43 protein-coding genes and 6 tRNA genes (2 of these 49 cut by a window edge) are annotated in these 57,671 nt (G+C 53.6%); 25 read left to right on the top strand and 24 right to left on the bottom strand.

The window, feature by feature from the left end; genetic code table 11:
- From A6X21_RS13200 to A6X21_RS13185, 4 genes are all read left to right on the top strand, one after another.
- Nucleotides 1–4,930, top strand: the 3' portion of a protein-coding gene (locus A6X21_RS13200; protein ID WP_068848594.1) for a right-handed parallel beta-helix repeat-containing protein. The gene continues 2,894 nt to the left of window position 1, outside the view; the window shows 4,930 of its 7,824 coding nt (coding positions 2,895–7,824); the start codon falls outside the window, past its left edge; its stop codon occupies nucleotides 4,928–4,930.
- A gap of 365 nt (nucleotides 4,931–5,295) precedes the next feature.
- Nucleotides 5,296–6,144, top strand: coding sequence for a hypothetical protein (locus A6X21_RS13195; RefSeq protein ID WP_068848592.1), 849 nt, complete (start codon nucleotides 5,296–5,298; stop codon nucleotides 6,142–6,144).
- A 64-nt stretch (nucleotides 6,145–6,208) separates the two neighbouring features.
- Nucleotides 6,209–6,853 (top strand): RNA polymerase sigma factor, encoded by a 645-nt coding sequence (locus tag A6X21_RS13190; RefSeq protein WP_068848590.1) that lies wholly within the window; start codon nucleotides 6,209–6,211, stop codon nucleotides 6,851–6,853.
- Nucleotides 6,843–7,403, top strand: coding sequence for a hypothetical protein (locus A6X21_RS13185; RefSeq protein WP_068848588.1), 561 nt, complete (start codon nucleotides 6,843–6,845; stop codon nucleotides 7,401–7,403). Before A6X21_RS13190 ends, A6X21_RS13185 begins: the two co-directional genes overlap by 11 nt.
- A gap of 66 nt (nucleotides 7,404–7,469) precedes the next feature.
- On the opposite strand, the gene A6X21_RS13180 is transcribed toward A6X21_RS13185, so the two are convergent.
- Nucleotides 7,470–8,333 (bottom strand): YggS family pyridoxal phosphate-dependent enzyme, encoded by an 864-nt coding sequence (locus tag A6X21_RS13180; RefSeq protein WP_165603794.1) that lies wholly within the window; start codon nucleotides 8,331–8,333, stop codon nucleotides 7,470–7,472.
- 295 nt (nucleotides 8,334–8,628) lie between these two features.
- Here A6X21_RS13180 and A6X21_RS13175 point away from each other — a divergent pair.
- Nucleotides 8,629–8,701: transfer RNA gene (locus A6X21_RS13175), tRNA-Thr, on the top strand.
- Nucleotides 8,702–9,059: 358 nt separating this feature from the next.
- Here the strand turns inward: A6X21_RS13175 and A6X21_RS13170 are convergent.
- Nucleotides 9,060–10,076 carry a ribose-phosphate diphosphokinase gene (locus tag A6X21_RS13170; protein WP_083233604.1) on the bottom strand — a complete coding sequence of 339 codons (1,017 nt, stop codon included), beginning with the start codon at nucleotides 10,074–10,076 and terminating at the stop codon, nucleotides 9,060–9,062.
- A 255-nt stretch (nucleotides 10,077–10,331) separates the two neighbouring features.
- Nucleotides 10,332–12,806: a DNA gyrase subunit B gene (locus A6X21_RS13165; RefSeq protein WP_068848586.1), complete on the bottom strand. Its 2,475-nt coding sequence runs from the start codon at nucleotides 12,804–12,806 to the stop codon at nucleotides 10,332–10,334.
- A gap of 501 nt (nucleotides 12,807–13,307) precedes the next feature.
- Between A6X21_RS13165 and A6X21_RS13160 the strand changes: the two genes are divergently transcribed.
- The 5 genes from A6X21_RS13160 (at nucleotide 13,308) to A6X21_RS13140 (ending at nucleotide 18,429) form a co-directional block, all read left to right on the top strand.
- Entirely contained in the window at nucleotides 13,308–13,628 is a 321-nt protein-coding gene (locus A6X21_RS13160; RefSeq protein ID WP_230849376.1) for a hypothetical protein, read from the top strand.
- 249 nt (nucleotides 13,629–13,877) lie between these two features.
- Nucleotides 13,878–14,711 carry an ExeA family protein gene (locus tag A6X21_RS13155; RefSeq protein ID WP_165603793.1) on the top strand — a complete coding sequence of 278 codons (834 nt, stop codon included), beginning with the start codon at nucleotides 13,878–13,880 and terminating at the stop codon, nucleotides 14,709–14,711.
- Between the two features lie 167 nt (nucleotides 14,712–14,878).
- Nucleotides 14,879–16,312, top strand: coding sequence for a cardiolipin synthase (gene cls, locus A6X21_RS13150; protein ID WP_068848582.1), 1,434 nt, complete (start codon nucleotides 14,879–14,881; stop codon nucleotides 16,310–16,312).
- 250 nt (nucleotides 16,313–16,562) lie between these two features.
- Complete coding sequence (locus A6X21_RS13145) at nucleotides 16,563–17,567, top strand: glycosyltransferase family 2 protein (RefSeq protein WP_068848580.1); 1,005 nt, start codon at nucleotides 16,563–16,565, stop codon at nucleotides 17,565–17,567.
- Between the two features lie 133 nt (nucleotides 17,568–17,700).
- Complete coding sequence (locus A6X21_RS13140; protein ID WP_131818329.1) at nucleotides 17,701–18,429, top strand: phosphatase domain-containing putative toxin; 729 nt, start codon at nucleotides 17,701–17,703, stop codon at nucleotides 18,427–18,429.
- Between the two features lie 460 nt (nucleotides 18,430–18,889).
- Here the strand turns inward: A6X21_RS13140 and rpoB are convergent, their stop codons facing one another.
- From rpoB to lepB, 15 genes are all read right to left on the bottom strand, one after another.
- Complete coding sequence (rpoB, locus tag A6X21_RS13135; protein ID WP_068848576.1) at nucleotides 18,890–22,606, bottom strand: DNA-directed RNA polymerase subunit beta; 3,717 nt, start codon at nucleotides 22,604–22,606, stop codon at nucleotides 18,890–18,892.
- A 671-nt stretch (nucleotides 22,607–23,277) separates the two neighbouring features.
- The gene (gene rplL / locus A6X21_RS13125; protein ID WP_068848573.1) at nucleotides 23,278–23,673 is read right to left on the bottom strand and encodes a 50S ribosomal protein L7/L12; all 396 of its coding nucleotides are present in this window, start codon (nucleotides 23,671–23,673) and stop codon (nucleotides 23,278–23,280) included.
- 147 nt (nucleotides 23,674–23,820) lie between these two features.
- Nucleotides 23,821–24,333 carry a 50S ribosomal protein L10 gene (rplJ, locus tag A6X21_RS13120; RefSeq protein WP_068848572.1) on the bottom strand — a complete coding sequence of 171 codons (513 nt, stop codon included), beginning with the start codon at nucleotides 24,331–24,333 and terminating at the stop codon, nucleotides 23,821–23,823.
- 117 nt (nucleotides 24,334–24,450) lie between these two features.
- The gene (rplA, locus tag A6X21_RS13115; RefSeq protein ID WP_438822577.1) at nucleotides 24,451–25,062 is read right to left on the bottom strand and encodes a 50S ribosomal protein L1; all 612 of its coding nucleotides are present in this window, start codon (nucleotides 25,060–25,062) and stop codon (nucleotides 24,451–24,453) included.
- A 160-nt stretch (nucleotides 25,063–25,222) separates the two neighbouring features.
- A complete protein-coding gene (rplK, locus tag A6X21_RS13110) occupies nucleotides 25,223–25,657 on the bottom strand; it encodes a 50S ribosomal protein L11 (protein ID WP_068848569.1) in 435 nt (144 codons plus the stop codon).
- 67 nt (nucleotides 25,658–25,724) lie between these two features.
- Nucleotides 25,725–26,339: a transcription termination/antitermination protein NusG gene (gene nusG, locus A6X21_RS13105; protein WP_068848567.1), complete on the bottom strand. Its 615-nt coding sequence runs from the start codon at nucleotides 26,337–26,339 to the stop codon at nucleotides 25,725–25,727.
- Between the two features lie 205 nt (nucleotides 26,340–26,544).
- Nucleotides 26,545–27,021, bottom strand: a complete 477-nt coding sequence (gene secE, locus A6X21_RS13100; RefSeq protein WP_165603792.1) for a preprotein translocase subunit SecE — start codon at nucleotides 27,019–27,021, stop codon at nucleotides 26,545–26,547.
- Between the two features lie 260 nt (nucleotides 27,022–27,281).
- Nucleotides 27,282–27,354: transfer RNA gene (locus A6X21_RS13095), tRNA-Trp, on the bottom strand.
- Between the two features lie 58 nt (nucleotides 27,355–27,412).
- Entirely contained in the window at nucleotides 27,413–27,568 is a 156-nt protein-coding gene (gene rpmG / locus A6X21_RS13090; RefSeq protein WP_068848563.1) for a 50S ribosomal protein L33, read from the bottom strand.
- A 172-nt stretch (nucleotides 27,569–27,740) separates the two neighbouring features.
- Nucleotides 27,741–28,937: an elongation factor Tu gene (gene tuf, locus A6X21_RS13085; RefSeq protein ID WP_068848561.1), complete on the bottom strand. Its 1,197-nt coding sequence runs from the start codon at nucleotides 28,935–28,937 to the stop codon at nucleotides 27,741–27,743.
- A 232-nt stretch (nucleotides 28,938–29,169) separates the two neighbouring features.
- Nucleotides 29,170–29,242: transfer RNA gene (locus tag A6X21_RS13080), tRNA-Thr, on the bottom strand.
- A 161-nt stretch (nucleotides 29,243–29,403) separates the two neighbouring features.
- Nucleotides 29,404–29,474, bottom strand: a tRNA-Gly gene (locus A6X21_RS13075).
- Between the two features lie 33 nt (nucleotides 29,475–29,507).
- Nucleotides 29,508–29,589 (bottom strand) — tRNA-Tyr (locus tag A6X21_RS13070).
- A 16-nt stretch (nucleotides 29,590–29,605) separates the two neighbouring features.
- Nucleotides 29,606–29,677 (bottom strand) — tRNA-Thr (locus A6X21_RS13065).
- 484 nt (nucleotides 29,678–30,161) lie between these two features.
- On the bottom strand, nucleotides 30,162–31,838 hold the full coding sequence (gene lepB / locus A6X21_RS13055; protein WP_068848557.1) for a signal peptidase I: 1,677 nt from the start codon (nucleotides 31,836–31,838) through the stop codon (nucleotides 30,162–30,164).
- Nucleotides 31,839–32,069: 231 nt separating this feature from the next.
- Between lepB and A6X21_RS13050 the strand changes: the two genes are divergently transcribed.
- The gene (locus tag A6X21_RS13050; RefSeq protein ID WP_131818328.1) at nucleotides 32,070–33,113 is read left to right on the top strand and encodes a glycoside hydrolase family protein; all 1,044 of its coding nucleotides are present in this window, start codon (nucleotides 32,070–32,072) and stop codon (nucleotides 33,111–33,113) included.
- A gap of 5 nt (nucleotides 33,114–33,118) precedes the next feature.
- Here the strand turns inward: A6X21_RS13050 and A6X21_RS13045 are convergent, their stop codons facing one another.
- The gene (locus A6X21_RS13045; RefSeq protein ID WP_165603791.1) at nucleotides 33,119–34,954 is read right to left on the bottom strand and encodes an ArnT family glycosyltransferase; all 1,836 of its coding nucleotides are present in this window, start codon (nucleotides 34,952–34,954) and stop codon (nucleotides 33,119–33,121) included.
- Between the two features lie 573 nt (nucleotides 34,955–35,527).
- On the opposite strand from A6X21_RS13045, the gene A6X21_RS13040 reads away from it, so the two are divergent.
- From A6X21_RS13040 to A6X21_RS13010, 7 genes are all read left to right on the top strand, one after another.
- Nucleotides 35,528–37,345, top strand: a complete 1,818-nt coding sequence (locus tag A6X21_RS13040; protein ID WP_068848551.1) for a tetratricopeptide repeat protein — start codon at nucleotides 35,528–35,530, stop codon at nucleotides 37,343–37,345.
- 127 nt (nucleotides 37,346–37,472) lie between these two features.
- Nucleotides 37,473–38,678, top strand: a complete 1,206-nt coding sequence (xseA, locus tag A6X21_RS13035) for an exodeoxyribonuclease VII large subunit (RefSeq protein ID WP_240490259.1) — start codon at nucleotides 37,473–37,475, stop codon at nucleotides 38,676–38,678.
- Between the two features lie 403 nt (nucleotides 38,679–39,081).
- Nucleotides 39,082–40,860 (top strand): sensor histidine kinase, encoded by a 1,779-nt coding sequence (locus A6X21_RS13030; RefSeq protein ID WP_131818327.1) that lies wholly within the window; start codon nucleotides 39,082–39,084, stop codon nucleotides 40,858–40,860.
- 67 nt (nucleotides 40,861–40,927) lie between these two features.
- On the top strand, nucleotides 40,928–41,350 hold the full coding sequence (locus A6X21_RS13025; protein ID WP_013108709.1) for a response regulator: 423 nt from the start codon (nucleotides 40,928–40,930) through the stop codon (nucleotides 41,348–41,350).
- A 59-nt stretch (nucleotides 41,351–41,409) separates the two neighbouring features.
- Nucleotides 41,410–41,748, top strand: a complete 339-nt coding sequence (locus tag A6X21_RS13020) for an STAS domain-containing protein (protein ID WP_013108708.1) — start codon at nucleotides 41,410–41,412, stop codon at nucleotides 41,746–41,748.
- A gap of 51 nt (nucleotides 41,749–41,799) precedes the next feature.
- Nucleotides 41,800–43,533, top strand: coding sequence for a GspE/PulE family protein (locus A6X21_RS13015; protein ID WP_013108707.1), 1,734 nt, complete (start codon nucleotides 41,800–41,802; stop codon nucleotides 43,531–43,533).
- A gap of 169 nt (nucleotides 43,534–43,702) precedes the next feature.
- On the top strand, nucleotides 43,703–44,905 hold the full coding sequence (locus A6X21_RS13010; RefSeq protein WP_068848545.1) for a type II secretion system F family protein: 1,203 nt from the start codon (nucleotides 43,703–43,705) through the stop codon (nucleotides 44,903–44,905).
- Nucleotides 44,906–44,921: 16 nt separating this feature from the next.
- Here the strand turns inward: A6X21_RS13010 and A6X21_RS13005 are convergent, their stop codons facing one another.
- The 3 genes from A6X21_RS13005 to A6X21_RS12995 form a co-directional block, all read right to left on the bottom strand.
- On the bottom strand, nucleotides 44,922–46,754 hold the full coding sequence (locus A6X21_RS13005; protein WP_068848543.1) for a cytochrome b N-terminal domain-containing protein: 1,833 nt from the start codon (nucleotides 46,752–46,754) through the stop codon (nucleotides 44,922–44,924).
- 99 nt (nucleotides 46,755–46,853) lie between these two features.
- Nucleotides 46,854–47,513, bottom strand: coding sequence for a QcrA and Rieske domain-containing protein (locus A6X21_RS13000; protein WP_083233593.1), 660 nt, complete (start codon nucleotides 47,511–47,513; stop codon nucleotides 46,854–46,856).
- A 179-nt stretch (nucleotides 47,514–47,692) separates the two neighbouring features.
- Entirely contained in the window at nucleotides 47,693–48,814 is a 1,122-nt protein-coding gene (locus A6X21_RS12995; protein ID WP_240490258.1) for a DHH family phosphoesterase, read from the bottom strand.
- Nucleotides 48,815–49,702: 888 nt separating this feature from the next.
- On the opposite strand from A6X21_RS12995, the gene A6X21_RS12980 reads away from it, so the two are divergent.
- From A6X21_RS12980 to A6X21_RS24690, 5 genes are all read left to right on the top strand, one after another.
- Nucleotides 49,703–49,873 (top strand): DUF1328 domain-containing protein, encoded by a 171-nt coding sequence (locus tag A6X21_RS12980; RefSeq protein WP_068848537.1) that lies wholly within the window; start codon nucleotides 49,703–49,705, stop codon nucleotides 49,871–49,873.
- A gap of 113 nt (nucleotides 49,874–49,986) precedes the next feature.
- Nucleotides 49,987–50,412, top strand: a complete 426-nt coding sequence (locus A6X21_RS12975) for a CsbD family protein (protein WP_068848535.1) — start codon at nucleotides 49,987–49,989, stop codon at nucleotides 50,410–50,412.
- Nucleotides 50,413–50,492: 80 nt separating this feature from the next.
- Nucleotides 50,493–50,996, top strand: a complete 504-nt coding sequence (locus A6X21_RS12970) for a hypothetical protein (protein WP_068848533.1) — start codon at nucleotides 50,493–50,495, stop codon at nucleotides 50,994–50,996.
- Nucleotides 50,997–51,120: 124 nt separating this feature from the next.
- Nucleotides 51,121–51,744: a phage holin family protein gene (locus tag A6X21_RS12965; protein WP_068848531.1), complete on the top strand. Its 624-nt coding sequence runs from the start codon at nucleotides 51,121–51,123 to the stop codon at nucleotides 51,742–51,744.
- Nucleotides 51,745–51,918: 174 nt separating this feature from the next.
- Nucleotides 51,919–52,074, top strand: coding sequence for a hypothetical protein (locus tag A6X21_RS24690; RefSeq protein WP_165603790.1), 156 nt, complete (start codon nucleotides 51,919–51,921; stop codon nucleotides 52,072–52,074).
- A 132-nt stretch (nucleotides 52,075–52,206) separates the two neighbouring features.
- Here A6X21_RS24690 and A6X21_RS12955 read toward each other — a convergent pair whose 3' ends face one another.
- Together A6X21_RS12955 and A6X21_RS23725 are read right to left on the bottom strand one after the other, a co-directional pair.
- The gene (locus A6X21_RS12955; RefSeq protein WP_068848527.1) at nucleotides 52,207–54,120 is read right to left on the bottom strand and encodes an alpha-amylase family glycosyl hydrolase; all 1,914 of its coding nucleotides are present in this window, start codon (nucleotides 54,118–54,120) and stop codon (nucleotides 52,207–52,209) included.
- A gap of 308 nt (nucleotides 54,121–54,428) precedes the next feature.
- Entirely contained in the window at nucleotides 54,429–54,959 is a 531-nt protein-coding gene (locus A6X21_RS23725; RefSeq protein WP_083233592.1) for a DUF4112 domain-containing protein, read from the bottom strand.
- A gap of 568 nt (nucleotides 54,960–55,527) precedes the next feature.
- Between A6X21_RS23725 and A6X21_RS12945 the strand changes: the two genes are divergently transcribed.
- Nucleotides 55,528–55,746: a hypothetical protein gene (locus A6X21_RS12945; protein WP_068848525.1), complete on the top strand. Its 219-nt coding sequence runs from the start codon at nucleotides 55,528–55,530 to the stop codon at nucleotides 55,744–55,746.
- Nucleotides 55,747–56,254: 508 nt separating this feature from the next.
- On the top strand, nucleotides 56,255–57,671 hold the 5' portion of the coding sequence (locus tag A6X21_RS12935; RefSeq protein ID WP_068848521.1) for a GspE/PulE family protein. It continues 281 nt past the right edge of the window; 1,417 of the gene's 1,698 nt are visible here — the first part of the coding sequence; its start codon is at nucleotides 56,255–56,257; its stop codon lies off the right edge, out of view.

Below are 57,671 nucleotides of genomic sequence, written 5' to 3'. Positions count from 1 at the left end.
GGCCCGCATCGACACCTCAACGGCCACCAACAACCAGGGCTTTGGTGTGCAGATGGCGGGCACAGGAGCCGGCACCACAGCCGTCCTCCTGATGGAAGGCGACAACGACATCAGCGGCAACACGCTGGGTCAATACAACGCCACGTTCACCAACGTCGATACTGCGATCGTCAGCCTCTCGGGTTCGTTTAACAACGGGCCAGGCAATGGCGTGAATGTCAATATGACCGGCACAGGGACAGGCACAGGCCTGGTGCTGCTCAATGGAGCCACTGGTCAGACCATCGATGGCAACGCTGGAAACGGCGTCAACATTTCGATGACGAACCTCCTTAACGCGGGAGTCACCGTCGCTGGCTACGATTCGATCAGCAATAACACACTCGACGGCATTAACATCAATCTGGATACCATCCTTGGTGCTGCTGCAGTCAACCTGACCGGGCCAACTGTTCTCTCCGCCAACGGTGACAACGCCATCGACATTGCTCTGACCAATGTGGCTCTCGGTGCTTTGCCACCAGGCGTGGGAACCGGCACTTACTCGGTATTGACTCGCACCGACAACGATGTGACCGAACCTCGCTTGCCAGTGCCGGTTGATCTGGCGCTCAACTCACTTGCCACTTTGCCAACTGCCGATGGGATCGTGATTGACTCGATGCTGGCCGACACCTCGGGGACATCCTCCGGCAATGCGGCAGGGATTGCAATTGTCGGTGATACCGTCACCAACGGCTCCGGGACAGCTGGTATTGTTGTCACGAACTCGCAGTCGAACACAACAACAAATGGTGCCGGTCTTCTGGTCAGCCTGCTTAACTCGACGACGCCAGGGACCGAACTCAACCTCGACATTAACACGAATACCTTCAGCAACAACGATCTCGATGGCGTACTGGTCACTCTCGATGGTTCGAACCTCAACACGCTCAATATCAGCGATAACGTCGATATCAGCGGGAATGGTGGTTCAGGCATCGTCGTTGATCTGACTAACGGCTCGACGGTCGCTACGACCACGATCAACAACAACCTGCTCATCGATGCCAACGCACTGAATGGCATTCAACTGGTTGTCAACGGGTCCGACTTTACCAACGGTGTAGAACTTCGCGGCAACACCATCACTGGCTCAGTCGCAGGCGACGGCATCAGCGTCGTTGATCCCACCACGACAGCCGGGCCACTTGTGCTGACCATTGCCGAGAACACGATCACCGGTAACGGTGGTAACGGTGTGAATCTCACAGCGACGACCGGTGGTGATTTCAGCGGCTCGGTGATTGACGATAATACGATCGACAGCAACCTGGCCAACGGTATCAACCTGACTCTGGTCAACTCCACAGCCGATAACTTCCAGATCATCAATAACAGTTCGATCTCGGGCAATACTCTCGACGGGATCAATATTGATCTCGACAACTCGAGCTTCGCCAACTTCCTAATCGACTCGAATGGTCTTGGTGGAGGCTCTGTCACCCCCATCAGCCAGTTCAATATCGAGGTCGTACTACTCGGTGGACTGACACCTTCTCAACAGGCCATTTTTGCCCAGGCGTCAGCTCGTTGGTCGCAACTCATCACTGGTGACCTCGCCGACGTTGATCTTGGTGGCGGCGACATCATCGATGACCTGCGGATTTCCGCGGAAGGGGTGGCAATCGATGGGGCCGGTGGCATTCTGGGCCAAGCCGGGCCAACTGGAATCCGCGCCGGCAGCAACCTGCCCTATAACGGTATTATGCGGTTCGACAGTGCGGATCTCGCCAGTCTCGAAGCCAGCGGACAGCTCTACGATGTCATCCTCCATGAGATGGGACACGTTCTCGGGATTGGTACCGTCTGGAATCTTCAAGGGTTACTACAGGGAGCGGGCACAGCCGATCCACGCTTCACGGGTGCTCAGGCAACGGCGGAATACAATGCCCGCTTCGCGAACGTCGAAACTGGCGTGCCAGTCGAAAACACCGGCGGCCCTGGAACTCGCGATTCTCACTGGCGTGAATCGATTTACGATAACGAATTGATGACCGGCTTCCTCAACCCGGGTGTGGACAACCCAATCAGCCGCACGACCACCGCTTCGCTGGCCGACCAGGGCTATGTGGTCAACATCAACGCCTCGGATCCCTATTTGCAGGCTATCACCACGGGATCAGTGGTATCGACACCTTCAGCCGACGCCGAAGTTGTCCGAACCAACAATTTCGTCGTGACTCAGGCGATGGCTCCCCATGCGGCTTTGGCTAACATTGCCAATAACGGTCTCCATGGCATCGAATTCAACGTCGTCAACAGCACCATCGGCGGTACGATCAGCAACAACACCATCGACGGCCACACCGGCGGCGACGGTATCCGCATGATCAACCCCACCAGCGGCAGCTCCATCGATATCGTCTACGATGCCAACACCATCACCAATAACACAGGTGGTGCGGGTATCAATCTCGCCGCCAATTCAACAACGATCCTGAACCAGACCTTCACGAATAACACGATTGATAACAACGGCGATCAAGGTGTGAATCTCGTCCTCGCTGACACTGCCCAGGCGACGATGACATTCACCGATAACGCCTCGATTTCTGCCAACGGTGCCGAGGGCGTGAACTTCCTCGTCCAGAACGGTTCGCAGCTCACGACGACCTTTGCCAACAACCGTGTCAACAACAACACGGGCATCGGGATTAACGTTGTTGCTAACGGTACCAATGCCAATGCCGTCAACCTGACGATGGAAGCGGGAGCCAACCCCAGCCTCGTAAATATTGTCGACAACAACCGCGGCGCGGGTGTGGCGGTCTCACTGAGCAATACCGCCGGTGCGAATGTCGATATTTCTGGCACGACAATTTCCAATACCCAGGTCGGTACGGTTGCAGGTTACGCAGGCCAGGGTCTCTCACTTCGAGGAGTCGGTTCGGCCACGTTTATCGGCGCTGGCCCGACTGACGGTATTACGATCGGAGATGCCACCAATGCCTCGACAACGATCTTCAACAGCAATGCTGCTGAAGGGATTGAAATCACATTAACAGACAACACTTTAGTTCCCAATGTTACTGTTGATGCCATTACGGTTCAAAACATCAATTCCTCGGCGAACGGCAGTCACGGATTCTCGCTCAACACGAGATCGTTTGCCGACGTTACCGATGTCTCAATTACGGGATCGACCTTCAACGCCAACACCGGTACAGGTGATGGTCTCCACTTCGATCGCGAAGCCGACTCGTTCATCCGCAATGTGCTGATCGACAACAACATCATCACAGGCAACAGCGACGGTATTGATATCACCGCCCGTGCCCGCGATCTCGATGCTGATGTTTACACTATCAGTAACAATACAATCGATAACAACCGGGCCCGTGGTATTGCGGCACAACTGGTGGCTGATGCTGACCTCCAGGTTGATATCGACACCAACTCGATCCAGAACAACGGCGGCGACGGAATTCAATTCTCGGTCAATGCCGCCGTTACCGATAGTCCTACCATCGATTCTCTGATCACGGGCAACACCGTTGTAAGAAACGGTGGCGACGGCATCGACATCTCCGTCACCCACCTTGTCGATATCGTGACCAACGAGATCAGTGACAACGGTGCAAATGGAATTATCATCACCGGCTCCAGCGCCGGAACGGATTTGATCAACGATAATTTTATAAACAGTAATGAATCCAACGGCATCGTCATCACTTCCGGCGGTTCGAACACCGCTTTAATCACCAACAATGTCATCACGTTCTCCGGCAACGATGGTGTCCAACTTGCCTCAAACGGCACGGCCACGCTGAATATCGCCATGGACAACAATCTGGTCGGCAACAGTCAGGGTGACGGTGTGCAACTTGTCGCGTCTGGCGTCTCCAGCGCTACGCTGACAATGACCCGTAACGATGTTGCGGATAGCCAAAGGCGCGGGCTCAACATTCTGAACCGGGGCAGCGCTGGCTCAACCGTCAACATTGGCGACGGCACGAGCGGCAACCAAAACCAGATCCGCCGTAGCGAACTGGAAGGTATCTACATCATCAATACCGCCTCATCAACGCAGAACGTTGACGCGTTGGCAGACACGGCTCTTGCGGCGGACGGCAGTATTTTCAACACTCCCACGCTCGTGCTCAACATCAACACGAATGAAATCACTGCCAACGGGCGGATCAGCGATTCATCACAAGTATTCGACACGACCGGTCTGGTGGTAAGGGTCGGTACGGCAGATGGCGGAAACGGCTTCACTGACGCAGGCGGATTCGCTGATACGAGAGCCGGCGTTGTGGCGAGCGTTACAAATAATATTTTCGGCGGCCACTTCGGTGCAGACGTGACCTTTGAATCGTTCGTGTCGACCGTCACGCCGAATACCACCGGTGGAGCATGGTCCGACCAGAATACCAACCCGCGAGATCCAACCAACGACGTCTTCACGCCGTCAGGCTACCAGTCAGATCCGCTCGCCCGTCTTGATCTGATCTTCACTGGTAACAGTGGAGAAGGGATCATCGCTACTCGAACTGGGGCCTTCTACAATAACAACGAATCGGTCTTCAAGTCGCGTACCATCACCCAGGATAACAACACTGACGGCGGTGCCGACGACAATGGGCCGTTCACCAACGGTACACGTGAACGCAACGCGCAGCGGCAAGCGAACCGCACGAACCTGCCACCAACTCTGGTCATCGGAACTTCCCCCACCTTCCTGTTCCCAGGGATGGGTGCCAGCACCTTCCGTGTCAACGCCAACGTTAATCAGCTCTCCGGTGGAAACACTGGTTTCGCTGGGACGCCGTTCATCTTCGACGTTGATCCATACAACGACTTCACAGATGCCAACGGAATCAGCACTGCTCCTCCTGGTCCAAGTGGTGTCGACACGATGCCATACGGCTGGGGAGTTCTCCCATAACCTGATGCCAGCGTGAGTGCCCGGCACTTGCGGTGAGGTTTCGAGGCGGGGTTGGTCTGTTGGGACCGACCCCGCCTTCGTTTTTTGAAAGCCAAAACCGCGATCTATTTCCCAAAGAATTCTCGATTTCCCGATTTTTCGCGAGAAATCAGAACCTGGGCGTCGTTTTTCAATTGTCATCGTTGGCGTTGGCTGGCTGTCAGGCAAAGTCTCACAGGGTTTACCTTGTCACAGGCTGTGCCTCAAAAGTCTGCATCCACTTCTCGATGATACGACATCCTGAGCCTGGCGAATCGATGACGTCCTGATGAACAGGGTTCGTGATAGGATTGCGGTCACCGAATCACTCTTTCAAGGAACTCAACATGCTTTTGAAACGCTCTGTAACCGCCCTCTTTGCCATTTGCCTGACATGGCTGGCAGCTTTCCCTTCGCTACTGATGGCCCAGGAAACCGACGCTCCGGCGGAAAGCCAAGTCGCAGTCGAGGATCGGGTGATTGCAGAAATTCATCTGGAGGGTGTGCGATTATCAGAAGCGATTGAGCACCTGAAAGAGGTCTATCCGGGGTTTCAGGCCATTGTGATTACCAAATCCAATGTCCCTGCCACCGATCCCGTGCTGCCGAACATTTCACTCAAGAATGTGAAACTGAGAAATATCCTGAGGCTGCTGGAAATCTCCGTTCCGGGTCTTGCCTACGAAACGATTGATGACGGCGAAGAAAATTCTGATCGCATTACTGTATTCGGAGTCGACCCCACCGAAGATGCCCCAGAAAATGTTTTGAAGATCTTCTCTTTGCGAACCATTTTAGGCAGGTCTGATGATCGTCGAGCAGCGTTGGATGAAACTCTCTCTCTCCTTCAGGCTACTCTCGAAGCGATTGGAGAATCCAATTCGGTCTCCATGAAGGTGCATGAAGGAACCGAAACCGTGCTGGTTCGAGGAACTCTGGAGCAGGTCGCCGCTGTCGAGGAGGCGATTATCGCTCTCACGCCGACGTCTGACGAGTTGAAAACTGCAAAGGTCGCTGAGACATCTCAGGCGGAACTGGAAAAGATGGCAGCACAGATCCATCAACTGTCGGAGGCGTTGCCGCGAATTGTTTCTGTCATGGAAAAGTTAAAGCAAACCTCTGAAGCGACCTCAAGCGAACTCGCCGCGTTGCAGAAAAGACTCGATGCTCTCGAAAAATCGGCAGCGGCCAAGTAGTTTCAAAGGATTGCTCTCTGAGACGATTCCCCGATCGATCTAATACCTGCAACCGAGAAACCATGTGCATCAGCCCATCAGCGAACTCACCCGAGCGATGTCTGCTGGATCTGTGAAGGCTATTGAAGAGTTCTATCGGGAATACTTTCCACAAATTTACCGAACGGCTCGGCGCATCACCGGACGCGACGAGTCGTTCGGTCTCGATGTGGTGCAGGAAGCCATGCTGCGAATTCTCCGCTGTATCAAACCCATGGAGAATCAACAGCATCTCGATGCCTGGCTGGATCTGGTGGTAAAATCGACGGCTTACGATCTGCTCAAAGCGGAAGCCCGCCGCCAGAAGCGAGAACAAAAGGCGGCTCAATACCGACAGTCAACAGTCGGCATTGAGCCTGCCGCTCTGGCTGGTGACGAGGAAGCGCATGACCGCCTGGTCTGGTTACGACAACAGCTCTCTCAATTCGATCCGGAACTCGCTCAGATGATTGATCTGCGCTATCAACAATCATGGACACTCGACCGCATGGCTGAGTTTCTGGGACTATCGATTGCGACGATTGATGGCAGGCTTCGTCGAGCCATCGACCGATTGAAAAAAGCCGCCATGTCTCAGGTTGCATTCGAGGAAATCAACACCTCAAGATCAGGCTATCCATGCGAGACCATTCGTCCTGCCATCCACGGGGGAGGAACTTATGATCGATGACGCGAACTTGAGTCGCGAAGGTGAGCGACGAAAAGAGGCCATCCTGATTCTGGCAAAGCAGGCTGGCAAGCGGCGTAGAGATCGGCGAGTGGCCACCCGATGGGGCATCATGATGATGTTCTGCGCTGGTGGTCTTTTTGCGACCTGGCAAATCGTGATCACCGAAACAGCGCGATTTGTGCAACACGCTCCGACTCCTCATCTGCCAACAAGGGAACCAGTTCTGCCGATCGACAATAAGGGCCAGAACCCGGCGGTTCGACAACAACCTGAGTTCGTCAAAGCACCAGATCGTCGAATTCAACCGGCTCGTGATCTTCAACGGGCCCCCCATCTTCAGCCAGCCCGTCCACCAGTAGTGATCTCGAAAATCAAGACGGATCCTGGACTGAGGCAGAAACTATCGATCGCTCGAAAGGCGCCCCTCTGGGAGAAGATCGACGATCAACTGCTGATTGAGGAATTGCGTCTGGGTCAGATCCCCGCGGGTCTGGCCATCGTCGCCGGAAAATCCCAGTTGATTTACCACGATCGCCCGTTAAGTCACTGAAATCGATTCCCATCTGGACTTTCAAAAGCCTGGTAGATCGCTCCTCTTGAACTCAGTGAGGATTCATCAGGCTGGTGGCGTGTCATTGAGGAAACAGCCATTTGACAGACCTTGAAAAAGCCGGGAGCCCACGCGTACATGTGTGGCACCGCATTCGATCGCGATGGGGAAATCGCCACTCATCCCCATCGAGAGCCATGGCAAGCGACACTCCGGGGATATGGCTTCCAACTCGATTTTCAAAGCCTTGAGGCCACTGAAAATCTGAACGAGCTCTGCCGGCGAAGCATCGATCGGGGCCATTGTCATCAGGCCGACAGGCAGGTGGCTCTGGGCCATACAACCTGCAGGACGCTCGACCGCCTGAGTTCGCCACCAGGCTCGCGCTTCGTCAGGTGTGAATCCATGCTTCGAGGCTTCACCACTGACGTTGATCTCGACGAAGAGGGGTAATGGGCGCGGCGAAACCGTCAAAAGTTGATCCAGCCTGGCCAGGAGCCGTTCGCTATCGCACGAATGGATCGCGTCACTTTTACTCAAGGCGACATCCGCTTTATTTCGCTGCAGATGCCCAATCAGATGCCATTTCAAATCGGCTGGTAGCCCCTCGCCACGACTCGAACCGCTGGTAATTGATCGGAACAAGTCTTCGACTTCACTGCGGCGGAGAGCCAGATTCTGTGGACGACTTTCGCCGACATCGCGCACACCCAAATCATACAGGGCAGCAATCACCGGCGCGCGGACATATTTCGTGACGGCAATCAGCTTCACTTCGTTCGGGAGACGACCAGACTTCTCGCAAGCCTGGATGATCTCCTGCTGAACCTCCATGAGGTTCGATGACAACTGCGCGACATCCTGTTCGGCAAGGGCGTATCGAGCTGCTATCGCCAAGTAGTCGGCCGCTGGTGAAGTTGAATTTGTCACGAGATGTTTCATGAGTAGGATGCGGATCGGAAGCTCAGCGGTAACGATTTCAGTCATCCCGCGGGAACTGCTGCGACGATTTCCGACAATGTTCGGAATACAGTGAACACTCCTTTCAGAATCATCACTTCGCAGTCAGAATTCCAGTCCGCAGTGGCTGATCTCTGATTCCGGGGCTCTGTTCATTCACGCCGATTTGGCTGGGGTCTGCCGCATTGTTCCTGAGAATTCAAGCTGAGTCGAAAGTCGCTGGCTTGTCGTGAAAATACTTTCTGGTACATTTTCTAGACAACATGCCTCCGTAGCTCAGCTGGCAGAGCGACGCTTTCGTAAAGCGTAGGTCGCTGGTTCGAATCCAGTTGGAGGCTATTTTTCGCTTTTTTCGTTTGTCACATGGATTACGAATGTGACGCAAGATTTCGCCAGCCTGCCATTGCAGGCAGGCCTTAATTCCTTCTCCTCCTGATCATTCTCGGTTAACTACAGGATGATTGATCGCCTGGCGAAAACTTCCCGCAACGCCCTGATGGCCAGTCAGTGCCAATTCGTGGAGGCCACTCCCGTTTCCTGGGGCTCATAACAATCACCTGCGAAGAGCACCCCGGAATTCAGAACTGCACCTGAGAATTCAATAGTGTGTTAAGGGCCAGTCAAACATGCTTGCTCCGAGCCGCAAGCATGGCACTCAGCGCGCTGCTCAATCCAGAAAGCCACACGACGGCATCTTCAGGGGCAGATGGGACGTCCATCCGGGAAGAGCATGCTGATACTGGTGCGCTCGTGGATCGAGCGAATGGCTTCGGCAAACAGTGGTGCGACAGTCACGACCTGAACATTCGGCGGAAGCGGATCGAATGAGTTCTCGATGGTATCCGTCACGAACATCGACTTGATCTGACTTTGTGCAATTCGCTCACTGGCCCCTTTCGAAAGGACGGCATGAGTCACAGCGGCATAGACATCTCGTGCGCCCCGCTTCTTTAATGTCTCGGCCATCGCGATCAAAGAGCGACCTGTGATCGTCAGATCATCAACGAGCAGCACATTACGATCCTTGACATCACCGATCACCTCCAGCACTTCCACCGTTTCAGAGTGGTCTGTCCGCTGTTTGTTACCGATGACCACCGGTGTCCCCAGCAGATTGGCGTAAGCGGCAGCACCTTTTGCAAAGCCGACATCCGGGCTGCACACCACAAGATCTGGAATCTGCAACCGGCGGACGTGCTCAGCCAGTACCTGCCGACCATAAAGATGATCAACAGGAACACGAAAGAACCCCTGAATTTGCGGGCTGTGTAAATCCATGGTGAGAACACGATCTGCACCAGCCGCTTCAATGGCGTCGGCACAAACACGAGCCCTGATCGAGACGCGAGGTTCGTCCTTTTTGTCACCTTGGGCATAACTGAAAAAAGGAATCACAGCCGTGATGTTCTGAGCGCTGGCCCGCCGGAGTGCATCAATCCAGAAGAGCAGTTCCATGAAGTTGTCGTTCACCGGAAAATGACAACCTTGAATGATATAGGCATCTTTCCCGCGGACATTTTCCTTAATGCGGACGAAGACGTTTCCCTCACTGAAAATATGAGCCCGGCACGGAGTCAGACTGACTCCCAGAGCCGTGGCCACATGCTGCGCCAGCAAGGGATTGGCAGTTCCTGAAAGGATCGCCAGATCGCCTTGAGGAGCCTGAAAGGGAATGGGGCGAGGACCTTCGAAAGTCGTTCGAGGAGTCTCCATGATCTCGCTTTTCTTCCTGCCGTCGATTTGATGATCAACAAAAGGGTCTGAAATCGAACACAATTTGAAACGATGAGTTGTTGATACCTAAGCCATTTTCGCTTGCAGATGCTTTCCAGGAGATCACAGCGAAGTGTTGAGGCGAAGACATGTTTGCCCAGAGCTGCTAGCATGGCACAAAGGCTGCTGCAAGCATGGCACGCAAAGCGCTGTTCAAACCTGACATCCGTACGACTGGTTTCTGAGTGACAATAGTTAAATATCGAGATCTTTGACATCCAGCGCATGCTTCTCGATGAATTCCCGGCGAGGTTCCACCTGGTCGCCCATCAGGACGCGGAACATTTCATCAGCCGCCGCAGCATCGTCCATACGAACCTGCAGAAGCGTGCGGGCTGACGGTTCCATACTGGTTTCCCAGAGTTCTTCGGGATCCATTTCGCCCAGCCCCTTAAAGCGGGTGACTGTCAGACCATCTTCGCCGAGTGCACGCAGTTTTTCGAGAAGTTCCCGGAGACTTTGCAGTTTAAGAACAGACTTTTCCTGTTCGATGCGGAAGGGGAAGACCAGTTCGCCATCGCGCATACCAGCCGGAATAAGATGCCGGAATTGAATTCCAATGCCCCTGAGATCAGAGAGCACATCGTTCAGCGTGCGGATCTCGTGAAGGTCTGTCAGTTGAGCAGCACCTTCCACGGGCTTGGTCGTCTCTGCAGGGACAGGCTGAGCATCGCTGTTAGCCATATTCAGTTCGCTGCCGCGACGAGCCGCTTCGGATTGCAGGAATGCTTCCACCTCTTCGCGAGCATGGAACCAGTGATCGGTTCGTGAAATCGTGACCCGATACTGCGGGAGCTTGAAATTTGCATTGAGCAGCGGTTCGAGAGATTTCAAAGAAATTCCCCGTCGCTCAAGAAGTTCGACAGGTTCGGCCAGCCGCCGCATCAGATTCACGACGTGTCTGAGCGATTCGCCCTCAAAGGTGAAGCCATCATTCGGGTCAACGAGCCGGGTGCCGTTCATCCCGAGTTCGATTAGCTCCGTCATCATCATGTCGTGTGTCTGCACGTAACGAGTCTTATTTTTCTGAATGACTCGATAAAGAGGTGGCTGGGCAATGTAGATGCAGCCGTGCTCCACAAGCGCCCGCATGTGGCGGAACAGAAACGTGAGCAGCAGCGTCCGGATGTGGCTGCCATCGACGTCGGCGTCAGTCATCAGAATGATCTTGCCGTACCGTCGCTTGGTGACATCTTCCAGTTCCGCCATCGGTGGGATTCCGACGGCTTTGAACAGGTTGGCAATCTCCGCATTGTCGAGAATCTTGACGAGCTGGGCCTTCTCGACGTTCAGGATCTTACCACGCAGTGGCAGAATGGCCTGCGTGTTGGAGTCGCGGCCGGTATCTGCAGAACCACCGGCTGAGTCCCCTTCCACAAGGTACAGCTCGGTGATGTCGAGTTCCCGGCTGCGGCAATCGCGCAGCTTTTCGGGCAGGCCTCCGGAAGTCAAAGCCCCCTTGCGGCGTACCATTTCGCGGGACTTGCGGGCAGCTTCGCGGGCTTCAGCCGCCATCGCACCCTTCTGGCAGATCTTCTTCGCGATCCCTGGATTCTCTTCGAAGAACTTGGTGAGACCTTCAAAGACAATCGAGTTGACAATCCCTTCCACTTCTCCGTTCGAAAGTTTGGTCTTGGTTTGACCTTCGAATTGAGGGTGCGGCACGCGGACGGCAATCACGCACACCAGACCTTCGCGGAAGTCATCCCCAGTGGTGTCGATATCTTTGAACAGGTTTTCGCGCTTGCCGTAGTTGTTGATGGCGCGTGTGAGTGCGGAGCGGAATCCCGAAAGGTGAGTTCCACCCTCCATGTTGTAAATGTTGTTGGCGAATGCCCGCACGGTTTCGCTGAAGCCATCGTTGTGCTGCAGGCAGACCATGACCTTGACGCCCTCAACTTCTCCTTCAATGGAAAGAATATCCGAGTACAAGGTGGTTTCGGTGCGGTTCAGATGTTTGACGAACTCTCGCAATCCATCGGGGTAGTGAAACTCTTCGGACTGTTCGGTTCGTTCGTCAGCCAGGCGAATGTGAATCCCTGCGTTGAGGAACGCCAGTTCCTGCAGTCGCTTGGCAAGGACATCAAAAACGAACTTGCTCTCGGTAAAGATCGTGGAATCGGGCTTGAAAGTAATTTTGGTGCCGGTGACATCGGCCAGGCCGAGTTTGGTCAATTCAGTCGTGCGGGTGCCGCGTGCAAAATCCATGGTCCAGACATGGCCTTCACGACGGATCTCCGCTGAAAGCCATTCACTGAGGGCATTGACCGCTGTGATGCCGACGCCGTGCAGGCCACCAGTTCCGGTCTTGTAGCCACCCTGACGGTCAAACTTCCCACCGGCATGAATCTTGGTGAGGACAATCTCGAGTGCCGACTTCCCCCCCTGATCGGCCATCGCTCCGACAGGAATCCCGCGGCCATCGTCGATGATTGAAACACTGCCATCAACATTGATCTTTACGGAGACCCAGGTGGCATAGCCGGCCACAGCTTCGTCGATGGAGTTATCGACCACTTCGAACACGAGGTGATGCAATCCACGGGAGCCTCGATCGCCAATGTACATGTCGGGGCGAAGACGAATCCCTTCAATCCCTTCCAAGGCTCGAATGTTCTTTTCACTGTACTCACTCGTCGAAGGGGCAGGCGTCGCGGCGGCGTCGGACAACGGTCACTCCCGGCTGTGTGTTGCTCTCTTGTACCCTGGCTCAATCCTTCTCGCGCCAAAGGCTTAAGGTCATTTCGATCATACCAGAATCGAGGAAAAATTGACACTCCGAGTCGCAGGATTCTTCCCCAGACTCAAGAGAGTTCCGATGACAACTAAATTTTTCGCAACGTATTAATTTAAAACAGCTTACGACATGGAACGAGTGCCAAAAAACCAGGATCTCTCCGCCTGGCAGATCGCAGGGTATGAAAAGGGTGACTGAGCTATTTGGTTTGCGTGGCAAAATGGCTGTTTCGAGTCGAGTCTGAGTGTTCAGGTCAGCGATTGGGGAATCATCGGCGGAATATGCCAGCCTTTGATTCTCCGTCGTGCGAACTGACGAAAACTGCCTTTCATCAAACTGCCGACCGTAAGAATTTCACTGGTTATGCGGATTGTGGCGAAGTTTCTGGCCAACTGGCGCCGATGATTGGAAGGCCAGGAGAGATGGAACATTCCATGCTTTCCAGATCGATTGTCAGAATTGTCGAATTGGTCGCCCGGGGCGGCCCCATTTTCGCCTGTGGCCAGGAAGAGATCATGAACGGAATGCAATCGACCGGATGGCGGATGTCAGTCGCCCTGATGGTGCTGTCGGCTTCAGCCTCAATGTCGGGCTGCTTCCAGACCACTGTCGGCGGACAGACATTGCCTTCAGCCTATTATCTCGAAGACGATGTCCAGTATTTCCCTGCTGGCCCTGAAACGAGGCTCTACAACCAGATTCAGGCGATGGAACGCTACAATCTCGAACGCGAACAGCTCGAATCCTCATACTAACTGACGGCGTGACTCCTACAGGATCTGGTGAGGACCTCCTCCAGAAACTGTTCGAGGAGATGGTGAGTCGACTTTGATTCACCGGGCCAGTCATTTGTGAATTTGAGTGCCTTCGTGCCAGCGCTTGCGAGTCTGTACTGACAGGTCAGCGCTGGCGATCTGGTAACGCCACGTTGATCGAGCGGTGCTCATCAATGCTGTGGGCGGGTCTGATTATCTTCTTCAATCGCTTGTCTTCGGATGCTCGTCATGATGCCGGAAGATTCACTGACGCGCCCCTCACCCTTCAGGCTCACGCTGGCTCCCGATGATTTTTTTGCCAGTGTGGAACACGAAGAAGCGCTCTCCCGCCTGTGGTATCTGGCGGAACAGCGGGCACCTGTCGGTGTACTGAGCGGAATCAGTGGTACGGGAAAGACGTTTCTGCTGCATGTCCTGGCTCGAGAGCTTTCGCAGGTGGGAGTCGAAGCGATTCTGCTGGATGCCACCAGCCTCGACCGTCACGAACTGCTCTGGCGTATTGTCGAAGCCCTGGGACTGGGCCCGGATGTCGAAGACAGCCCGCTCTGGCTCTGGTCGCGGCTGACAGATTTCCTCGAAGGCCAGAAATCCACTGGCCAGCGTCTGGCATTTATGATCGATCATTGCCAGACACTCGATCCTGCGGCGGCGCACGTTCTCCGCAGATTGCTCTCACTATCGGTGGGATGTGAATCAAACGTGACCTGGATCTTTGCAATTGGTCGCTCAGAAGAGCATGCCTTTCTGTCGTGGCTCGAAGAATCGAGCGGTCTCAAAATTGATCTGCCGATCTGGTCATCTGCCCGTTGCGATGAATTCCTCCGCTGGCGACTGGCCCGTAGTGAGTATTCACTGCCGATCTTTACCAAAGCGGCCGTGGATCGGCTTTACACACGCTCGCGCGGGATTCCGCTGGAGATCTGCCGACTGGCCGATCTGGCACTGCTGGCCGGGTCTGCTGAGGGGCGAGAACTGATCGGTGCGGAGACGATCGACTGTGTCGCCCAGGAATTGATCCGAGATCGGGAAAGCTCAAGGCCCGGCACTGTCGTCTTTGATTGATCTATCTCGATATCAATCAATTCCGATCGGGAGCTTCGTCGCAGAAGAAAGCGGCAACGATCGCATTCCTTCATAGCGAAGTCCTTTCACTCAGGGCAGAATAAAATCTGTCCACGTGAAGCCAGCAGTAGCGACTGGCGACGATCACTCTTGAGAGGAACTGTGACGTGTTCAACTGGTTGCCGGGCACTTTGGCGGTCATCAGTTTTGTACTCCAGTTTTCTCTCGTCTCAGTGGTGCTCCTGACAAAACGCCGTCAGGAAACAGCCACCGTCGCATGGATCATTACGATCATTACGCTGCCGTACATTGGTGCGATTTTGTACCTGATCTTTGGCATCAATCGTGTTGAATCGACTGTTAAACATCGATTGAGGGCCTGGAGGCGACTCAGCCATCGGCTTCCCGAACTCTCCGAACGACATCTGCTGGACAGTGATCGATTAACTCCACTTCAATCCAATATGGCAAAGGTCGCCACCCGCCTTGCCGAATCCCGCCCGACCATGCATAACCGAGTGGATCTTTTGCATGATGCCGGGATTGCCTTCGATGAAATTGAAACCGCGATCCGCAACGCACGCGCGACAATTCATCTCGAATACTACATCTGGCAACCCGACAAAATCGGCACTCGGCTCAGAGACCTGCTCATCGAAAAGGCCAGAGCGGGTGTCAAAGTTCGATTTCTTTATGACTCGATCGGTTCATTGAGATTGTCCCGCCGCTTTATTGCACCAATGCGGGAAGCGGGAATTGAGATTTCAGCGTTTGTCCCGGGACGAGGCTGGCTCGAATCGTGGTCGTTGAACCTGCGTAATCATCGCAAGATCATCATTGTCGATGGAGAGATCGGTTTCACAGGCGGTATGAATGTGGGCGATGAATATTTAAGTCGCGTCCCCCATTTTGGCCACTGGAGTGATACCCACCTGCGACTGATGGGCCCTTCAGTGCTGCAATTGCAGATGATCTTTGCAGAAGACTGGCATTGTGCCACGGGTCGCGAGATCTCGTGGCAAGACGATTTTCCCCGACCCGAAACACATGGTCATGTCGAGGCTCAGGTGGTTTCGGGTGGGCCGCATATGGAAGATAGCGTATTCCAGGCGCTGTTCTTTGCAGCCATCAATGAAGCCCGGCATCACATCACAATTACCACAGGATACTTTGTTCCCACAAACGCCCTGGTCGTGGCCCTGGAGTGTGCCGCTGTGCGTGGTGTGAAAGTGCGATTACTGCTCTCAGGTGCCAAGGGTTACTGGTACACCCGTATGGCGGGCCGGTCGAGTTACAGCCCGCTGCTGCGAGCGGGTGCGGAGATCTGGGAATACAACCGAGGTTATCTGCACTCGAAAACTTTGACTCTGGACGGCGAGTACTCTCTGGTAGGGAGCCCCAATTTCGATTCCCGCAGCGTCTTTCTGAATTTTGAAGTTGCTGTCGCGATGTACGACAAAGGCATTGCCGAGCAGCTCAATTCGCAGTTTGAAATTGATGTTCGCCAGGCAGAGCCGATCGAGAAAAGCCTGTGGTTCAAACGTTCCCGCTGGCAGAAGCTCCAGGAAAACTGGGCTCGCATGTTCGCCCCGATATTGTAATTCAGCGGTTTTCTCCCAAACCACCGGAAACACCAAAACCACCCAATTCAACCGGGCAGCCGGTCTGGACGTTTTCTTCGACTTCTGCAAAACTCCGTTCGGAAATCTCTCCACGAAACCTGCGAGCTCAAGACTTACGACTCAGCAACCAATTCACACACCAATTCACCGGCAATGCCTGCATCGATGACATGGATGTCATTCCGAGCGATGCAAATGCCCTACGGATGTCGGCAACAGGCGATTTAATATGCACGTTTCGATTGTCGTTCCTATCTATAACGAACTCGAAAACCTTCCACTTTTGCATGCCGCCATCATGCGGGTGATGGAGCCACTGGAACACAGTTGTGAGTTAATCCTCATCAACGATGGTTCCACCGATGGTTCTACTGAGGTCATGGATCAGATTGCTGCGGCAGATTCCCGAGTGAAGCTGATCGAGTTTCGCAAGAATTTTGGCCAAACCGCTGCGATGCAGGCGGGGATTCAGGCAGCCACTGGTGATGTCATTGTCACCATCGATGGTGACCTGCAGAACGAGCCCGAAGATATTCCGATGATGCTGGCGAAAATCGAGGAAGGTTACGATCTCGTGCATGGCTGGCGAAAGAACCGGCAGGATGCAGTTCTCCACAGGAAACTTCCATCGGTTTGTGCCAACTGGCTGATTGGGAAGGTGACTGGTTTCCCGGTGCACGACCTCGGTTGCACACTCAAAGCCATTCGCAGCGAAATCGCCAAGGAATTACAGCTTTATGGCGAGATGCATCGCTTCATTCCCATTCTTGCGAGGCAGCGTGGAGCACGGTGCATCGAAGTCGTTACCAGGCATCATGCCAGGCGTTTTGGTGTCTCGAAGTACGGTCTGGGCCGAGTCACTCGCGTGCTGCTGGATCTGGCGACCGTTAAATACCTGATTCAGTACGCCGTCAGCCCCATGAAACTCTTCGGGATGATGGGACTGATGGCCATGTTCACCAGCGGTCTGGCGGCATTTGCAAGTATCGGCCTTAAGCTCGCCTATAACTATGATATGACAGGCAACCCCCTGCTGCTGCTAAGTGCTGTTTCCGGATTGGCGGCAATTCAGTTTGTCTTTCTGGGTTTACTGAGCGAACTCTGCTCCCGCATCTATTTTCAGGTGCAGAACGTACAGACTTATGCTGTCCGCAAAACGACCAATTTTGAGACAGTTTCACTCGCCATTTCACCGGCCCCACTACTGGATCCTCGCTCACGCCGGGCGGCATGAGCGCGGGTGTCATTTCGACTCCATTACTGAATTTTTCTCATGGGCTCTCGGGCGGCATGTCAAAAAGTCATTGCTGCTCAAGGATTGAGACTTCGATAGGGCCGATTGGCGGCAGACAAGGATGATTGATTCCATGACGCACGAGAACACGACGAATTCGACAGAAACGACTCCAGCAGCTTCGCGGCTGCGGTTTCGCTGGATTCTGATTCTGGCAACGATCGTTGCCATGGGTGCTGGTGGCTGGGCTTATCGTCAGAATCATCGCTACAAGCATGTCGCGATTCACGATCCCGGAAAAGTGATTCGCTGCGCCTGGGTGGAGGCCGACGTGATGGCCGAACTCGTCCAGAAGCACCAGGTGAAGACGGTACTCAATCTTTGCCGCCCGGGAGAAATGGGCCCGGATCGCGCACGACAGGAGCGAATGGCTGTGGAAGCCGCCGGTGCCAAGCTGATTGAACTTTCACTTCCGGATATCGATGATCCTTCGAGCCCTCTGATTGCACCACATATCGCTGTCCTCAAGGATCCAGCGAACTACCCGCTGATTGTCCATTGCCAGCATGGATTCAATCGGACAGGCCGCGTGTTAACGATGTACGACGTAATGTTCCGTGGAAAAACCGGTGAAGAAGCTCTGTCGAAGATGCCTCTTTTCGGGCGTCACGACTACGCACCGCTCGAGCATGCTTTCGCTCGAAACTTTGATGTCTTCTATGCTGCCGAAAAGGCCAAAGAAGCCGCTGGTGAGAAACCCGACCAGTCCACGCCCTCTTTAACGACTGAACATGTCGAAACGGCAGTCCCTGCCATTGAGCAGACCAGCTTCCAGGAAGGAACCGGCCAACCATCGCGTTGATGAACGCCTGGCTGAAGATCGGTTGGACTTACGATTGACCAGTCCTTTCATGCGATGTTCGTCGTGTGTTGACATTGAGCATGCCAACCGAAGCGGTGTAAAGGGTCGTCGCAGGACACACGCAGGGCGCAGCTTCTTGTTGTCGTGGCGATGCACGACAATCCGGCCAAGAGCTGGCGGGGCTACCCGTCACAAATTTTGAAGGCCTGGCGCTGCACCAGGTTGTGAAAAAGCCAATTCAGAGCAAGAGGCATGGCACAAGAACCGCTGCAAAATTGTGCGGACTTGAATATGAGCCCAACAACCCGCTTGATAACCACGCCCTTTCACAAAGCTTACAGGGCGTGCCACCCAACGCCCGCTGGTTTTCCACAAGCTGACTAAACAAAGCAGGGGGATCGGTGACGAGCACCGATCCCCCTGCTTTGCTTGACAAAGATGAGCAGTAGGATTTGCAGAACTATGTGAGGCTCTTCTCCAACTGCATGTTCAGGCAGAGACCACGAATTTCGTTGTTGAGCACTTCAAAGCTGGCAGGTGTCCCGGCTTCGAGAGTGTTTTCTCCCTTGACCATCGATTCGTAGATCTTCGTGCGGCCTTCCACATCGTCGCTCTTCACAGTGAGCAATTCCTGCAGAATATAGGCAGCACCGTAGGCTTCCAGAGCCCACACTTCCATCTCACCAAACCGCTGACCACCAAAACGAGCCTTACCACCCAGCGGCTGCTGAGTAATCAAGGAGTAAGGGCCAGTAGCTCGGGCGTGAACTTTATCTTCGACCAGGTGATGCAGTTTGAGCATATAGATGTAGCCGACCGTGGTCTTCTGCTCGAATGGTTCACCTGTGCGGCCATCCAGCAACTGAGCCTTTCCGTCTTCCGGAAGACCAGCCTGCTTCAGCAGTTCGCGAATCGTTTCTTCAGCCGGTCCATCAAAGACAGGGCATTTCGCTCGGAAACCCAGCTTGGCTGCAGCCCAGCCCAGGTGAGTTTCGAGAATCTGCCCCACGTTCATACGGCTCGGCACACCCAGTGGGTTGAGAATGATGTCGACCGGTGTTCCATCGGCGAGGAATGGCATATCCTCAACAGGTAGCACCTTGGAAATCACCCCCTTGTTACCGTGACGACCGGCCATCTTGTCACCGACAGAGATCTGCCGTTTCTGAGCGACATAGACCTTCACCATCTGCAGCACACCGCTGGGCAACTCATCGCCACGCTTCATGGTGTTCAGCTTACGGTCACGATCATCAATCGCTTCTTCCACCGGGCCCCAGAATTCCTTGATGGCCTTCTTGCAATCGGCCTTCTTCTGAGGACTGCGGAGATCCATGGTTTCGAAACGATGCAGGAACGATTCGGCATAAGTGGCCAGGAACTTGGCATCATCGAGCTTGCCAAGATCACGGCCATCGTCGTCTTGCAGTTTCTTTTCCAGAGCTGTTTCAAAATGAGTGAGGAAGGTCTTGAAAGCAGCGGCAATCAAGTCATTTCCAGACTCTTCCACACGCTTCAGGTCCGTTTCGAACTTCTTACGTTCGGTTTCCGAGAGACTCATTCGACGAGAGAACTTCTCTGTATGAATGACGATCCCTTCCACACCACTGGGGACTTCCAGTGATTCGTTCTTAACGTCTTCGCCGGCCCGTCCGAAGATCGCATGCAGGAGCTTTTCTTCCGGTGTCAGTTCGGTTTTGGCTTTGGGCGAAACCTTACCCACGAGAATATCGCCTGGCTCAACGCGTGTACCGACATGGATCACGCCATCATCATCCAGATGACGCAGAGCCTTATCGCTCACGTTGGGAATGTCGCGGGTGAATTCTTCTCGACCGAGTTTGGTTTCGCGAACTTCAACATCGAATTCATCAATGTGAATCGACGTGTAAACGTCTTCTTTGACGAGACGTTCCGAAAGGATGATCGCGTCTTCGAAGTTAAAGCCTTCCCAGGACATGAACGCGACCAGCACGTTTCGTCCCAGTGCCAGCTCGCCATCGCCCACAGCGGCACTGTCAACAAGGATATCGCCCTTCTTGACTTTATCGCCGACTTTGACTGTCGGTGTCTGATTCAGACAGGTGCGCTCGTTAAGACCTGTGTACTTGCGAAGTGGTGTGCGCTTGCCATCGATTTCGATGCAATCACCATCGACATAAGTGACCTTACCTGACTTCTCGGCTCTCAAAACCATCCCGCTGTTCTGGGCGACCGGGCCTTCAAGACCCGTTCCCACCAGAGGTGGTTCCGCAATCAGCAGAGGAACACCCTGCCGCTGCATGTTTGAACCCATCAGTGCGCGGTTGGCATCGTCATGCTCAAGGAATGGAATCAAACCGGCTGAGACACCCACCATCTGGCAAGGTGCGACGTCGATGTAGTTCACCTGAGAAGCGGGTAGCCAGAGGAAATCGTTGTGGTGACGGCACATGACACGTTCATCACGCATCTTGTCGTCCTGCACCGGCGTATCAGCCGGGGCAATATAAACATGCGACTCTTCGTCGGCTCGCAGCCAGACGATTTCTTCTGTCACCTTCTTGTCAACCACTTTGCGATAAGGGGTGATGAGGAAACCGTAATCATCGACCTTGGCAAAAATGCTCAGGCTCGAAATCAGACCGATGTTAGTACCTTCGGGTGTTTCAATCGGGCAGATGCGGCCATAGTGCGAAATATGCACGTCGCGAACTTCAAAACCTGCCCGCTTGCGGTTCAAACCGCCCGGCCCAAGGGCACTGAGCCGGCGCTCGTGAGTCAACGTGGCCAGAGGATTGGTCTGATCCACCACCTGTGAGAGCTCGCCACGACCGAAGAAGAAATCAATCGCTGCCGAAACACTCTTCGGATTGATCAAAGAGCGTGGCGACATTTCTTCCACGTCTTTGAGGCTCATACGCTCCTGAACAGTGCGGCGGAGCTTCAGGAAGCCCTTGCGAAGTTCTTCCTGTGCGAGTTCGTCAATGGTTCTCAGGCGTCGATTGCCCAGGTTATCGATGTCATCGACATGGGCTGTCGCATCGCCCGTCCGCAACTTCATCACATACCGGATCGAGTTAATGATATCTTCGGGTCGAAGAGTCATCTCGGTATCAGGCACATCCTGATCAAACTTGCGGTTCACGCGGAAACGACCGACGCGACCAATCCGATATCGATTCACGTCAAAGAACTTTTCTTTGAAGAGCTCGATGGCCTTTTCCAACTGTGGTGGATTGCCTGGACGCAGACGCTGATAGATTCGGAGCAGCGCATCTTCATGGCTCGCTGTCGAATCCTCAATCAGACTGTCCATGATGATGGGATCATCCGATTTCTCGGCAACATCGACGGTCTTGATCCCCGATTCCTTGATCTCTTCAGCCAGTGGCTTCGTGATGACATGACAGGCTTCGCAAATGATCTCGCCCATCCGCTCGTGACCGGCTGGATAAACGATATCGTCCGCAGCGTGCTTGCCAGCGACATGCTCGACGAAGTGGCTGTCGCTGACCTTGAATGTCACCACATTGTGGAACAGCTTGACCAGGTCTTTCGTACGACCATAGGCAGGATCCATCGCCCGCAGGAAGGTCATCGCACTGAACTTGCCTGACTGATCGATACGGACATTCAGAGTATCCCGCTTGCCGATATTCAGCTCAATCCAGCTACCACGCTCGGGAATGACACGGCAGGAGAACGTCTTCTTTTCGCCGGGCTCGGCTGACATCACAAAGTCGACACCGGGAGACCGGTGCAACTGGCTGACGACAACACGCTCGGAACCGTTGATGATGAATTCGCCACCACCAATCATGATGGGCAAATCACCCAGGTAGACTTCTTCTTCCTGTGGCTGCTCCTTCATCAACCGCAGCCAGACGCGGAAAGGACGTCCGTAGGTCAAGCGAAGCTGGCGGCATTCAAGTGGTGTATAGCGCGGCTTGCCCAGTTCATACTTGATGTACTCCAGGCGATACTTCTGATCGTAGCTCTCGATGGGGAAGACTTCACGAAGAATCGCCTCCAGACCGTCATCGGCTCGCTCACGTGGCTCACTCTCCAGTTGCAGAAAGCGATGGTAAGAAGCTGTCTGGATTTGTGTGAGTTCAGAGATGGCAAACTCACCACGAATGGATCCAAAATGGCGAGTTTCATGAGTCTCAATCACACGCTGGGCGGGGTTGGGCATGCGAGCTTCCTGTGACAACTAAATCAATCAACGTGATACAAAACAGGCTTGTCGAACAGCATAAGTCTTTCTCATGCCATCATGTACGCAGACCTGGCACCATTCGATGCAGAACACACCAGTGATCTGCAGACTGAAGCCGAGAACAACGCAGCAACACCCTGTTCATTATTGCAAGCAAAAGAACTGCCGGAGATTTTCAAATCCACCATCCAACCGACTCATGGACGACTCTGCACGAGAGATCATGAGTCTGGAAGAGGTTCGCTTCCTCACCAAGTCAGCATAACGCGCGAGATTGATATCGCAACTCTGCAGCCATTACTCTGCAGCCATTACTCTGCAACCATTACTGTGCAGCCATTTCGACCACAGCCACTCAGTTGCCCGGCCACGGGAATGATTCAAGACTTTGCCTGAAAGAAACCCGGGAGAGATGCAGAACCAGCCAAATGAGAACGAAATTGCAGCGACAGCAGTTTGCTATCGCTGCAATTCGAAAACAATCGAAGGGTCGCACCGACAAATCTTTACAGCAGATTGCTGACAATTGATCGAAGCTCATTCAAAACGAGGGAGACCGCTTCTGTGCCGCCGACGAGAACTGTCACACGTGGGCAAGACGCCATCCAGCAAAACGAGAAGGCGGACAGATCACCCCCGTCTCAAAATTACTTAACTTCAGCAGTGGCACCAGAAGCTTCGAGTTCCTTCTTGAGCTTGTCGGCATCTTCCTTCGAGATGCCAGTCTTGACTGGCTTGGGAGCGCCTTCGACCAGGTCTTTGGCTTCCTTGAGACCGAGGCCAGTGGCTGTACGGACAACCTTGATGACGCTCAGCTTGTTATCGCCAAAGCCTGTCAGAATGACGTCGAACTCAGTCTTCTCTTCAACAGGAGCAGCAGCAGCGGCACCAGGGCCACCAGGGCCTGCCATGACAACAGCGCCGCCAGCCGGCTTAATGCCGTGAACCTGCTCAAGATAGTCAGCCAGAGCCTTCGCCTGGAGCAGAGTGAGAGCAACAATCTTGTCGCCCAGTTCAGTTGTTGCAGAATCAAAATCAGCCATTTGCCCGACCCTTTCGTAGATCGCACGAACTTATCAAAAATCACTCAAAATCCAGCGACTGGCAGAAGCATCCAGAGCACTGAGTTCGAGCCACCAATCTCTAAAACAGGATCGCATGCCATCGCAGGCGATCAGGAAACTACCAAACTATTCCGTCTTCTCGGCAATACTTTGCACCTGCCCAGCCAATGTGCCACCAGCACCCAGAAGAGCGCCAGCCAGATTTGCACCCGGCGACAGAATCAAACCCACCAGTTGACCCAAAACCTCTTTACGACCGGGGCTCTTACTGAGTTTCTCAACGTCAGAAGCTGAAAGTGCAGTCCCGCTGAGCGTGCCGCCCTTCACTGCAAGATTCTTGCAATCCTTGAGGGAGTCAACAATCTCGCGGGCCAGAGCCACCACATCTTCAGCACCCCACACAATGGTGGAAGGGCCTTTAAGCGAATCTGCCAGATCGATGCCAACCTCACGCAGTGCCGCCTTGGCAACTGAGTTACGCACGCCCAGAACGGAAATCTTCTTGGACTGCATCAGCAATCGCCACTTGTTGGCAGAGACTGCATCCACCTTGGAAGCATCCAGCACTAACAAATCACGATGTTCGCCGACCGCTGTGCGGATGTCGTCGATCATCATTTTTTTGACAACTTTACTCATGATCTCTCAATCGACTCCGAACCGTTGACTATTCATCGCATGACACAAAGAAAACCGTCAATCCACTGCCTGTCTATGACTGCCTATCTATGGGTGAGCAAAACAGCCCCACCTGCACTAGACTGCAGTCACATAGACGGCGGGAGTCATGCTGCCGACGATGACAATATTACGAATGTACTGGCCCTTGGAGGTCGCGGGCTTCAGCGAGCGAATGTACTTCAAAAACGCTTCGACGTTTTCAATGAGTTGCTGCTCGTTAAAGCTCATTTTGCCCACAACGCAATGGACGTTGCCGCCATCATCGACGCGGAACTCGACTTTACCAGCACGGTATTCTTTCACAGCGGCCGCCACGTCCGCTGTCACGGTTCCTGCTCGGGGAGAGGGCATCAAGCCGCGAGGACCGAGGACTCGGCCGAGGGGACCGACAACACCCATCATGTCGGGTGTGGCAATAGCGACGTCGAAGTCGACCCAGCCTTCTTTAATCTTGTCGGCCAGTTCTTTGCCACCCACAAACTCAGCACCAGCCTCCTGGGCAATCTTGACGTTGTCGCCCTGAGCAAAGACCAGGACTCGTTTCGACTTACCAATCCCGTGAGGGAAGACGATCGAGCCGCGGACGATCTGATCGGCTTGCCGAGGATCAACACCCAGGCGGACAGAGATTGTGACTGTCTGGTCAAACTTGCAGGGCTTCACACCCTTGGGCAACTTCGACTCCATCCCCTTGAGAGATGTCACCGCTGCGGGAAGATCAACCACACCAATTTTTCCGGCGATTTCGCCGAGATGCTTCATTCGCTTAGAAACAGTCGCCATCATTCATCCTTAATCGCTCCCCAGTCGCAAGACGCAACTGAGTCGAACGCGAAAGAGAACCAAACTAATCCAGAACTTCGAGACCAACACTGCGAGCAGTACCGGCGATAATCCGGACTGCAGCGTCCAGACTGGCGGCATTCAAATCGGCCATCTTTGTCTTGGCAATCTCAGCCAACTGAGCCTTGGTCACAGAACCGACCTTTTCGGATCGATGCTTACTGGCACCCTTGGCAATGGCCGCAGCCTGCTTCAGCAGCACAGAGGCTGGCGGACTCTTCAATTCAAACTTGAAGGTACGATCTTCAAAAATCGTAATCACAACCGGAACGATCATCCCGTTCAGGTCTTTGGTGCGATCATTGAATTGAGTCACGAACTGACCAAGATTCACACCGTGAGGCCCGAGTGCAGTACCCACAGGAGGAGCAGGCGTAGCCTTCCCCCCAGGGATCTGAACCTTCACCTGAGCCTTAATCTTCGCTTCTTTCTTGGCCATATCTATTCAGCTTCAACAAGGATTGCAGATCTATTACCTGGAGCGAGTTAACAACCAGCAGCGGAAACTAGGGCCTTTCAGCCTGCCAATATTCCAGCTCAACGGGTGTTGACCGTCCAAAAATTTCCACCAGTACGTTAATCTTGCCGTTTGCTTCGTCAATCGAATCAATCGGGCCTTCAAAACCTTCGAAGGTCCCCTCCTTGATTTTGACAATATCACCGACAGCAAACTCAATCTTCATGGCAGGAGCCGCAGATTCCTGTTTCTGCTCCTGCTTCTGCAGCATACGAGCAATCTCGTGATCCTGCATAGGTGTCGGTTTACCGGCAGAACCGGTGAAATCACCAACACCACCCGTCGTCCTCACAATGTACCAGGTATCATCATTCAGAATCATCTGAACCATGAGGTACCCGGGATACAGCTTGTGCTCGACAACTTTCTTCTTGCCGTTTTTATTCTCAACCACTTTCTCAGTGGGAATCAGAATCTCACCAAAAAACTGCTCGAGGCCTTCCTGCCGAATTCGCCTCAGGAGGTTATCACGAATTGATTTCTCACGATTGCTCGTAATCTTCAAAACGTACCAATGCATGGCGTTTTCGGTCGAAGCAACCTCTGAGCTGCCGGAGGAAGCACCCCCAGCGACTCCTTCTGTCGCTTTCCCATCTACCGCCATGACGACTCCTCTCGACAAATTGATCGCAAAACACTTTTTACCAGCCAGATGGATCACCAGCCAGGAATGGCCGTTCTGCGCGAAGCAGGCATCATGACAGCAGCTATGACATTTTGCAACTCAGCAGAGCCCGGCCCATTTCGCTGAGTCTGGAGGGCTGTCCCCTCCATCACCAATACCAGCAGTTCCGGATGATGCCCGTCGCCTAACCGTAAATCTGCAACACACCAATCAAGCCCAAGACCCATTGCCAGAAAAGATCAAACCCGAACAGAACCAGACTCAAAGAAATTGTCACAAAGAGAACAACTCCTGTCGCCTTCATGAGTTCAGGCCGTTCCGGCCAGGTGACGCGGCTCATTTCTGATTCAACTTCAATCAGGAAATCCGCAAAGACAGGGTAGTGCACAAGCCTCCACGCACACCAGCTTCCAAGCACTGCCATCACTGTAGGAACCGCAATTCGAATAGGATTCGAAAAGTTAGAGATCGCCGGAAAGGCCGCAGCCAACTGAGCCACAAGATCGTCAAAGACTCGTACAGAAAATGTCCATGAACCCAGGAGGACCGCAAGAATCATGGCAGCGGCCGTCAGGTAACGAACAAGTCGTCCCTGATTCTTCTTATAAAGGCCAGGAGAGATGATCGATTGCCAGATTGTGGCTTGGGCAGTGCTTGCCATATACATCCATTAACCTGCCTGATGGATACCCAACTCAGTGTTGAACATTCATCAAGACTTGACGTCATCGAAAACAACTACAATCAAATCGAAATCTACAGGCGGGTGCCGCTGCAAAACATCTCACAACACCCTGCACGACAAGACAATCGGAGCTGACGTGACAGAAGGTTGTGAGCTGTAAATCTCACGGTGAGCGAGACTCACTGGGGCGAGACTTGCCGATAACGAACCTCGCCGTGAACGAATCTCACCGCAAACACGGGCGGAGGGACTCGAACCCCCAACCTGCGGATTTGGAATCCGCTGCTCTGCCAATTGAGCTACACCCGTAAGCCGCAAGGCATGACTCGATTCATGGCCACACCAATCAGGCCTCGAAGCCGAGAAACTACTTCTTACGAGACTCTTTATGAAGAGTATGTTTTCGCAGCTTCGGGCAATACTTCATCAGTTCCAGTCGTTCCGTACCACGTGTCTCTTTGGAGACGCGGTAATTCCTCTGACCTGATTCTGTACATTCGAGCCAAACGAATTCGCGAGCCATAATTGCCTCTCTCCAACAGCACCACAGGCAAAAGGCCGTGGCAGCCAGAGTTTACTCAAAAATCAGAGATCTGTTGAAAACAACCCCGCGGCTTATCAAAAAGCCGCGGGGAAACCACTCCATCAATGGCATGGCACACTCATCTCATGGAGACGAGAGCCATCCTGATCAACTAGGCGAGGATCTTTGTCACCACGCCTGAACCAACCGTCTTGCCACCTTCACGGATAGCAAAACGAACGTTTTCAGTCATGGCGATAGGCTTGAGGAGTTCGACTTCCATCTTGACGTTGTCGCCGGGCATACACATTTCTGCACCGCCGAGGAGCTTGGCACCGCCGGTGACGTCTGTAGTACGGAAGTAGAACTGTGGCTTATAACCATTGAAGAACGGTGTATGACGACCACCTTCTTCTTTGCTCAGCACGTAAACCTGGCACTCGAACTTGGTGTGCGGCTGAATTGAGCCTGGCTTGGCCAGCACCTGACCACGCTGCACGTCTTCCTTCTTGATACCGCGGATGAGCACACCCACGTTATCGCCAGCACGACCTTCATCGAGAGTCTTCTGGAACATTTCGACGCCGGTACAAACCGATTCGATGGTGTCCTTCAGACCGATAATCTGAACCTTGTCACCCACCTTGAGGATGCCCTGCTCGATACGGCCGGTCACCACGGTACCGCGACCTTCGATTGAGAACACGTCTTCGATCGACATGAGCATGGGCTTGTCGACAGCACGTTCTGGTTCAGGAACGTTGGCATCGAGTGCGTCCATCAGGTCGCCGATGCACTTGTTGAACTTAGGATCGGCTGGATTATCGAGAGCACCCTTGGCGTTGCCACGAACGATGGTGATGTCATCGCCAGGGAAATCGTACTTCGAGAGGAGTTCACGAACTTCCATCTCGACGAGTTCGAGAAGTTCTTCGTCGTCAACAAGATCGCACTTGTTGAGGAAGACCACGAGGGCTGGGACGTCCACCTGACGGGCGAGCAGAATGTGCTCGCGAGTCTGTGGCATCGGGCCGTCAGCAGCGGAAACCACGAGAATAGCGCCGTCCATCTGAGCGGCACCGGTAATCATGTTCTTGATGTAGTCAGCGTGGCCTGGGCAATCGATGTGAGCGTAGTGACGAGTGGCTGTTTCGTATTCAACGTGCGAAACGGCAATCGTCACAGTCTTGGTTTCGTCGCGAACGGTACCACCCTTGGCGATATCCGAATAGCTCTTGAACTTGGCCAGACCCTTGGCAGTCTGCACAGCCAGAATTGCGGCAGTGGTCGTGGTCTTGCCATGGTCAATGTGACCAATCGTTCCAACGTTGACGTGGGGCTTTGTCCGCTGAAAAACTTCCTTCGCCATTTCTCCGAAACCTTCTTTGTTGCTGTTTGTCGACCAGCGGAACTTTCCGCCCGTGTATCAAATTGGGACGACAGAACGAGAGGACGACAATCCCATGGGCACCACGACGGCACCCACGCCAAATACGTGGACCCAAACACTCAGTTGATGCTGGCAGAAAACAAACTGCCAACACCGAGACAAAAACACTTCGTGTAAAGACTGGCAACTTTGCCAGAATCTCGCCACCAAAAGCTACCGGTGGGATTCGAACCCACGACCTCGTCCTTACCAAGGACGCACTCTACCGACTGAGCTACGGCAGCGAGATCAACTTCAAATCACCGACAACTTCCCTACGAGGCTGTAGACGATGACCCGAATTTTCCGCAATGTCAACCGACACGACCTGCACAGCCTCGAAACCTGAGAGCCCTTTTAAAAGAAACCCCAGAAAGCTGCACAAATGTGACAATTTCACACAGAGAGCGGGTGAAGGGAATCGAACCCTCACCACCAGCTTGGAAGGCTGGAGCTCTACCATTGAGCTACACCCGCAATTGCTTCGAAAAGCGATCAACACACAAACATTGGCGGAAACAGGATTCGAACCTGTGAAGGCATAGCCACCAGATTTACAGTCTGGCCCCTTTGACCGCTCGGGAACTCCGCCGTCAGAAACTCATTAAAGCTGGCGGAGGGATTCGAACCCACAACCTCCTGTTTACAAAACAGGAGCTCTACCGTTGAGCTACACCAGCCTGAACTGACTCCTCCAGATGGATGACAAAAAACTCGTCACCCTAAAGCAAGCCACACAATTGACACGCCAGCCACGGGCCAGTTCACCAACTGTGGAGCTTCTTTCCTGAGAAAATCGATTTGGATGAAAAGTATAGCAACCCCTACCGACCCTGCAAGGTTGGCGGACTTTCCAGAAAATGAACGCAACCAATTACCCAGAAATGCTTTACAGTTTATTACCCGCAGTGACATTTCGGTTTTGATGCTGAGAAACCCCTTGACGCCGCAACTTTCGCCAGTTTTTCCGATCGGCAGTGGCTTTCCTGCCTCGTCAGATTGAGACGTTTCGTTGATGGCATGCACGACTTCACGGAAATCTGATAGTCAAGACTGAGTTGCTCGAACTACTCGAGGAATTGCTCCCCAAAAGGGCAGCTTTTGCGAAAGTTCGGGAGATCAATCCCCGCCTGAACTCAACTGGCTATAGCCACTATGAATTCGCTACCTGAGAAAACGGACTCGATCAAAGTCTGGGAGGCGGAGCAGCCACTCTTGATCACCAATCTTCAGGCGACCGGGTTGTGAAGGCAAATGGACCAGAAAGGGCTTTCCAACGAGCAGTTTGCGATGAACACCCGGCTTCTCCCACTGTCGGCTGTCGTGCGAAACCGGGCTGTTATCACCCAGGACGAAGTATTCTTCAGGCCCCAGTGGATAGGGGCGATTGACCGCATGGCGACTTCTTTGAAACGTGTAGAAGACATCCCGAAAGAGCGTAGGATTGGAAATTCGCACTGTTCCACTGAGTGCACCAAATCGAACAGGTGAGCGAGGTGACTCGGCACCCGGAGGAACAGCCGAAATGGGCCACGCGGGAAAGACTTCGTGCCCATCAATCGCCAGGGCTACTTGCCGGTCAATCATGGACGCTTCGATCCGGACACTCTGCCCGCGTTCTGGAGGAGACCAGGGGCCCACTCGCAGTGGTCGATCCGTTCCCTCCAGGAATAGCCGGACCGATTCGCGCTGGCTGTCAAAATCCAGTGTGTATCGTTCGAGGCCGTCCGTCAGTTGAATGAAGAAGCGTCCTTGATCCTGCGGCAACGAGAGTTCACCAACAAAGGCAATATCGCGGACAGAATTTGGTTCCATGGAGTTGGCGGCGAGGTTGTAGCCGTAACTATCCGTGATCGGAGCCAGGTGAGAGGCGGCCTTCAATTTGTTGATCGCCTGCAGAAAGACGAGGTTCTGCGAGTTTGTCTTTAAAAAAGACACGACATCATCGGGGAGAACACCAAAGCTGGAGAGTTTTTTAGTTTTCGAGTCGTATTTCAAACCCGACGGGGGAAGAGTGGCCAGTTGAAGATCGCTCGGCCACTCTTCGAGAGTGACCGTGGTGATATGAGTTCCACCAGAACGCACCCAGTGCTGGTACTCGATCCAGGAAATGGAGGATTCTGCAGCCACAGCCGTCTGGCCAGCAGGTTGGGATGTTGTGTTTTGTTCAGAATCAGAACTTATCGCAGGGAGAGCCTCGGTAGCGCCGCCTGCTGTCTGTTCTCGAAAGAGAAACGTGGTGGGCGAACTTCTCCAGCCACGAAGGTTGGAAGTCGGCTCCAGCCAGCCATCAGTGCTGACCCAGCGATCCTGAAAGCTGGTATCGTGAGTGGGACGATGTTCCTGATGATAGACAGGAATCCACATTGTCCGCTGCACAGCGAGTGGTTTACGGGCAATTTCGCCGTTGATCCAGAGATCGCCATTTCGGATCGAAACGGCTTCGCCGGGCAGACCAACAATCCGTTTAACATACGCTTCCGTAGGCAGATTCGGGTTACGAAATACCGCAATCTCCCATCTTTGGGGAGAGCTCCACAAATAAGCCTGTTTGTTGACCAGTAACTGATCTCCATGATTTCTCGGTACATGGCTGAGATCGATCCCCTGCTGGCTGCAATTGGGGCAGATCGATTGTTCCACCTCAAACTCGGATGAACTGGCTGCCAGGTGATTGGCCGATTCATCCCAGGCAGTTCCATAGGCAAACAGCTCACCGCATTTGGGGCAGGCCACCCGTTTATGAAAGCCAAGCAATGTCGGGGCCATCGACCCCGTGGAGATCATAAAGCCTTCAGCCACGAAGGTTCGAAACAGCAATACGGCCAATAACAAAGCCACTACACACTCAACGGTGGTACGCAACGGCCCGTGGCCGAAGGTCGTGACCATCGGTTGAGGCGATCGGCGGTTGCGATCATGCGTTGAAGTTTGGAACATGAAGTCGAGGCCGAAACGAGTTCAATCCACCGCGTGTCAAAATCAAGGTCGGATCGCTGGTAAAACCATTGGCCCCACACAGTGTACGAATCAGGCTGGTTGGCGAAAAGATCGACAGACGGGAGTCTCCCTGTGATCTCTGAAATGTGGCAAAAAGCGATGCATCGATTTCTGCTGGCCAGTTGTGCGGTGATTCTCATGGGCCAGCGGTGGGTGATCGCGGAAGATCACTCCTCTTCTGTGCCAACGGCTTCTGTACCAACCACACGAGTTTGGCCACGAGCACTGACTGAGTTTACGCCTCTTTCCACTGCACCCATCTTGACTGGTCGCGGTTTACCGACATCGCAAGAACTGACCAGCCAGGAAAAACCGGCCTGGGATGCACGAATTCGCGAACGAGGGGATATCCTGCGGCTCTCACCTGACGACTGGCGATTGTATTACACAGGCTACGACGGTAGCAAAACCGGCATTCGACAGTTGGGATTGGCACATTCCAAAGATGGTTTGCGATTTGAACGGAGTCAGCCTGAGCCACTGATTCCCGGCCGCTGGGTGGAAGATGTTTGTGTTCGTATGCACAAGAGCCAGAAAAATAGATCCGCTGTACCCCTCCTGATGTTCGCGGAAGGGGAAGGGGATCAGATGCAGTGGTTTCGATCACAAAATGGAATCGAGTGGTCGCATCAGGGACAAGTTGACATCCGCAAGACGTCGGGTGAACCGATTGAGCCGGGCCCTTATGGGACACCGACACTGTGGATTGAAGATGATCAATGGCACCTGTTCTACGAGCGGCGTGATCTGGGGATCTGGCACGCCACGTCTGCCGATGGCAAAGTCTGGCAACTGGTACAGGACGACCCGGTGATGGTTTGTGGGCCCCAGGATTTTGATCGCCTGCAGATTGCTGCAAATCAGGTGTTTCGTCATGGAGGGATGTACTACATGGTGTTTCACGGCTCGGGAGATGCCACAACACCTCGTCGCTGGGCGACGAGTCTGGCGCGCTCAACCGATTTGCACCATTGGGAAAAGTTTCCAGGCGGGCCACTCAGGCCGATCGAAGAGAATAAGTCGAGCGGAATCATCGTTCATGATGGCTTGCGCTATCGCCTTTACACCATGCACGATCAGGTGATTGTGCATGTGGGGCCAATGACTTCCGATTGAGCTTTTTACTGCCAGCGGAGACGATCCAGATCTTGTGCAGCAGCGGTCATCGATGCGGCTTTACTCTCATTGCCCAGCACAATCAGATCATGTCGGCGTAGAAACCTGGGCATGCGGTGCAGAATCGTGATCTCCTGTGGAAGCGCATCGACAATGTCTTCCATGCGATCCGCCCGGGTAATCAGATAACCTTCGGGAGCCTCATGGAAGAACTTTGTAATGTCTTTGGGAGAATCGAGCCTTTCGATGCGTTGTGCCGCATAAAAGACGACATTGGGGGCTGAATAATTGTGTGTCGCGATCCGCACCGGGCGTCCGTTGGCTTCATGCCGGATCAGTTTGGCCAATTGGGGAGAATCCTGGTAGCGGCTGATGCGTGGGGCAGCGACGCCCATCATGCCCAAAGAAAGTAGCAGTGCCGAAGCACAGCAGATTGCCACGGCTCGATGCCTCAATGCCTTTTGAGCAGCACTGAATGCGAGGACTCCACCGACCAGAGGAATGACCCCCAGACTGGCCAGCCAGACTTCATTCGGCAGATAAACACTCGTGGCGTAGATCAGGGCTGGAATCGCGACGATGCCAACCACCGAAAGGAGTCGACAGGCATTGCGAAATCCCAGCGAACGGATGTGAGACGCTTCCTGCATCCATTCGGAAAGGTAATTGGCCACGAGTAAGGCGAGGGCCGGATAACTGGGCAGGACATAGTTGGGCAGCTTTGTGCTGGCCAGCGAAAAGAAACCAATCCAGACCATGGCCCATGTGGCGACAAAGGTGACTGCCGCACGGTCATTTGAAGGTTTTCGCACCTGCCGGGTCATCTGCCAGATCCCTGCTGGCAGAAAAATCGACCAGGGGAAGAAGCCGAGAGCAATCACAGGAATGTAGTAGATGATGGGGCCGGAGTGATTCTCCATCGGCCGCATGAAGCGATCGACATTGTGCCCGCCAAGAAAACCAGCGAGCCATGCTCCTTGAGTCGCAAACCCGACGGCAATGTACCAAGGCAAGGCCACGAGCGCCGTGATCAAAGTTCCCTGAAAGACTCGCATCTCGCGGAGTGCCTCCCAGAAGGCACGGGGATGGTACAATTCCCATGTCATGAGGAATGTCCGGCTCAACCAATGCTGTCTGGCATCGATGACGCTGTTTCCGCACTCAGTGCGGTCTCGATACCTTTGCAACAAGAGGAACTGCCCCCAGATCGCCATGGGGAGCAGAAAACCAATCGGGCCTTTGGCAAGAATTGCTAAACCCATACTGGCATAGATGCTGGCGAACTCCCATGTCGACTGAGGAACGTATTCACCCCACAATCTTTGAGCCACCATATTTCCATCACTATCGGGCTGGCCGAATTTTCCGCCATGACGACGGGCGACGGCAGTGACATAAGCGGTCATCGTCAGAAGAATGCAGAAGATTAACGTCGCATCAGGGGTGACTGATCGACCAACGGCGGCGAACATCAGGCTTGTGCCGAGAATCAAACCTGCCAAGAGACCAGTTTCGGATCTGAAGAGCGATTTCCCCAACTGCCAGACAAGCAGGACACTTCCGACCGACAAGATGGAGGAATGCAGCCGGGCAGTGAGTTCGGAAACTCCAAAGAGGTGAAACGAAGTCAGCATCAACCAATAGATGAGAATTGGTTTGTCAGTGCGGAGATCCTCGTTGAACGTAGGGACCAGCCAGTCGCCGCGAACATACATTTCCCGACCGCACTCAGCATTTTTGGGCTCATCTTCATCAAAGAGCCAGGGACTTCCCAGGCCGGTGAAGAAGACCAGCCCCACGGCCAGCAAAAGACCCCATCGTTGTCGAGTTGTCAGCATCATCAGGCAGAATCCATTCCGCATGAACTCAATTCATGATTTTCGGAAGTCTCGCTCGCTGCTCACCAATGGTGTGCAGCCAGGAAGCGACTCCCAGTATTGGCGCAGTCCTCTTACATGGGGATTCTACGCCACGAGGACTGTAGCTTTAGAAGGGCTTGGGGAGCAACGGGAGTTTATCGATGACACCCGGGTGTCTGATTCTTCACCTGTAGTTCCCTGCAGAATCTGCCGTTAAATCGACTCAAGTTCGTCTTGATTCACTTGAATAGATGGCATACACCTTGTGGAACTATCGAGAATGCTCGTCGGGCTGGTCAGGGTCTCGCACCTTGAAAAGCATCACAGGCAATCTTGATACGTGCCTGTTTTCTTCCCGCCACCTACTCCTGCCCTTGCCCCAATTCTCATTACCTGTGAACCGTGAACTCGCCTGTATTCAGCTTCTGATACCAGTAGCGATCACTCCCTGCCTGAATCTGCTTTCTCTCCACGCTGTTTCTCTCTCCACACTGTTTCTTTCTCACCTCACTGCTGCCCATTCCTGCCCGCTGCAGCGAACTCCGGAGTTCTCCGATGCCTGTTCGTCTCGTCAACATTCGTCGTTTTGCCTGTGCTGCCAGTCTGGCCTGGGCAATTGGATCTACTGTTGGTTGTGCCCCCATGAGTGGCTGGGTGATGAACAGTTCTGGTGCGGCGTACTACCAGCGCGGTGAGTTTGAAATGGCTCGCAACGAGTTTGCGAGAGCCGTCTATGATGATCCGCTCAACCCTGACTATCGTTTCAATCTGGCTGTGGCCCAATCGCGACTTGGACAAGTGGCGGAGGCAGAACAGATTCTGCAGCACAACTTGACCATTGATCCATCGCACGAACCGACTTACGCAGCCCTCTCACGACTGATGATCGACACAGGACGCTCTTCCGAAGCTGTCGGAGTGATGCAGACCTGGGTGGGTTCACAGCCTTACAATCCTGATGCTTATGTCGGCCTGGCCTCGGCTCAACAGAAGACCGGTGATCTGAGTGCTGCTCAGCAGACATTACAGCAGGCACTGCGAGTCCAGCCCAACGAGCCCAAAGTCCTCGCACAACTGGGCGAGATCCATCAGGCTCAGGGGAATATGGCCATGGCCAGCCAGATGTATCAGCAGTCATTGGCTGCCAATGTGCATCAGCCGGAAGTGCAGGCGAAACTCATGGCGACAGCCAACCAGGCTCATCCAGGAAGTATGCCCGCAGCACAGTTGGCACAGTCGATGCCCAAAGTCCCTTCAGTTCTGCAGCCAATCGCATCCGGCCAGAAAACTCCTGTCTCTCCGACTGCTGCTCCAACTTCAATTGCCCGGCGGGCCCCGCAAAATGCCCATCAGGCTGTCCAGCAGCATGCCCAGAACCAACCTGCCATCAATCAGGTGGCTCAGCATCGACCAGCATTGCAGCCCATTCCGGCTCGACAGCCGACACCGATTGCAGCTTCACCTGCTGTGAATGCACCCGCTCCATTCGCCATGGCCAGCCAGGTTTCGGCGATGCCACAAGGGAATATGGTGCAGTGGCAGGCACCTGCACAGGCACCAACGCAGGTCCCGGGATATCGGTATGTGATTCTACAACAGCCAGTCGCCTTCATGGTGCCGCAGGGACAGATGACCCAGCGGCATCAGGTTTCCTATCAGCCGGTGATGTCACAGCCAGCGGGAGTTCAGCCCGCCATGCTCCCACAGGCTGTTGTGACTCAGGCACAGCCGGTTCAGACTCAGCCGATGCAGGTGGTTTATCAGTGGCCTCAAAGTTATGGAGTACCAGCCAATGGCATGACGGCGATGGTCATCCCACAAGCTGCGCCGAATACTCAGGCCATGATGTCACCGGCGACACAGAATTTCGCAACACAGAACCATGCCACGACATTTACGCCGCCATTGTACCAGCAACAACCAGCGGCTGTTCGTTCGCCCATGGTCAGTTCAGTGCCAAATCCCGGAACATCGGAAACGATCTTCCCTGTCAGCTATCATCCATTGCCGATGATGAATGCCACCAGTCGTAAAGAAGTTTCGCCTGTAGAAACGTTAGCACCAGCTCAGGTTCCAGCCTTTACACCTCCCCCGCAGGAACCAACCGTGGTGAGTGCATCGCACACGACGACTGCTCCCGCGACAACATCCAACCGCAGTGGCACGCCAATTCAGGTACTTTCGACACCCACGGAAACGCTGGTGTTGCCGGGAGTGATCCAACCGCCCTCGTCACCGGCTACAAATCTCGAAACCTCAGCGACAAATATGCATGTTCCACCGGCTCCCACCAGAACTGGCCAGCCAGTCGTTGCGGCACCGCCAACATCGCTGGTCTCTCAGACCACAACGGAATTGCCGCCAGGCTTCTAACCCGGTGCTGTTCCCGATAAGCTTTTCCAACGACAACCATTCAATTGTAGACCACCGAATACCGCTTCGGTGGTCTACTCGCTTTCTATGAAATGTCTTTGGAGAATCAGGTTTGCCGGGAAACGACTTGCCCAAATTGACAGTTTCGCAGCTCTCGGATTGTCTCCGGGAAATCGTGGAAATGGCATTTCCGCGAGTAATCGTCACTGGAGAGATCTCAGGGTTAACCCGAGCCAGTTCCGGGCATGTTTACTTCACACTCAAGGATGAAGCCTCGCAGATCAAGGCGGTGATGTGGCGATCATCGGCCATCAAGTTGAAGTTCGACCTCCGCGACGGTTTAGCCGTCGAAGCGATTGGAGGTGTCGAAGTCTATGCACCACGTGGGCAATACCAGTTAATGGTAGAACGGCTGACGCCTCAGGGGATTGGGCCCCTTGAACTGGCATTTCGTCAATTGCATGCCAAGCTCGCGGCGGAAGGTTTGTTCGATGTGGCAAGGAAGCGGCCACTGCCTCGCTTCCCCAAGCGGATTGCCGTGATCACCAGTCCTGCCGGTGCGGCAGTGCATGACATTCTGCAGATTCTTCTCAGACGCTGGCCCGGCGTAAATGTGGTTGTTGTTCCAGTCCCTGTGCAGGGGTCAGAGGCTGCCCCAAAAATTGCAGCGGCTTTAGGAATGGTCCACCGACTGCCGGATGTGGATGTCGTGATCTGCGGTCGCGGTGGAGGAAGCCTGGAAGACCTCTGGGCCTTTAATGAAGAGCTTGTGGCCAGGGCCATTGCACAATGCCGGATTCCTGTGATCAGTGCCGTGGGGCATGAAACCGATGTGACGATTGCCGATCTGGTGGCCGATCAACGGGCATTAACTCCCAGTGAAGCTGCCGAGCGTGTCATTCCGGTTAAGGCAGAGTGGGTTCAGCATCTCGATCAGCTCCGTGATCGGCTCTGTTCCTCGCTGGTCGGATTAACAAACAGTCGTCGCAAAGAACTTGAGCAACTGAAGAAGCGAAGAGCCCTGGCAAAGCCACTGGAGCAGATCCATCGCTTCTCGCGGGAGTTGGATGATCTCGAGGCTCGTCTTAAACAAGGCTGGAAGAGAAAACTGGCCAGTCTGAGTGCAGAACTGGAGAGTGCTGGTCGGGCACTCCAGGCATTGAGTCCACTGGCAGTGCTGGAACGTGGCTTTTCGATCAGCAAAAGAGTACCCGGTGGTGACCTGATTCAATCCGTCAATCAAGTGCAAGTGGGCGATCGATTGGCGACTCTCGTGGCCGATGGACAGATTCTCAGCCAGGTTCTGCAGGTTGATGCGGACGATGATCAGTAAAATTCTGCTCCAGGCGAATCGCAGGATTGCTTCCAAAACGAACGATTGCTCCCGATGACGCGTTGATTCCGTCAGTATCGATTGTGATCGAGGAATTGATTGCAGGATGCACTTGTGGAAGCCACCCGCAGCGAAACCAAAGAAATTGTGGCTGCGAAGATCCTCGCATGATCTTGTCGGATCGCGGACTCGCGAGGTCTGTCTCTGGCGAGATTTTCGTCACGAGCCATCAGTGATGCCGGGAGTTGAAGATAGTTCTCAAGCTGTCCCGAGTTCTCGTTGGACTGAGTGGAAATCCTGACCTACGGTTGCCACGCAGGCCCAGCCTGTTGCCGTTTTGCCACAAGCGACTCATCAGTTCTGGCACGGCACCCTGCGGCTCAGAATGCGATAAGGCAGCACTGTGTCCAATAGTTCACAATCCTCAACTCGACTACTCCAGCTCATGAGGGGCGACCTGCCTGCACTCGATGCCAGGCTCAATGCCCTCTCGGCCGAGTTCGATATTCCCTCGGAAGAGGGGACAGATCGAAATACGAAGCTCTGTCAACAGCTTTCGGGCATCGATCCTCACTCGACGAGAGAAGGATCGAAATCTCACAAATCGACTCAGGGTTCAGCTTCTCGCAGTTCTGCTTTACAGGGTTCAACGACCCACAGTCCAACAACTCAGGCGCACGAACTGGAAGCACAGACTTCTTCGAGCACATCGCCTGGCAAGCCACCCCACCGGCGGATTTTTCAGGCCCATTACTCGGTTCTTTTGCCGCTGATTATCCCGGTGGCTGTCTTTGGCCAGACCGCAGTTCTGCTCTGTATTCTACTGTTTGGCACGCCCATCAGTTCTTTGATTGTCTTTTTGTTCTGTCTGGGTGGTGTGCTGATCAGCGCCATGATTGCCGCCCGCTACGAAGCCGATGCCGCCAGGAGGCTTGGTCAACCCGAGAATCGCACACAATTGACAGCAGATCTGGTGCTGTTTCGAAACATTATCTCGGAAGCCAACCATCTCTTACAGCAGGCTGAAAAACGAACGGCAGAAGCAGTGCATGCCCGAGCGACTGTCGAAGCGCGATTCAAAGTGCAGAAACGTCACGTCCGCCGTCTGGAAATGGCTCTGGATGATATGGAACAACCAGTGGTCGTGACCGATGTGAATGGACATGCGCTGTACCAGAACGAATCTGCGAGAAGTCTTTATAAACAGATCAGCCAGAAACTTGCACGGGAAGTTCAAGAACAGACGGGGCTGATTGACATTCTCGAAGGGATGAAGCCGCTGCTGCAGGAGACTTTGACGCGGCGAGTGGCGAGTGATCGTCGAACAGCCGATGTTCCCTGTCTGGCCACGACGTACCGAATTCATGCGCATACTCTCAAAGAGAACGAAAACGCCCTGCTGGGGGCTGCACTGGTGCTGCAGGATATCGGGAAAGAAGTGCAGGATCGCAGCCGACATGCGGAGTTTGTTTCTTCGGTCTGCCACGAATTCAAGACACCCATGTCGAGCATCAAGGCTTATGCCGAGCTTTTGCGCGATGGCGAGATTGATGAAGCTGAAGAACAGCAGAAGATTCTGGTATTTATCGATGAACAGGTCGATCGCCTGAGCCGGCTGGTCGACAACATGCTGAATCTGGCACGGATTGAAAGTGGTGTGATTCGAGTTCAGCGGAAAGATGTCGAAATCAACCGCTTGCTCAAGAGCGCGCTCGATGTGGTGACTCCTCAGGCTGCCGCTAAATCGCAGACGGTCGAATCGTTACTGAGTGATCTTTATATCCCCGCCCATGTCGATGAAGACCTCTTCAGCCAGGCAGTCGTGAACCTGTTATCGAACGCTGTGAAGTACACCCCAGCCGGCGGGAAGATTTCCCTCAAAAGCCGACTGGAAGAAGATCGTGTCCTGATTGAAGTCCGGGATACCGGCATGGGGATTCCTGCGGCCAGCCTGCCTCGACTCTTTGAGCGTTTTTATCGAGTCCCGGAGAATATGAAAGCTGCTGCGGGAACCGGGTTAGGTCTGGCACTTGTGAAATACATCATCTCCAGCATTCACGACGGATCCATCAGCGTCTCTTCCAGACAAGGTGAAGGAAGCTGCTTTACGATCAGCATACCGGCTGGTCATCGCATTCGAAAAACACATCGTGTTAACGACCACGTCCTGCTCGATAACTGAAGAAGCACTGCCATCCGAAGCACTGTCATCTCGACTGCGATACTGACTACTGCGAATTGGGAAGATCATGAATTACCGTGTCCTGTTATGTGATGACGAACCGCATGTGCTGTTGCCTTTGTCACTCAAGTTCCGCAAATCGGGGTTTGATGTGCAGATGGCAGAACATGGCGGGATTGCCTGGTCAAAAATTCTGGAAGAACAGCCCGATGTGGTGATCACGGATTGCAATATGCCGCATATGAGTGGCCTGCAACTTATTGAAAAGATCCGCAGTTGCGAGGCAACACGGCATCTGCCAGCCATTCTGCTGACCGCTAAAGGCTACGAAATGGACGAAGCAGAACTTCAGGAGCGGCTGGGAGTCTCGGCACTGGTCGTTAAACCCTTCAGCCCGAAAGAAGTTGTGCAGACAGCGATCCGATTATTGAATCCCGGTGGACACGATTCGGTCGAGATTACAGATCTGACCAATCACTTCCGGCCATAACCTGCCTGACTTGATCCCATTCGATGCAGAGCTGATTCTTCCTGTGAACGGTGAATGATATGCAGGTCTCGACAGAAACCTTTGGAAACGTGCTGGTCGCTCATACTCCGGAAGAGCTGACCGAAGAAACGACGCGATTATTCCATGAAGCCATCGAGACGCATCTGCAGGCGGGGCTGAAAAGCGTCGTGTTGCAGATGGATCGCAGCGAAACATTGGACAGTGCTGGTTTGACAGCTCTGGTTGACCTGCATGAAAGACTTCGCGAACAGGGCGGAAACGTCAAAATCTGCGCACTGACAGAGACGGGCCGCAAGATCTTTCATGTCACCAGGCTCGATGAAGAATTCGACCTGTATGAATCGATGATCGATGCTGTCGGAAGTTTCCAGTCGTGAAATCGGCTCCACGTCTTGAGTGGCCTCTCATTCGAAAGTTCGGCAACTGAAATGGCTGGTTTACTTCAACTCAATAAACCTCGACTTGGCGATCTGCTTGTCCAGAAGGGATATCTGAGTGCAGAGCATCTGGATGAAGCTTTAGCCCAACAGCACAGCAGTGGGGGTATGCAACTGCTGGGCGAAATTGTGGTCGCTCAGGGCTATTGCTCTGAAGACCAGGTGCTCGAATGCGTCGCTGATGATTGCGGCATTCCTTACATCCGTCTCGACAGCCGACTGTTTGATCCACGCGCTGTCGAGTTGCTGCCTCGGGAGTTTCTTGAAAAAAACTGCATCCTGCCGTTGTTCAAAGTTCGCCAGACATTAACTGTCGCAACGGCGGAGCCATCGAACATTTTTATCATCGATCAGTTGCGGCAGATCTCGGGCTGCGACATTCAACTGGCAGTAGCGAGCAGTCGAGATATACGGCGGACATTCCAGATGTACCTGCCGAACTCCAAAGTGTTTGTGATCGATGACATTATCGATGACGTGAACACCGAAGCTGTCGAATTAATCGAGGAATCGATCGACGATATTTCGTTTGATGTTGATCTTGCCGGTCAGAGCCCGATCATCAAGCTGGTGAACTATGTGATCTTCAGCGCGGTGCGGGATGGTGCCAGCGATGTACATATCGAACCGACTGAACGCCAGATTCGTGTCCGCTATCGCGTGGATGGAGCGTTGCATCAGGCACTCGAATTGCCTTTACATATTGCTCCAGCGATAGCTTCTCGCATCAAGATTATGGCGACCCTCGACATCAGTGAGCGTCGTCTGCCTCAGGATGGACGCATTCATGTTTTGATGGAAGGGCGACCGATCGACCTGCGGGTGAGCACCTTGCCATTGCCGCATGGCGAGAAGGTGGTCATTCGAATTCTCGACAGCCAGAAGATCAACCTGACACTTTCGCAATTGGGATTCAGTGCCGAAATTCTGGAGAAATTTATTGCCCAGATTCATCATCCCAATGGAATTGCCCTGGTGACGGGACCCACGGGAAGTGGCAAAAGTACGACGCTCTACTCGGCCATCAATGCCGTGACTTCGATGGAAAAGAACGTCTGCACTGTGGAAGACCCGGTGGAATTTCAATTGCCGATGGTCAATCAGTTTCAAGTGAATGAAAAAATCGGTCTGTCATTTGCAGCAGTGCTCAGAAGCCTGCTCAGGCAGGATCCGGATATCATCATGGTGGGTGAAATCCGCGATAATGAAACGGCCCGCATCGGGATTCAGGCCGCTTTGACGGGGCATCTGGTGTTCAGCACGCTGCATACGAACGACGCCTGCTCGGCTGTGACACGTCTGATCAACATGGGCATCGAAAGCTATCTGCTGGCTGCCAGCCTGAACATGGTGCTGTCACAGCGACTGTGCCGGCGTATCTGCCCGAAGTGCAAGCAGTCGTATGAACCACCCAAAGCCATGCAACTGGCCATGGGAAAAATGGGGATGGAAGCCAAGGAGTTCTTCCGCGGAGTGGGATGCAAGAAGTGCCGGAACACGGGATTTTCGGGACGGGTTGCGATCCATGAGCTGCTGGTGGTGGACGACGGCATGCGCGATCTGATTGCGCAATCGCCAGCACTGGGAGAGCTGAAAAGTTATGCCCAGAAGCAGGGGATGATGCCACTTCGTTTCGATGGCTTCCGCAAAGTTCGCGAAGGTTTAACGACGATTGAAGAAGTCTTTCAGGCAAGTGATGAAGGCTGGCTACCACTTCGAAGTTAATAACAGGAAGTTAATGGCGGGAAGTTAATGGCAGGAAGAAGTGAGTGGCCGATCAATGCCAGACTGCAATGTGAAATGCTCGGCCAAGTTCAACAGAAATCTGCGCTGGTGATGAGATGTGTTTGAGATTGATTTCCTCTGATGGCCTGCAAGGGACCTGGTGCCCGTGATGAGCACATTTACCTACACAGCACGTGACATTCAGGGCACGACACACTCGGGCAGCGTGGAAGCCGAAACGTTGGCCATGGCAGTTCGTCAGCTCAAAACCGATGGATTGTATCCTGTCCAACTGGTGGAATCGGCAGTCTCTCTTCAATTGAAGCCCTGGTTGACACGTAAACCCAGGCAGGCAGATATCGTTTCGATGACGAGCCAGTTGGCCGTTGTCGTCGATGCCGGCGTGGCACTTTCTGTGGCTCTGGAAGGACTGGCCTCGCAAGCGGTTTCGCCCGCACTCAAACAGATGCTGACGACCATCGAAGAACGTGTGAAATCGGGAGACGACTTTTCGACGGCTTTAAGTGAGTTCCCGCGAAGCTTTGATGCACGGTACATCAATCTTGTGAAAGCCGGTGAAGCGACAGGTCATCTGGGGCCAATTCTCAGTCGGCTGGCAGAACAGCTTCAGCAGGAATCCGAAACGAGGCAAAGAGTGCAGGGGGCGATGATGTACCCTGCAGCCATGCTGTTGATGTGCGTCGGAGCCTGTATTTTTCTGCTGACTTATGTCTTCCCGAAAATTGCTCCGATGTTCGCTGGCCGCGGGATTGAGTTGCCAACAGCGACACGCATTCTGCTTGCGGTTTCGAATTCGCTGACAGGCTACTGGTGGGCGTGGATCCTTGGTGTCGTGGCCCTCGTGGCGGCGAATGCTTATTTGCTTTCTAAGGAATGGGGGCAACGTCTTCGCGACCGCCTGATGCTGCAATTACCTATTCTGGGGCCACTGGTTCGTAAAACCATTCTCGCCCGGATTGCCAGAACACTTTCGGCGACGGTCTCGGCCGGTGTGCCTGTGCTGCCGGCACTCGAACTTGCTGCCAAAGTGGCTGGAAACCGCATCTTTCAGGATGCGATGGAAGATGTGGCCTTGCATGTGACCTCTGGTCAGTCGATTGCTCAGATCATGGCGACGAACCCTGTCTTTCCCAAATCGGTCGTGCAGATGATTGCTGCGGGAGAGCAGACGGGGCAATTGGGAACTGTGCTGGGCAAGCTGAGTGATCATTATGATCGCGAAGTGGCCGTCTCGATTAAGTCGGCCACCAGCCTCATCGAGCCTATTATGGTCGCTGTGATGGGCCTGGTGATTGGCACAATTGCCCTGGGGATGCTGCTGCCGATCTTCAAGCTGAGCACGCATCATTAGTCAACGCGAGAGTTGCTTATCTTTCCGGCCGCCAGTAATCGCCCGTCATCCATTGCACGAGCATTTCGAGTTCTCGTGGCGGTAGCTTGTCAAAAGCGGGCATGGCGTTTTTCGCACCAAAGTAATCGTCACTACCGGGTGCTTTCAGGAACTGTGTCAGCCAGACACCTCCGCCATAGCCTGTGAGAGTGGGTGCTCCTGTCCCGGAGTTTTCGGCAAGAGGCTTGTCTTCGCCGCGAACGTGCATGGCATGACAATCAATGCAGGCGGATGACAGACTTCCACTGGCAAGCTTGCCCGTGGCAAAGACTTCACGACCTTGCAGTGCCAGTTTCTCATCAATGGTCCCCAGATCTTTCCGGCCGGACTGCTGCGCCATAAATTCGAGCAGTGCCGCCAGACTGGTGGCATTTTCTGGAGCCAGCAACAGATCGCGGTTTTCACTCGACCAACTGGCCATATCGCCTTCGAGAAACCGGGCTGCGACGGTGGCATCGGAGTGATTTTTGAGCGGAGCCAGAACGGTGGAGTAATCGATCAGAATGGCTTTCATCCATTCACGTGAGCCGAACTGACTCAGATCCGCCGCCGAGAATTGGGGGGGATGCGCTGCATGACCTGCCACGACAGCTTCGTGGTGATGACAAGCAGCACAATTCTTCTGAAATAGCCGTGGCCCTTGTGTCAGTGGATCGTTGGCCAGCAAAGAGACAGCACCGCTGGCTGGAATACCAGTCTGCGAGGCGAGATCCACTGTTCGTTGGGCGAGTTGCTCACTGTGGTGCAGTGCGAGTTGATGATCAACATTGAGAGCATCTTCTCGCAAAGTGGTGACAGTGAGATAACCCACACCGGTGAAAAGGAGCAGCAGAAAGGCGACGTTCGCCTTGTGACCCCATCGGGAGCGTCCCGTCCAGGGCATGATCAGGATAATCAGGCCAATGAGTGTGGGGAGGTAAATGGCACCGAACACCAGGCCGCCCAGTTGCTGCACGAATTCGAACTTCAGGAAGCGGAACAGAAACAGAAAGTACCATTCCGGCCGGGCAGCAGAAAACGCCTCGGCGGGATTCATGGGCGCTCCGAGTTCAGCCGGTTGAGTCAAAGTCAAACCGACAACAGTGACGACAGCCAGCAATGAAAAGATTCCATTGCGAAGTGCTTGCCCGGGCCAGAATCGAGTCGCGTTGAGCGGGACATCGTCCTGCCGGCTTCGTCTGGCTTCGGCTCTCCACAACAGCGATTGCAAGCCCAGCACCGCCAGGTAAGCAAGTGGAAGTAAGCCGACATGCAGAACGTAAAGTCGCGATAAGGTGAGATTTCCGTAACGACTGCTCCCCTGCACCAGTTCCTGCAAATAAGGCCCTGCCACAGGGGCGGAAGACATGATGTTGAGAAAAATGCTGGTCGCTGCATGGGCACGCTGGTCACCGGGGAGCTGATAGCCGGTATGCGACAACCCCAAAATGCAGAGCCCGCCGGCAATTGTGGCCCAGAAGCTCAATTCACGAGGTGCAAGATACCAGCGATCCCAGACAATCTGCAGCACCTGTAAAGCCAGAGCGACGACCATGGCCTGGGCGGCATAATGGTGAATTCCGCGGACGAGCCAGCCCCAATGCAATTGATGCTGGATGTAGTATGTGCTCTCCCACGAAGAAAGGCGACCTGGCGAATATGTGCCCGCCATGGCCAGGCCAGTGACGAGCTGAGTGATAAAGAGCACCACCAGTACAGACCCCCAGGCGTAACGCCAGCGCGGGCCACCCGCTACGGGAGCATTTGCCAGCTCTCGAAACCAGGTGATCAATCCGGTGCGTGCTTCTAACCAATGACTCACTCGATGCATATTGCCGCATTCCTCAATGCCAGCGGGAACCTGCTGTACGCCGAACTGACACTTCAAGGTTGATGAGATGGAGTCGAGTTCGAGGTCTGTTGTGGGCTGTCAGACAACAACTTTCTCCGGGATCCCGGTTCGAAATTCCTGATACTTGACCCAGACCATTCCGGCGGGATCAATGCGTGCTTCCAATTGATCCAGCGGCCGAGGCGAGACTTTATTCATGGCCTGGCCATCGAGAGCAAAGGCACTGGAGTGACAGGGGCAGAAAAACCGGCTCTGATCAGCTTCGTAATCGACTTTGCAACCCAGATGCGGACAGATATCACTGAAGACCACGACGGTTCGATCTGGAAATCTTCTCAGGTAAATCGTGCCGACTGGCTGATCAGGAAAAACCTGCCAGGCATCGCGAACATCAATCCGCACGACACTCTTGACTGGAGTTCCATCTTCAGGAAGTTCGTCAAACCTGATGATTGGCAAAAATCCACTGGCGAGTTCTGCTGCCGGGTTGCCTCCTGGGGATGAATCCGCAGAGGTACCGGACTTTCTCAGGAGTGGATCGAGAGTCAGGCCGACTGCGGCAGAGACCGGGATGGCGACAGCAGCCAGAAACGAGCCACAGGCGAGCATGGCTGCGACCGCGTCGCGCCGGGATGACGCTACATCCGCTGATGTCTGCGAAACGATCGCCTCTGCCGGAGCAGGAGGTGAGAGATGTGAACCCACAGACTCAGACGCCACGCTGGGTTTGGTCGTCATAAAGGAAATACCGCTCGGTGGGAATTCGGGTGGGAGGGAAGGGCTGTCAATGGCTTACAAGACGAACTTCCTGAAGGCGTTTTGACAACCTGCCTGGAAACCTGAGTATACCGCCGCGGTCAACCCATCGAAATACACCGATTTGAAAATATAATTCGATTTGCCTTAACCGAATTGGCTCAACTGGCCGGAATGGAACTGCTGGCAGGATCGGGAAGGGCCTTTAAGCCTTCAAGCATGGCTGCGTGAACTCGCGCGTGGGCCACATCGAGCGGGCCGGGGAGAGTTGCCCCGGCAGCCTGTTTATGACCACCACCGCCGAACTTCTCGGCAATCGACGCCACATTCAGACCGCCGCGACTGCGAAAGCTGAATTTGATCTGGCTATTCATCTGTTCAACACCGATATAGGCAGCTCTGGTCCCCGCAATGCGCAGACATTCGTTCACAAGGTCTTCGGTATCTGCTGGAACTGCCCCCAGTTCGACGAAATCGCTCCATTTAACAACTGTCGATGCGAGAAGACCATCGGCATCGAGTTGAGCACGACCTAAAACTCGGCCGCAAAGGTGGAGCCGGGCGAGAGTCGACTGTTCGTACAGATGACGGTAGATATCTGTGGGGTCGGCCCCCCGCTCCATGAGAGCACCCGCGATCTGCATGGTTTGCGCGTTGGTGGCAGGAAAGCGGAACCAGCCTGTATCAGTGGCAATCGCCGCATAGAGGGCTGTCGCTGCCACTGGCGTCAGAGGAACATTCATGAATTCGCAAAGACGGAAAATCAAAGAGCCTGTGGCTTCGGATCGAGTGTCTTTGAATTCCATGGCTCCCAAATCGTCACTGCTGACGTGATGATCGATGACGATCCGTGGAATGGTGGTCGTACGCATCCATTTGCCGAGTTCGCCCAATTGTTGCCAGGCGCTGGTATCGACAATGATGTGCAAATCGGTCTCGGCGAGGCTGGCACCATTCACAGACCCGCCAAACGTTTCGACCATCTGCTCAGGGTCAATCCAGAACAGATTGGCTGGCGGTGCCGAGGGATTCACAATGCGGACTGTCTTGCCGAGATGTTTGAGCAGACAGGCCAGGCCTAAAGCTGACCCAATGGCATCCGCGTCTGGTCGAACATGGCTCGATACCAGAATGCGTTGATGAGACTCAATCAGCGGGACAATCGGTTTCCAATCAATCGTGTTCATATCACGAATGATAAATACCTGGAGCCCTGCTTCACCAGCAAAGTTTCCACAGAAATTTTGCAGAGGGCTCTTAGCGGTCGATGGAAACCACTCCACCAACGGCTTTTGCCGTCTGAATTCACCACGAAAACCGTGCTGGCTGATCGCTTGATGGTGGCGGAAGTGCCCGTTTTCACTTTCCAATGGAGTGGAATTGAAGGGGCAATTCTTCATTCCACAGGAAAGCCGCACATCGACGCCGACGCTTTTCTTCGGGGGACCACTCCGACTGAATCTGCTGGCAGGCGAGCAAAATTTCCTCGAGAGTGGGATCGTTCCCCTGTCGATCCAACGATTCTTTTCGTCGTCGTGATCGCTTGACGGGTGTTTTGAACAAATGAGTGGCAGTGGTCTGAAGGATCAAAATGTGACTCCTGATAGAGATTTGTCGATCGCATGAGAGGCAAATCTCGTACCCCGGCTGCAAAGGATTTCTGCCAGGGAGTCTGTCGTTCATGGCGTACTGACCGGCAACAAATGGATCCGGCTGCAACGACTGAAAGCTGCCCATTTCCCAAAAGCTGTTTTGACTGATGTTTCGGGTGCTCTGTCATGCCTCAGGCTGAGAAATGGAAGTAACCCTTTAAGTCCAGCTCGCTGCACAGGATTTCTCTTCTCGGGACAGACGACGCCACCGCGGCCAGGGAAATGAGGAGATTTCGACTTCCAACTGGTCGATTGGCAACCAGTTGAGCGGCTATCAGCCATCGACAAGGGTCAAAAACAGGAAATTGTGAGTCGATCGGTGACTTTCGTGCGTTTGGCATGACCCGTGCTTTATAGGTCTCATCAGTCAACGCCAATTTTCGAGTCACGACTGTGAATCGAATCATTTCCTACAGTCATTTCTACAGCGTGTGAACATCAGGCTGGCAATGTTTTGTCAAAGTCTGGCGAGGTCACACACATTTCGAAATGACGCATTCACAAAGACTGGAGAGCATCATGCTGAGCTGGGCACTGACATTTTTGATTGTGGCGATCATTGCCGGCGTTTTGGGGTTTGGAGCGATTGCTGGTACGGCCGCCTGGATTGCCAAGCTGTTATTCGTGGTGTTTATCGTGTTGTTCCTGTTGAGCCTGATCATGGGGGGAGTCCGGCGCCCTTCGATATAGGTCGAACTTCTCAATAGAGATGCTCTATCAACATGATGGCTTGTGATCGAATCAGATCACGAACACCTGACGCTCGCTCATTACGGTGAACTTTTATTAAGGAATTGATCAGCATGATTACTCGAGAAGAAATTCAAGGACAGTGGACACAACTTAAAGGTCAGATTCGGGAACGCTGGGGACAGATCAGTGATGACGAGCTTCAGCAGGCCCAGGGAAACACTGAGCAATTGATTGGTCTCCTGGAAAAGAAGACCGGAGAATCACGCCGTCAATTGGAGCAGTTTGTTCAAGGAGCGGTGAAGAACGGACAGAATTTCCTGGGGAATGCGGGACAAACCGTTCGTGAATATGCCCAGACAGCCGCTCATGCGGCCAGCCAGCGACTGGGTTCGATTGAAAGCGGGATTGAATCCGGGATGCAGGAAGCTCACAAAATGGTTTCTTCGCGTCCACTCGAATCGATAACGACAGCCTTTGGTGTGGGCCTCCTGGCCGGCGTTGTCGTCACGCTGCTGCTGCGGTCTGACCGGGCCTGATAACAGGTTTTTGATCATAAAGATATTCTTATAACGATGGATATCATTCCGTAGAGAGCCTCACCGCCGAAAGACGTATAATGGATGATCGAGAGAGAATTCGATTCAAGATGCGGCGGTTGAGGCGACAACTCGATCGACATTCCAGTGAGTGGAGTGCTCAGGCCCACCGCTGGTTCGACTGGAAGTATCAGGTCAGCCAGCATCCACTCCTGAGTGTGGGAATTGCAGCAGCAGCCGGTTATCTATTAATCCCCAGGAAAAAGCCTCCTGTGCGGGTAGAAATCGATGAGGCAACGCGGCGGGAGATCGTCAAGCAACTTCAGATACAGCAGTTCAACGAGCCCATCAGTCAGTCACCGGCTGTACCAACTTTATGGCAGACGGGAGTGACGATTGCCAGCCAGTTTCTGCTACGCAGTGCGATCAATTATGGTATTTCTCAAATTGATCGTTTAATGAACTCTGCTCAAACATCGACTGAGCATCAATCATCAGATACGTTCAACACCTCCGGGACTCATGATATTTATTCGAGCAATACGCCAATACCAGAAAACAAGCTTCACCTCTACCATGGGTGATGATGCAGATCACAGAAACCAATAGCTGGTCTGCAGCCATTCTCATTCTTCAAATCATTCGGGGTTTGCTACTGTAAATGAGAGTACGAGAGAACCAGACTCAGGCATTGAGGGTTACCGGGGGATGCACCGAGAACAAGGTTCTCGAAAGGACAACCGACCACGAACCTTTACAGAGACCTTATATTACCTGGGATGTGGCGAATCGCTGGATTTCGCAAAATGCAGCCATGAGCCTGTTGATCGCTGCGACTTTGGGAGCAACCTGGGGATGGATTCAGAAAAGATCGCCATGAATGAACGTGAGCCGGTCCCCGCCAGTCGCGCCCAAGTGAGAAACTCTGATCAGCCGCCGACACTCATTACGATTATTCATGAGTGCCTCAAACTGGCCGATCTTCAATTCCAACTGTTTCAGATGGACATTGTTGAGTTCTGGAAGAGATCGCAATGGGCACTGGGATTGTTGGTATTAGGTGGTGCACTGCTACTGGGAAGTTTACCCATCGCATTGATGGCGATCGCCGCCTGGTTGGAAGCGACTATCGGCCTCACTCGAGAAGCTTCTCTCGCCTGCACGGCTGCCATGGGTGTGATCATCGCAGTCACAACGCTGGCGTGGGCTGTGATGAGATTACAGCGTGCGATTGAACCACTCGCCAGCAATCAGGAAGAATTGCGAGCGAACCTCCAATGGATGAGACATCTGTTGCATCAGGATGAGATCAACGACGCCAAAGAGCAATGATCATTCTCAGCCGGTAACGCTGACTTCGTTTTGATTACTGGCGGAAACCCATTGAATTTATAGAGCTCCACGAAAAGCAACTATTATAGAAAGTCAATCATGGTCATCACTGAAGGTTATGAGACAACGAATCCCGTTGGCCAGGAGAGAGAATATTCAACACGAGGAAGTGAGATGTTTTCTCGTGCCTTGCAGCCAGGTTGCGAGCTTCAGCCATTTCATGATCTGGGAGAATACCTGAAAGTCTACGCCCGTGAAAAACCTGGCACTGCGGCCCTGGTCTGTCTGGGCGTCGGATTTGTACTGGGCTGGCGACTTCGCCATTGGTAACCGTTCTCCCAGCCACTTTTCTGTATTCATATCAATCAACATTCATAACAAACGACGGGCGACTCATGGTGGAGTAGCCCGTCGTTTCACATGAAATCCAGTACCTTCATTCACTGAAATCCTGACGACCCGCTAAGTCTGCCGCGAAAAGATGAGAGCCGAGTAAGGGCCGACTTCCAGCGAGGCATGGTGAGCTGGATTGGCAGTTTCATCCTGCAGATTCAGATGATCGATACAGGCGGTATTCGCGAATTCAGGGCTGTAGATACTGGCGTCGGAATTCAATTCCAGTTGCCAGGTCGCTGCATGGGGAAAGTTGAACTCGACCTTCCGGGGTTCGCGGTAAAAGTTGAGGATAACGACAATATCATCTTGCGGGGCCGAGGTATGCCAGCGGTGAAAGGCTAATGTTTTCGCGGCATGATCTTCATGGAGCAGCGCAATTCCTGAACCTGTCAATCCGCGAGAGACACCTTTTTTATCGACTCTCAAGTGGCAAAGATCCCGAAACAGACGGAGAATGCCTTTGAGTTCGATGGCTTTATCCCAGTCGAGTGGCACGTCGTCGCGGAACCAGCCGTCTTCCAGAAATTCCTGCCCTTGAAAGACCATCGGAATTCCGGGGGTCGTCATCACCAGGGCGAGGCCCAGGGTGGCCCGCTTCTGGGCAAACCAGTTACGGGTTTCATGCGGCATGACTTCTGAAGGGATGCGGGCTTTGCCGTTCGCGACTTCATCGTGAGATTCGGTATAGATCACACGTTCAAATGGATCGCCATTGAAGGTGGCAAAGATAGCCCCCTTAATGGAGTCGAGGGAACGGGCATCATCATCGGGTTCAATCAGGACTTCTCGTACGGGATGAACAAACCTGGCATCCCACTGCGCGGAGAAGGCAGCTCCGCCTCGTTCGACGGGTGCTGTCAGTTCGTCCTTATTGTGGAGATCTTCCGCGATGGTCAAAGCCTGTGGATGGCGTGCATGGATTTCCGAATTGATCCACTGTGTTAAAGACCATCCATCCGGAAGATCACAGCCGGGGTCGCCATCGCCGCGCACACTACGGATATATAAAGTCATGTCGAAGCGGAGTCCATCGCAATGAAATTCATCGAGCCAGTAGAGTGCATTATCACGCAGGTATTGTCGCACCTCAGGTCGGCTGTAGTCCGGGCGGGTGCTGCCCCAGGGAGTCTCTGCCCGCCAATCGTTATAGAAGTAGATACCGCCGAGTTGATTTTCACTCCAGCCATCGAATTGCCAGAGACTCAGATCAGACGGACCGAAGTGATTGTAGACGACATCAAGGATGACACCGATGCCTCTTTTGTGAGCTTCGCGAACGAACTCCTTAAATGCCTTCGGGCCGCCATAACTCGACTCGACGGCGAAAATGTGAGCAGGATTGTAACCCCAGGAGAAATCACCCGCGAATTCGGCGAGAGGCATGATTTCGACGCAGTTCACACCCATACGTTTGAGATGATCAAGCTGGCGAATTGCAGCAGAAAGTGTTCCTGGCTGGCCATCGCCGGCATCTTTGGCGAAGGTGCCAATATGCATCTCATAAATGATGAGTTCGTTTCTGGGCGGCAGTTGGAAGGCGTCATCCTGCCAGTCAAATTCGGGGTCTGCAACAACGGAGTGACCTACGGAGTTCGTGACCTCTTTGGCATAGGGGTCAATGCGCGTCACCCAGTTCTCGCCTAGTTTTAAGGCGTATAAATACTCTGCGCCGACACTGAGCCCCGTGACTTCGCCGTACCAGAAACCACTGGCGACAGATTCGGGAGCAGTTCCTGCCTGCTCGTGATCTTCAGTCGGCTCGCGATACTCCTGGGAAAGGGGATGCTGAGTCTCCTGCCAGTCATTGAAATCCCCCACTACAGAGACGGCCTGGGCATGAGGTGCCCAGACACGGAAGGCCACCCCTTGTTCTGTGAGAATGGCCCCCATGCCCGCATGATGTTTAACTGCTTCTGATGACTGCGACGATTGACCTTCAATCGATGCCCGATTTTCGACAGAGACGTTCGCCGGAACCATCAGCAACCTCATTTTCAGGGGGCAGAATGTTTGAGAGATTATTCAGTGACTGCGCTGCCAGGAAGTCATGCGAAGTCAGTGACCGGCATGAAAGCAGAATAGTTGAACCAGAAGACCTCTGATCGCTTCGAGATCACCGATTCCACGCTCACTGCACGACGTGTACCAAACATTGACCGGGAAGAATCTCGATCTCGCGATGACTGTTGATCAGACAGACCTCAAAAGAATCGCCCTGAAGCTGGTTGCCAACCGATCATCTCGCCTGCCGATCGAGCGATCGCAGCGCACGCCCCTCGACAGACGGCTTACTTCTGACCCTGCTGGGCTTTAACGTAATTCTCGACCAGGATCGCATTGCGGATGTGGGCCTTGAAGGCGAGATCGAAGAGATCGCCCACGACGGGAATGCTCCCGGCGGCAAAATCGAGAACAATGTTGGCCGACATCTGCAGTAACAACCATCGAGGGAGCCCCACTCGGTAGGCGAGATAGACCAGCCATGCTCCGACCAGTCCGGTGAGCAAATCGCCTGCCCATGGAACCAGGCCAATGATGGAATCCCAGCCATAGCGAATGCTGGTCCCCGGGATGGTGAAGCGAGCATCAAGTAAACGAGCCCACTTTTGAATCGTCAGGAGACGATCCAGATCGACGGAATCTCGTGTTTGTGCGGCATCAAGATCGGCAGCGGCCTCTGGATGAGAGGATAACTTCTGCCCCTTTGGGAGGATCACCGGTACATGGAGTGGTGGTTTGGCTGGATTCACAGCATGTCCTGCTCTGGTGTGGAAGTCTCTCAACAACCCCGGTTGTGACAGAACAGAATTGTAAGGCATCGATGGACACTCCCGCCAAAAATGTTGGATGACAAAAGCTTCTCAATCAACCACCAGACAGGAATACGCATGAGAATTTCTGCAGATGACGAAAAGTACCGCTCAGACACTCATTTTCCTGAATTTTTGATCGGGGTGGGAATTGAAGCTTAGCTGTCAGCCCCGAAAACTGGTCTGAAGTATCAGGCCGGGCGGAAGCGTCTGTGGATTGATGACTCTGAATTAATGACTCTGAATTAATGACCCTGAATTAATGACCCTGAATTGATAACACTGAACTGATGACACAGATCGGTGTGCGACGGCTTTGGATTTCGACTGTGATGCAGCTTCATGCCGCTCAATCGATGATGGGGCTCGTGGCAATGTTTTCCGGTCTCGAAGAATCGCATTGAAGAAAGTGACGGCCGCTGTTTCGGGATGAATGTCGAGAGGACAGAACAGACGCAAGGAGCTTCACGCGGCGTGAAATTCAGAAATCTGTGTTAAACGTCACTGGCGAGAGCTACGATGCTGAATGACTGATTGAATTCTCGCTGATCTGATTTTCCGTTGAGGTGACGTGATCATGACATGGGCCGCATGGGCGATGCTGATTCCGGCGTGGACGATTGTGATTCTGACCATGACCTGGTCCATGAATCGGGTGTTGAGGTCATCTTCAGGTTCCTCTGAGATGAATCCAGCCGACAGTGATCCAAACCAGGGTGCGGCAGCCGAAGCGTCTGTTCCGAACCAGGGGAGTTACCGCGCGCTGACCTCCGATATGCAAGGTGCCCCAGAATAACGCTCCAAAATCGAGTTGAATCGCATTGAGCTGCACCGTCTGCCGGATGAGAAGCCCACAGAAAGCTGATCCGAAAAATCCGTTGAGATGAGCCGATTGGGCGGGGGTGTGCAAAAATGCGTGTAACCATCGAATCGATGGGCACTTGCGTCCTTGACTTCTCTTGTTGAGCAACCCCACAATTCGCTGAGAGAGAAACCTGTTGTGTGGTGTTTCTCAGCTCGTCCTTTCAAATTTCATGTCATGCCAAGACACAGGTGATGATCGGGACTGTTTGGGCAATACGGATCGATCAATGCCGTTCGATCAACGTCATTGCACAATGGCTCCACGGTTGTCTGCCTCAATTTGGCCTTCTCATCAAGCAATACGCTGGACTTTTACCAGCCATGTAAGTGGCTGTGGGAGTCATGAACTGACGATTTTGTAGCCGCAGATTCACCGTGATTGAACGCATACTCTGTGCATCTTTGAACTTGATTGACTTCAGAAAACTCAGGAGCCACCGATGGCGGATGATTACCTTCGCAAACTGATCAAAGATGGTCTCATCAGTAAGGATCAGCTTGGTGAAGCCGAGGACCTCGCCCGCAGTATGGGGATCTCGATTTCTGATGCCCTGATTAAACTGGGGTATGTGGGAGCCAGCGAGTTGGGCCAGAGACAGGCCGCCGCTTTTGGTTACCAGTACGTCAGTCTGGACGGGATGGAGATCTCCAGTGGTGTGATCGGGCTGCTTCCCGAATCGGTGGCGCGCGAAAATATTGTGATCCCGCTGGCAATGGACGATGACCGGCTGAAGATCGCGATCAGCGACCCGATGAATTATGAAGTGCTTGATAAACTCCGATTTCTGCTGAACCGCGATATTGATTTGGCAGTGGCATCCAAAGAATCGATTCAAAATGCCATCAATCGGCATTATGGCCAGAGTGAAACGGAATCTGTCGATTCGATTCTGCTGGAGTTCACCGAAACAGCCATCGATTTTACCGCGACGGATATCCCCTCATCGGCGGCCACGACCGCGGAGGAGAGTGCCCCGATTGTTCGCCTCGCAAACCTGATTGTCAGCGAGGCAGTGAACATGCGCGCCTCTGACATCCATATTGAGCCGTTTGAAGACAAGGTGCGTGTTCGCTACCGGATTGACGGAGTGCTGGTCGAACGAGACAGCCCTCCCAAGCGTCTGCATTCGGCACTGATTTCCCGTTTCAAGATTATGGGAAACATGGATATTGCCGAAAAACGCCGGCCTCAGGACGGACGAATCAAAACCCGCATCAACGGCCAGGATTTTGACCTGCGAGTCAGTATTCTCCCCACTGGTTTTGGCCAGGCCATCGTGATGCGAATCCTTGATCGCAACAATATTAAGGTGGGGATCCGCAGCCTGGGATTGTCGGACGAGAACTACCGCCGATTCAACAACACGATTCGACGTCCGAATGGAATCTTTCTGGTCACAGGGCCCACCGGCTCCGGAAAGACTACTACTTTGTACAGTGCTCTGGGCGAAATGAACCGGCCGGATAAAAAGATCATCACGGCTGAAGATCCCGTGGAGTATTACCTGCCCGGGATCAATCAGGTGGAAGTGAAGGCCGACATTGGATTGAACTTTGCACGCATTATTCGTGCGATGCTGCGACAAGCTCCGAATATCATTCTGGTGGGAGAAATTCGAGATGCCGAGACTGCTCAGATGGCAATTCAGGCTTCTTTAACTGGACACTTGGTTTTCAGTACTCTCCACACGAACGATGCACCGAGTTCTATTACACGCCTGATTGACATGGGAGTCGAGCCATTCCTGGTGGCCTCGTCGATTGTGGCCATTATGGCACAGCGCCTGGTGCGTACCGTGTGCCCGAAATGCAAAGAACCGTATGCACCCGACCCCAGCGAAATTGCACACTTTGCCC

It is taken from the genome of Planctopirus hydrillae (genome assembly GCF_001707835.1).
Taxonomy (GTDB): Bacteria; Planctomycetota; Planctomycetia; order Planctomycetales; family Planctomycetaceae; genus Planctopirus; species Planctopirus hydrillae.
The sequence above is the reverse complement of the archived record's forward strand: the minus strand, read 5'-3'. Positions and strand labels throughout refer to the sequence as shown.

Excerpts from the sequence above, each read along its gene's own strand:
- A6X21_RS12955 (WP_068848527.1), bottom strand. The coding sequence starts at position 54,120 with ATGGTTCCGGCGAACGTCTCTGTCGAAAATCGGGCATCGATTGAAGGT.
- rpmG (WP_068848563.1), bottom strand. The coding sequence starts at position 27,568 with ATGGCTCGCGAATTCGTTTGGCTCGAATGTACAGAATCAGGTCAGAGG.
- A6X21_RS13195 (WP_068848592.1), top strand. The coding sequence starts at position 5,296 with ATGCTTTTGAAACGCTCTGTAACCGCCCTCTTTGCCATTTGCCTGACA.
- A6X21_RS13185 (WP_068848588.1), top strand. The coding sequence starts at position 6,843 with ATGATCGATGACGCGAACTTGAGTCGCGAAGGTGAGCGACGAAAAGAG.
- A6X21_RS13000 (WP_083233593.1), bottom strand. The coding sequence starts at position 47,513 with ATGACGACCAAACCCAGCGTGGCGTCTGAGTCTGTGGGTTCACATCTC.
- rplJ (WP_068848572.1), bottom strand. The coding sequence starts at position 24,333 with ATGAGTAAAGTTGTCAAAAAAATGATGATCGACGACATCCGCACAGCG.
- A6X21_RS12970 (WP_068848533.1), top strand. The coding sequence starts at position 50,493 with ATGGATGATCGAGAGAGAATTCGATTCAAGATGCGGCGGTTGAGGCGA.
- A6X21_RS13045 (WP_165603791.1), bottom strand. The coding sequence starts at position 34,954 with ATGATGCTGACAACTCGACAACGATGGGGTCTTTTGCTGGCCGTGGGG.
- tuf (WP_068848561.1), bottom strand. The coding sequence starts at position 28,937 with ATGGCGAAGGAAGTTTTTCAGCGGACAAAGCCCCACGTCAACGTTGGA.
- A6X21_RS13140 (WP_131818329.1), top strand. The coding sequence starts at position 17,701 with ATGACGCACGAGAACACGACGAATTCGACAGAAACGACTCCAGCAGCT.
- A6X21_RS13040 (WP_068848551.1), top strand. The coding sequence starts at position 35,528 with ATGCCTGTTCGTCTCGTCAACATTCGTCGTTTTGCCTGTGCTGCCAGT.
- A6X21_RS13160 (WP_230849376.1), top strand. The coding sequence starts at position 13,308 with ATGCTTTCCAGATCGATTGTCAGAATTGTCGAATTGGTCGCCCGGGGC.
- A6X21_RS12975 (WP_068848535.1), top strand. The coding sequence starts at position 49,987 with ATGATTACTCGAGAAGAAATTCAAGGACAGTGGACACAACTTAAAGGT.
- A6X21_RS13155 (WP_165603793.1), top strand. The coding sequence starts at position 13,878 with ATGATGCCGGAAGATTCACTGACGCGCCCCTCACCCTTCAGGCTCACG.
- rplK (WP_068848569.1), bottom strand. The coding sequence starts at position 25,657 with ATGGCCAAGAAAGAAGCGAAGATTAAGGCTCAGGTGAAGGTTCAGATC.
- A6X21_RS13145 (WP_068848580.1), top strand. The coding sequence starts at position 16,563 with ATGCACGTTTCGATTGTCGTTCCTATCTATAACGAACTCGAAAACCTT.
- rplL (WP_068848573.1), bottom strand. The coding sequence starts at position 23,673 with ATGGCTGATTTTGATTCTGCAACAACTGAACTGGGCGACAAGATTGTT.
- A6X21_RS13015 (WP_013108707.1), top strand. The coding sequence starts at position 41,800 with ATGGCTGGTTTACTTCAACTCAATAAACCTCGACTTGGCGATCTGCTT.
- A6X21_RS13005 (WP_068848543.1), bottom strand. The coding sequence starts at position 46,754 with ATGCATCGAGTGAGTCATTGGTTAGAAGCACGCACCGGATTGATCACC.
- A6X21_RS13010 (WP_068848545.1), top strand. The coding sequence starts at position 43,703 with ATGAGCACATTTACCTACACAGCACGTGACATTCAGGGCACGACACAC.
- A6X21_RS13170 (WP_083233604.1), bottom strand. The coding sequence starts at position 10,076 with ATGGAGACTCCTCGAACGACTTTCGAAGGTCCTCGCCCCATTCCCTTT.
- A6X21_RS13025 (WP_013108709.1), top strand. The coding sequence starts at position 40,928 with ATGAATTACCGTGTCCTGTTATGTGATGACGAACCGCATGTGCTGTTG.
- A6X21_RS24690 (WP_165603790.1), top strand. The coding sequence starts at position 51,919 with ATGTTTTCTCGTGCCTTGCAGCCAGGTTGCGAGCTTCAGCCATTTCAT.
- rplA (WP_438822577.1), bottom strand. The coding sequence starts at position 25,062 with ATGGAGTCGAAGTTGCCCAAGGGTGTGAAGCCCTGCAAGTTTGACCAG.
- A6X21_RS12945 (WP_068848525.1), top strand. The coding sequence starts at position 55,528 with ATGACATGGGCCGCATGGGCGATGCTGATTCCGGCGTGGACGATTGTG.
- nusG (WP_068848567.1), bottom strand. The coding sequence starts at position 26,339 with ATGGCGGTAGATGGGAAAGCGACAGAAGGAGTCGCTGGGGGTGCTTCC.
- A6X21_RS12965 (WP_068848531.1), top strand. The coding sequence starts at position 51,121 with ATGCACCGAGAACAAGGTTCTCGAAAGGACAACCGACCACGAACCTTT.
- rpoB (WP_068848576.1), bottom strand. The coding sequence starts at position 22,606 with ATGCCCAACCCCGCCCAGCGTGTGATTGAGACTCATGAAACTCGCCAT.
- A6X21_RS12980 (WP_068848537.1), top strand. The coding sequence starts at position 49,703 with ATGCTGAGCTGGGCACTGACATTTTTGATTGTGGCGATCATTGCCGGC.
- A6X21_RS23725 (WP_083233592.1), bottom strand. The coding sequence starts at position 54,959 with ATGCCTTACAATTCTGTTCTGTCACAACCGGGGTTGTTGAGAGACTTC.
- secE (WP_165603792.1), bottom strand. The coding sequence starts at position 27,021 with ATGGCAAGCACTGCCCAAGCCACAATCTGGCAATCGATCATCTCTCCT.
- A6X21_RS13020 (WP_013108708.1), top strand. The coding sequence starts at position 41,410 with ATGCAGGTCTCGACAGAAACCTTTGGAAACGTGCTGGTCGCTCATACT.